Below are 55,710 nucleotides of genomic sequence, written 5' to 3'. Positions count from 1 at the left end.
CGATACAATGAAACACGGCTGTGACATACTATATTTTGGAGGTGCAGGATATGATGTTTGGAAGATTTACGGAACGCGCGCAAAAGGTGCTGTCTTTGGCTCAGGAAGAAGCCGTACGTCTGGGTCATAACAATATCGGGACAGAACACATTTTACTCGGCCTTATTCGCGAAGGGGAAGGCATTGCCGCCAAGGCGCTCGTCGCCCTCGGATTGGGCCTTGAGAAAATCCAGGACGAAGTCGAATCCCTGATCGGCCGCGGCCAAGAGCAGCCGACCAATATTGCCTACACCCCGAGAGCGAAAAAGGTCATCGAGCTGTCGATGGACGAAGCCCGCAAGCTGGGCCATACGTACGTTGGCACTGAGCATATTCTTTTGGGATTGATTCGGGAAGGTGAAGGCGTAGCAGCACGGGTGCTGAACAATCTGGGCATCAGCCTGAACAAAGCCCGTCAGCAAGTGCTGCAGCTGCTTGGAAGCAGCGAGGTCGTTTCGACCAATCACGGTGCGAATCCGAACGTAAGCACGCCGACGCTGGACGGCTTGGCCCGCGACCTGACCGCATTTGCGAAGGAAGGCAATCTCGACCCGGTCATCGGCCGCAGCAAAGAGATCGAACGTGTCATTCAGGTGTTGAGCCGCCGCACGAAAAACAATCCGGTTCTCATCGGGGAGCCTGGTGTCGGTAAAACGGCGATCGCCGAAGGGCTCGCGCAAAAAATCGTTAACAACGAGATCCCGGAAACGCTTCGTGATAAACGCGTCATGACGCTGGACATGGGCTCCGTCGTGGCGGGTACGAAATACCGCGGCGAATTCGAGGACCGCTTGAAAAAAATTATGGATGAGATCCGTCAGGCGGGCAACATTATCCTGTTCATCGACGAGCTGCATACGCTGATCGGTGCAGGCGGCGCAGAAGGTGCGATCGACGCTTCGAACATTTTGAAGCCGGCGCTCGCCCGCGGCGAGCTGCAGTGCATCGGCGCTACGACGCTCGACGAATACCGCAAATATATCGAGAAGGATGCCGCGCTGGAGCGCCGTTTCCAACCGATCACGGTCGACCAGCCGTCTCCGGAAGAGGCGATTCAAATTTTGAACGGCCTGCGCGACCGTTACGAAGCGCATCACCGCGTCAAAATTACCGACGAAGCCATTGAGCAAGCGGTAAGATTGTCGGACCGTTATATTACGGATCGCTTCCTGCCGGACAAGGCGATCGACCTGATCGACGAAGCCAGTTCCAAAGTGAGACTTCGCTCGTACACGGTACCGCCCGATCTGAAAAAACTCGAGAACAAACTTGAAGATATCCGCAAGGAAAAAGATGCCGCTGTGCAAAGCCAGGAATTCGAGAAAGCCGCCGCACTGCGCGACACGGAGCAAAAGCTGCGTGAGGAGCTGGATTCCACCCGCAACGAGTGGAAGGAGAAGCAGGGTCGCACCGATTCCGAGGTCACACCGGACGATATCGCGCAAGTCGTGACAAGCTGGACCGGCATTCCGGTTGTCAAGCTGGTGGAGGAAGAAACCGAACGGCTGCTTAAGATGGAATCGATCCTGCACGATCGCGTCATCGGCCAGGACGAAGCGGTTAAAGCGGTCAGCCGCGCGATCCGCCGCGCGAGAGCCGGTCTGAAAGATCCGAAACGTCCGATGGGTTCGTTTATTTTCCTTGGACCGACCGGCGTAGGTAAAACCGAGCTGGCCCGCGCACTCGCGGAATCGCTGTTCGGCGACGAAAATGCGGTCATCCGCATCGATATGTCCGAATACATGGAGAAACATTCGACCTCGCGTCTGGTCGGAGCGCCTCCGGGATACGTCGGCTACGAGGAAGGCGGCCAATTGACCGAGAAAGTACGCCGCAAGCCGTACTCCGTCGTACTGCTGGACGAAATCGAGAAGGCCCACCCGGAAGTATTCAACATTTTGCTGCAGGTGCTTGAGGACGGCCGCTTGACCGATTCCAAGGGCCGGACGGTCGACTTCCGCAACACGCTCATCATCATGACGTCGAACGTCGGCGCCGAGATGATCAAGAAAAATTCGACACTCGGGTTTACCGCGGCTCAAGACGCCGGCAAAGATTACAACAACATGAAAGACAAAGTGATGGGCGAGCTGAAGAAAAACTTCCGTCCGGAGTTCCTGAACCGGATCGACGAGATCATCGTGTTCCACTCGCTGGATCAGGAGCATATCTCCCGCATGGTCACTTTGAGAGCGGACGAATTGCGCAAGCGGCTCAAAGATCATGAGATTGATTTCGTGCTGACCGATAAGGCGAAGGAGTTCCTGGCCAAAGAAGGCTACGATCCGACGTTCGGCGCACGTCCGCTGCGCAGAGCGATCCAGAAGCATATCGAGGACCGTTTGTCCGAAGAGCTGCTCAAAGGCAACATCGCCAAGGGCGACAAGCTGACGATCGACGAGGAAAACGGCGAGCTTACCGTCAAACGCAGCGAAGCCGCTGCCCAGGCGTAAATATATTTTTTAAAAAAAGCATTCTGTGTATTTATTCACAGAGTGCTTTTTTTTGGCTTTTCTTTCAATTAACGAAATGGTAAACTTTGAAAAGACTCTTTAAATGGACGGAGAAATGGGAAAGTATGGCAAAAGCGAAAACGAAGTTTCATTGTCAGGAATGCGGTTACGAATCGCCGAAATGGCTTGGCAAATGCCCGGGGTGTCAGTCGTGGAACAGCTTTGTGGAAGAAGTCGAGACGGTGGTCAAAACGCAAGGCTTAAATTCTTCCCTGCTGCGTACGAAAGAAAAGGCGGTTCCGCTCATACATATAGAAAGTGGCGAAGAACAGCGGATTACGACTCAGCATCAGGAGCTTAACCGCGTCCTCGGAGGAGGGCTCGTACCCGGCTCGCTCATCCTGGTCGGGGGAGATCCCGGCATCGGCAAGTCGACGCTGCTGCTGCAAACGTCATTTGCGCTGGCGACCGCCGGTCTTAAGGTGCTGTACATATCCGGCGAGGAATCGGTACGGCAAACGAAGCTTCGGGCGGACCGGCTCGGCGTTGTTTCCCCACTTCTCTATGTTCTGTGCGAAACGAACCTTGAGCAAATCGAAGAGGCCATCGAAGAAGTCAAACCGGACTTCATGGTCATCGATTCGATTCAAACGGTTTACCATCCGGCGGTCACTTCGGCCCCGGGAAGCGTTTCGCAGGTGCGCGAATGCACCGGGCATTTTATGCGGATTGCCAAAATCAAAGGGATCGCCACCGTACTCGTCGGCCACGTCACCAAAGAAGGGGCGATCGCCGGTCCGCGGCTGCTCGAGCATATGGTCGATTGCGTGCTTTATTTCGAGGGCGAACGGCATCATTCCTACCGGCTGCTGAGAGCTGTGAAAAACCGCTTCGGTTCGACGAATGAAATCGGCATTTTTGAAATGCAGGAGCAAGGTCTTGTGGAAGTATCGAATCCTTCCGAATTATTTCTATCCGAGCGTCCGCTCGGAGTGTCAGGTTCCACAGTGGTCGCAAGCATGGAAGGAACCCGCCCTGTGCTCGTTGAGCTGCAGGCGCTCGTATCGCAAACGAACTTTCCCACACCGCGCCGGATGGCGACGGGTGTGGACTATAACCGCTTGTCCTTGATCGTAGCCGTCTTGGAGAAGCGGATGGGGATGTTTTTGCAAAACCAGGATGCTTATTTGAATGTCGCCGGGGGCGTCAAGCTCGACGAACCGGCCGTCGATCTGGGCATCGCCGTCAGCATAGCCTCCAGCTTCAAGGAAATTCCGACACAACCTTATGATGTGGTATTCGGGGAAGTCGGGCTTACCGGCGAAGTGAGAGGCGTATCCCGGGTGGACCAACGCGTAAGGGAAGCGCACAAGCTGGGATTCAGGCGCGTCATTTTGCCGGAAAAAAGCTTGAAGGGCTGGACTCCGCCTGCGGGAATTGAAATCATCGGTGTGAACACGGTAGCCGAAGCGCTTTCCGTCGCATTAGCCTGAGAAAGGGGATACCTATGAGCCGTGAAGAAAGCAAAAAAGACGTAATGAGTCAGCTGCTGCAGCTGGTTGCACCCGGTACCCCCTTTAGGGAAGGGCTGGAAAATGTGCTCAGAGCCAAGACCGGCGGCTTGATCGTTGTGGGCTACAGCCCGGAAGTGATGGAGATCGTCGACGGCGGCTTTTCCATTAACTGCGACTTTTCGCCGAATTATTTATACGAACTGGCCAAAATGGACGGGGCCATTATTTTAAGCGAAGATGTGAAGCGGATTTTGTATGCGAACACGCAGCTCATTCCCGATCCTTCCATCTCTTCTTCGGAGACGGGAATCCGGCATCGTACGGCGGAGCGGGTGGCCAAGCAGACGGGAAAGCTGGTCGTTTCCATATCGCAGCGGCGCAACGTCATTACGCTGTACCAGGGGAACCTGCGGTACGCCTTGAAGGATATCGGCGTCATTTTGACCAAGGCCAATCAGGCCATCCAGACGCTGGAAAAGTATAAATCGGTGCTGGACCAGGCTTTAACCAACCTCGGAGCATCGGAATTCGAGGAGCTCGTCACGCTGCACGAGGTCGTCAGCGTCGTCCAGCGGGTGGAGATGGTGCTGCGCGTCAAGGCGGAAATCAAGCGGTACATTAACGAGCTCGGCTCGGAGGGCAGGCTTATCAGCATGCAGCTCGAGGAGCTTGTCGGCAATACCGAACACGAAGCGTATTTGCTGATCAAAGACTATGCGCGGGACGGCAGCGACGAGAAGGTGAAGGATATCCTGAACGGGCTGAAAAAACTAGCCTCCGAAGAGCTGCTCGATCCGAGCCACATCGTCCGTCTGATGGGGTACCATCATTCGAACAACATCGGAGAAGAAACCGTTTCACCCCGCGGATACCGGGTGCTGCACAAAATTCCGCGACTGCCGTCCCTTATCATACACAATCTGGTCGAACGTTTCGAGGAGCTGCCGCAGCTCATGATGGCTACCATCGAGGAGCTGGATGAGGTCGACGGCATCGGCGAAGTCCGCGCCAGAACGATTAAAGAAGGGCTGAAACGAATCCAGGATCAAGTATTTATTGACAGACATATTTAGCTTGCATACTAAGAGAGGATAGTCTAATATAATGATGAGTATTAGGGCAAAGTAAACCCAGAGGTGGAATAACTACATGCTGACAAAATCTCTTCCCAACGTGTTTACGGTAGGGAACTTATTTTTGGGAATCATCTCCATCATTCTCGTTTTTAACGGGAATCCGGAACTTGCGGCGATTATGGTCATCGTGGCCATGCTGCTGGACGGCTTGGACGGACGTGTCGCCCGCGCGCTGAATGCGCAGAGCGAGTTCGGCAAAGAGCTCGATTCGTTATCGGACGTCATTTCATTCGGCGTAGCGCCGGCCTTTATCATGTACGTCACGGCTTTTACAAGCCTCAACGCGGCTGCAGCCTGGATTGTCACAGCGGTATTCCCGATCTGTGGGGCGCTTCGCCTGGCACGGTTTAACGTTATTGCCGGAACTCCCGGTTATTTTATCGGACTTCCGATTCCGGCGGCAGGCGGCGTTTTGTGTACGCTTGCTTTATTTCATGAGCAGCTCGGCACGACGGTGCTTTTGATCAGCACGCTCGCCTTGTCTTACCTGATGGTAAGCACGGTCAAATACCCGAATTTCAAAAAAGTCGGCATTCCGAAAGCAGCCATCTGGATTACGCCAATCGTGGTCGTCATTGCCGTGGCGCTGGCCATCTTGTTCCCGGGCATGCTTTCCAAAATGATTTTTGTGCCGCTTGTCATTTATGCGCTTTATGGTTTAAAAAAAAACGTTGATCGGTTTTTCTTCAGAAAACGGAAAAACAAGTCCGCGGATGAGGTAAAATCGGAAAGTTTCTGATAAAACCGCAAAGCGAAAATAAAAAGCATTTATTTTCTTGAACAAAGAAAATAAATGCTTTTTTTGTTTGTTTAGCGATTCCAGTTTTTGTTCATAATTGTAACGAGATGAATTCAACAACAACGAAAAGGTCTGGAGGTGAACCCATGTTGAAGAAATGGATACAGATGATTTTTGCCATTATGGGGGGCGTGCTTGGGTTTGAGTGGAGTAATTCGTGGAGCGAACCGGTATTCAGTATGATGGGTTCCTCGAAAAATGTGGAGCAAATGCCGGTGGAAGGTTTTCCATTCTGGGCGCTGCTGATCGGCGGGGGAATCGGGTTTATCGTCAGCGCTTGGGCCGTTCACGCCGGGTACAAGCTGATTCAACGGGGAGAGCAGCAGATCGCCAAAGTGCCGATTTCCGATTTGCTGGCAGGAACCGCCGGCATGGTCATCGGGATGCTCGCCGCCGTCATGCTGCTGGCATCCATCGATATTACGGGATGGTCCGGCGTGATCCTGCATATTGTAGTGACCGGTGCACTCAGTGTGGCGGGCTTCCGTTTCGGTTATTCCAAGCGAGATGAACTTATTGCGATCCTTTCCAAAAATCGCGTATCCAAAGAGCGCAACAAAGAAGCGAAAGGATACGAAGAACACAAAATTTTGGATACGAGCGTAATTATCGACGGACGCATCGCGGACATTTGCAAAACCGGATTTATTGAGGGGACGCTGGTCATTCCCGAATTTGTGCTCGAAGAGCTGCAGCATATCGCCGATTCGTCTGATCTGCTCAAGCGAAACCGGGGCCGCCGGGGGCTTGACATTTTAAACAAAATCCAAAAGGAACTCGACGTCAAGGTGCTCATCTACGAAGGGGATTTCGACGAAATTTCCGAGGTGGACAGCAAGCTGGTCAAGCTGGCGAAAGTGCTGCAGGGCAAGGTGATCACCAACGACTTTAACCTGAACAAGGTGTGCGAGCTGCAGGGCGTATCCGTGCTGAACATCAACGATTTGGCCAACGCGGTGAAGCCGGTCGTACTGCCGGGCGAGGAGATTCTCGTACAGGTGATCAAAGACGGCAAGGAGCACGGCCAAGGCGTCGCTTACCTGGACGACGGGACGATGATCGTCGTGGAAGGCGGCCGGGAATTTATCGGCACGACGCTCGATGTGCTCGTGACCAGCGTGCTGCAGACTTCTGCGGGCCGGATGATTTTCGCCAAGCCGAAACTATTGGAAAAAGCGCTCTAAAATCGGTATGATAAGAGGATGAGCGTTTCATCCATAGATCAGGTACAAGAAGGGGAACCGATGGGGAAGCTGGGCGTAGTCATTGTGGCGGCGGGAAAAGGCTCCCGCATGAAGGCCGCGGAAAGCAAGCAGTATTTGGAGCTGGCGGGGAAGCCGATTTTGGTACATACGCTGGAGCTGTTTGAGCGGCTGGATGCGGTCGATACGATCGTGCTCGTGACCGGAGCGGGCGATATCGAAAGATGCTCGGGATATGCGGCGCAGTACGGCATCGGCAAGCTGGCGCAAATCGTAACCGGAGGAGCCGAAAGGCAGCATTCCGTTTATGCCGGAATTAAGGCGCTGCCGGAGCAGGTCGAATGGGTGCTCGTCCACGACGGAGTGCGCCCGTTCGCAGCGAAGGAGCATATTTTGCGCTGCGTGGAGACGGTCAAAGCGTGCGGGGCGGCCGTGCTGGCCGTACCGGTGAAGGATACGATCAAAATCGTGGACGGTGCGGGCATCATCCGTTCGACGCCGGACCGGCGAAGCTTGTGGGCGATGCAAACCCCGCAAGCTTTTCGTCGTTCTTTGCTGGAGCAGGCGTACGAGCAGGCGGAGCGGGACGGTTTCGTCGGTACCGACGACGCTTCGCTGGTGGAGCGGATCGGTGCGCCGGTTCAGGTCGTTGAAGCCGACTATTATAACATCAAGATCACGACGCCGGAGGATTTGCCTTGGGCCGAATGGATCGCGCAAAATGTCAGGGGAGAGGATGCAAGGTGATACGGGTAGGACAAGGCTTTGACGTGCATCAACTGGTGGAAGGACGCAAATGCATTATCGGCGGTGTTGAAATACCGCATGAAAAAGGATTGCTCGGCCACTCCGACGCCGACGTGCTGCTGCACGCAATCAGCGACGCGATTTTGGGGGCGCTCGCGCTCGGCGATATCGGCAAGCATTTTCCGGACACCGACGCGGAATATAAGGATGCGGACAGCTACAAGCTGCTGCTGCATGTATGGAAGCTGGCCAAGGAAGCGGGCTACCGTCTCGGCAACCTGGACGCGACGATCATCGCCCAGAAGCCGAAGATGGCGCCTCATATTCCCGCCATGGTTAAGCGAATCGCCGAGGGGCTGGAGGCGGAGACAAGCCAGGTGAACGTCAAAGCGACGACCACCGAGCAGCTCGGCTTTACGGGACGAGGCGAAGGCATCGCCGCACAGGCGGTTGTTTGCCTGCTGAAAGATGTGCTATCATAACAAGTAATATTTTTGGGGACGCCAGTTTCGGAAGGAGTTATCATCATGAGCCAAGAAGTCCGCGTTCGTTACGCGCCGAGCCCGACGGGCCATCTGCATATCGGCAACGCGAGAACCGCACTTTTCAACTATTTATTTGCACGTCATCATAACGGAAAATTCATCATCCGCATCGAGGATACCGACGTCAAAAGAAACGTCGCCGGCGGCGAGGAAAACCAGCTGACTTACCTGAAATGGCTCGGCATCGATTGGGACGAGAGTATCGATGTAGGCGGCCCTTACGGCCCCTACCGGCAAACGGAGCGGCTGGATATCTACCGCCGTTACACGGATGAGCTGCTGCAAAAAGGGCTCGCCTACCGCTGCTACTGCACCGAAGAGGAGCTGGAGCGGGAGCGGGAGGAGCAGAGCGCCCGCGGCGAAATGCCGCGTTATTCCGGAAGATGCCGCAATCTGACGGCGGAAGAGGCAAGCCGGTTTGAGGCGGAAGGGCGTCAGGCGTCGATCCGCTTCAAGGTACCTGCCGGCAAGACGTATACGTTCGACGATATGGTTAAAGGCGACATCTCGTTCGAATCCGACGGGATCGGCGACTTTGTCATCGTGAAAAAAGACGGCATTCCGACTTACAACTATGCCGTTGTCGTTGACGACCATACGATGGCGATCAGCCACGTGCTGCGCGGTGAAGACCATGTATCGAACACACCGCGCCAGCTGATGATTTACGAGGCTCTCGGCTGGCAGCCGCCAAAGTTCGGCCATATGACGCTGATCGTCAACGAGCAGCGCAAAAAGCTGAGCAAGCGGGATGAGTCGATCATCCAGTTTATCGAGCAGTACGACCATCTCGGCTATTTGCCGGAGGCGCTTTTCAATTTCATCGCCCTGCTCGGCTGGTCGCCGGAAGGGGAAAACGAACTGTTTTTGCGAGACGAGCTTATTAACATCTTTGACGAAAACCGGCTGTCCCGCAGCCCGGCGGTTTTCGACACGGAGAAGCTGAAATGGGTCAACAACCATTACATCAAGATGGCCGACATCGACCGCTTGACGGCGCTGGCGCTGCCTCATCTGCAGCAAGCCGGCCTCATCCCTCAGCAGCTGAGTCCCGAGCAGGCGGATTGGGTGAAGAAGCTGGTGGCTCTCTATCAGGAGCAGATGAACGCAGCGTCCGACATCGTTGCCCTCTCGGAAATGTTCTTCAAAGAGGACGCTGTAATCGAGGAAGAGGAAGCGAAAGCGATGATGGCGGAGGAATATGTGCCTGTCGTGCTCGGCAGCTTCCTAGGCAAAGTGGAGCAATCCGCCGACTGGTCGCCGGAAGCGATTCAGGCGCTGCTTAAGGAAGTGCAGAAAGAGACCGGGTACAAAGGCAAACAGCTCTTTATGACGACACGCATCGCGCTTACGGGACAAATGCACGGCCGCGATTTGAATCAGACGATCTATTTGCTTGGCAAAGACAAGGTCATTGCCCGGCTGAAGAAGTTATTGTAAACCGGGGCCGTTTCCGATATACTTGTGTTTAAATCAAGTATGGTGAAAAGAACCCCGATTTCCCATAACCAACGGCGTTGATCAGGAGAAGTACGCTAAAGAGGTATCCCCAGAGAGGACGACCGGACCGGTGGCTGTGAGCAGTCCATCAGGTCCAGGCTGAAAGTTGTCCGTTCCCGTCTTTACCGGAAATGCGCCTGTGAGCCGCAATGCCGATCTGCTTCCGGAAGCAGGGTAGGCTTTGCCGGATCGTTCACGATAAGAACGAAGAGCTGGAGCTTGCGCCCGCCCGCGGTCTGTCCGACCGCCGTGCAGAGACGAGCTTTCAAGCAGAGTGGAACCGCGTCTAACCACGCCTCTGCAGCCATTATGGCTGCGGGGGCTTTTTTGTTTCTTTTTGAGAAACCAGCCAAGAAAATTTTGCGCATAAACGGGGGTTCCCCGTAAGAGGGAGTAGGTGATTGGCATGTTCAGCAGAATGAAGGAAGACATCGCAACGGTATTCGAAAACGATCCGGCGGCCCGGAGCTGGTTCGAGGTGGTGCTGACCTATTCCGGACTGCATGCGCTGTGGGCGCATCGGGTCGCCCATTGGTTTTATAAAAAGAAATGGTTCACGGTGGCGCGGATCATTTCCCAAGTCAGCCGCTTCATGACGGGGATCGAAATTCACCCGGGCGCGGTGATCGGCCGGCGTTTTTTCATCGACCATGGAATGGGGGTCGTCATCGGGGAAACATGCGAGATCGGCGATGATGTGCTGCTGTATCACGGGGTCACCTTGGGCGGTACAGGGAAGGAAAAAGGGAAGCGCCATCCGACCATCGGCAATAACGTCGTTATTTCCGCCGGTGCGAAGGTGACCGGCTCCTTTAAGGTCGGCGACAATTCGCGGATCGGCACGAATGCGGTCGTGCTGCAGGAAGTGCCGCCAAACAGCACGGTGGTGGGCATTCCCGGCCGCGTCGTAAAGCGGGACGGCGTACGCGTCGACAGGCTGGCGCACGACAATTTGCCCGATCCGGTCATCGATATGTTCCGCAATCTGCAGCAGCAGATCGATGATTTGAAGCGGCAGCTCGAAATGGAAAAAATGAAGCATACGAACGGAGGAGCTTTAAAGCATGACGCTCAAAGTGTATAACACGCTTACGCGGACCAAGGAACCGTTTCAGCCCATCGAACCGGGCAAAGTAAAAATGTACGTATGCGGTCCGACGGTCTACGACTACATTCATATCGGCAACGCACGGCCGCTTATTTTCTTCGATGTGGTGCGTCGTTTTTTGCGGGCAAGCGGGTACGATGTCACCTATGTCGTGAATTTTACCGATGTCGACGACAAACTGATCCGCAAGGCGAACGAAACGGGGTCCACCGTTCCGGAGGTCGCCGATCGTTTTATCCGTCAATATTATGAGGATACGAAGGGACTCGGCGTTGAGCAGGCGGACGTGCATCCGCGCGTGACCGAGAATATGAACGAAATCATCGCCTTCATTGAAGAGCTCGTGGCCCAAGGCTTTGCTTATGAAAGCGGCGGCGACGTGTATTTCCGCACGGCGCGTTTCCCCGAATACGGCAAGCTGTCCCATCAAAACCTCGAGGAGCTGCAGTACGGCATCCGCATCGAGGTGGACGAGCGGAAGGAAAATCCGCAGGATTTCGTGCTGTGGAAAGCGGCGAAGCCAGGCGAGATTTACTGGTCCAGCCCTTGGGGCGACGGCCGCCCGGGCTGGCATATCGAATGCTCGGCGATGGTGCGCAAATATTTGGGAATGACCATCGACATTCACGGCGGCGGCCAAGATCTCACTTTCCCGCATCACGAGTGCGAGATCGCGCAGAGCGAATCGATAACCGGCCACCCGCTCGCCAATTATTGGCTGCACAACGGCTATATCAACATCAACAATGAAAAAATGTCCAAGTCGCTCGGCAATGGCGTTATCGTGCACGATATTTTGAAAACCGTAAGCCCGCTGGCGCTGCGCTATCTTATGCTGTCGGTGCATTACCGCAATCCGCTGAACTACAGCGAAGATACGCTGGAGCAGGCCAATAACGGACTGGCACGCATCGAAAATTGCCTTGTCAACCTGCGGCACCGCCTGAAAACGGCGGCAGACGGGCCGGTCGATCCGAACGTCCGGCAGGCGGTTGACCGCGTCCGCGAGATGTTTACGGAAAAAATGAACGACGATTTCAATACGCCTGATGCGATTACCGCATTTTTCGAGCTGGTGAACGAAGCCAACCCGTATGTAAGCAAGGATCAAGTGACCCAATCGTCCATCGAATGCTTCCTCGAGCAGTTTAAAGCGATGGATTCAATATTGGGCATACTAGCACCAGAACAGAATGAGCTTTTGGACGAGGAAATCGATCGGCTGATTCAGGAGCGGACCGAAGCGCGGCAGCAAAAAAATTGGGCGCGGGCGGACGAAATCCGGAATTTGCTGACCGAAAAGGGCATCATTTTGGAAGATACGGCGCAAGGCATCCGCCCGCGACGGAAGTGAAATGTTCGATGATCGAAGATAACAGCTTATTCGCGTTTCCCCCGGCTCAGGAGCCGCATTTGCTGAACCCGCTCGTGTTGGCGTATGTAGGCGATGCCGTGTACGAAATGTTCATCCGCCAATACGTGGTATCCCAGCGAAACCAGCGACCGAATCACTTGCATAAAATGTCGACACGATACGTGTCGGCGAAAGCGCAGGCGAAAGCGCTCGAGAAGTGGCTCCCGCATCTGAGCGAAGAGGAGGTTGCCGTCGTCAAGCGGGGCCGCAACGCCAAGTCCGGCACTTCGGCGAAAAACGCCGATATTTTGGAGTACCGGCACAGTACGGCGTTCGAATGCCTGATCGGCTATTTGTATTACACGAAGCGTTACGAACGATTGAACGAGCTGCTTCAAATGACGCTCGGCACAGGGGAGCCGGAGCCGCCGGCATCCGTATATGCGCCGCAGAGAGATGGCAGCAGCCGAATACAAACTTAAACGCAGCATTTTTGGGCCAAGCAAATACTGGGAGGTTTAAGCTTTGGAAGAATATATAGCCGGTAAGCACTCCGTGCTCGAAGCGCTGCGTTCGGGCCGGACGATCAATAAAATATGGATTGCCGATAATGCGCAAAAGCAGCTGACGCAGCCGATCACCCAGGAAGCGAAGCAGCATGGGGTCGTCGTGCAATTCGTGGACAAGCGCAAGCTGGATCAAATGGCCGAGGGGGTCCAGCATCAAGGCGTCGTAGCGCAGGTGGCGCCTTACGACTATGTGGAGGTCGAAGACATTTTGGCCCGCGCCCGCGACAAACAGCAGGAGCCGTTCATCCTCATCCTCGACGAAATCGAGGACCCGCACAATTTGGGGTCCATCCTGCGGACCGCGGACTGTACCGGCGTTCACGGCGTCATTATCCCGAAACGGCGCTCGGTGGGCATCACGGCGACCGTATCGAAGACGTCTGCAGGCGCTGTCGAATATGTCCCCGTCGCTCGCGTTACGAACATAGCGCAGACGATCGAAAGCTTGAAGGAGCAAGGGGTTTGGGTAGGCGGAACGGATGTGGAAGCGAAGCAGGACGTATACAAGACGAACCTGAACATTCCGATCGCGCTCGTCATCGGCAACGAAAATAAAGGCATGGGCCGGCTTATCAAGGAAAAATGCGACTTTCTGATCAAGCTGCCGATGTTCGGGCACATCAACTCGCTTAATGCATCGGTGGCGGCGTCCGTCCTGATGTACGAAGTCGTTCGTCAGCGTTCCGCGGCGGCACCCGCCGTCAAATAACCGAGATGGAAGAGCATTTGATTGTTGACGGCTACAACATCATCGGGGCGTGGCCGGAGCTCAGCAAGCTGAAGGAGATTAACCTGGAGGAAGCCCGGGACCGGCTCATCGATATTTTGGCCGAATACCAGTCTTTCTCCGGGATGAAAGTATGGCTTGTCTTCGATGCGTATTACGTTCCCGGCCTTGGCGGCAAATACGTGCAGAGCAAGCTGAAAATTTACTATACGAAAGAAAAGGAAACGGCGGACGAGCTGATCGAACGGCTCGTCAACGAGCTGACCGGCCGCCGCCGCAATATATACGTCGCGACTTCGGACATGACCGAACAGCACGTGATCTTCGGCAAAGGGGCGCTTCGCGTTCCCGCCGGGGAGCTGCTCACCAAGGTCACTCTCGCGCGAAGAGAGATCAAGACCCGCATCCGCGAGGAAACGAGCCGTCGAACGAATCCGTTCGACGATAAGCTGTCGGCGGAGATGAGAGAGCTTTTTGAGAAGTGGAGAAGGGGAAAATAGCGCGTTTTGCCCATAATCTATCAACATGATCCGGTTGACGATAATAGATTACATAATGTATACTAATCTCATCTTCATGACAGATGATCAGCCTTTAGTAGTCTTGCAGGCCGGAGGGATTATGGGTGAGTGTCGACCTCAAAGAGTTGAGAATGTACGAATATGACCTCAAGGCTGACGAAGACATTGTCGAGGCGGTCCGTGAAGGCGATAGCGAAGCGCTCGAGTACTTGATCAACAAGTACAAGAACTTTGTGCGCGCAAAAGCGCGGTCCTACTTTTTAATCGGTGCGGATCGGGAAGATATCGTGCAAGAAGGAATGATAGGATTATACAAATCGATCCGCGATTTTCGCGGGGATAAGCTCGCTTCCTTCAAGGCGTTCGCGGAGCTTTGCATCACAAGGCAAATCATTACCGCCATCAAAACCGCCACGAGGCAGAAGCACATTCCTCTGAATTCCTATGTTTCTCTCGATAAGCCCATTTATGACGAAGATTCCGACCGTACTTTGCTTGATGTCATATGCGGCTCCCGGGTAAGCGATCCGGAAGAGCTCATCATCAATCAGGAGGAGTTCAGCGGTCTTGAGGATAAAATGGCGGAAATATTAAGCGATCTGGAGCGTCGGGTGCTGATGCTTTATTTGGATGGCCGTTCTTATCAGGAAATCGCCGTTGATCTGGACCGCCATGTCAAATCGATCGACAACGCCTTGCAGCGAGTCAAACGCAAACTCGAACGATATTTGGAAGTGCGAGATATATAACTGTGTGAAAAAGGGCTTCGGGCAATCGGAAGCTTTTTTTGTTGCGCGCAAAGTTTAATAGGTGCGATTCAGGTGAATACTGTTACATAAATCCAGGCGGGATGGCCGCTGCGTTAACGATATTTCCTTGACATGACTTTTTGCTTATGCTAAAGTTATTCGGGTAGCCCTATTTTTGAGGCGTTTTTTTGCGTGATTAAAAAAGGGGTAAATTTTGGGGTATGTCCGTAGGAGGTGTACATCATGCGGGTTATCATCACTTTAGCGTGCACGAACTGCAAGCAAAGAAACTATACGTCCAATAAAAACAAGCGCAACCATCCAGACCGCATGGAGTTGAAAAAATATTGCAGATTTTGCAATACTCATACTGCTCATCGCGAGACGCGGTAGGTTTTTGGGGGTGTAGTAGTGTCCTTTTTAGCTAAATTGAAGGGGAGCTTTTCTTTTTTCACCGACAGCTTTGCCGAGCTGAAAAAAGTAAAGTGGCCAAGCCGCAAGGAACTCGTCAGCTATACGCTGGTCGTCCTTGGGACCGTCATCTTCGTCACCATTTATTTCTACATCCTGGACCTGGGCATTTCCGAACTGCTTCGTCTCGTATTCGGGCGATAAGGTGGAGCCCCCTATGACTGTGATGGAAATGGAAAAAAGATGGTACGTCGTACATACCTATTCAGGGTATGAGAACAAGGTCAAGGCGAATTTGGAAAAACGCGTCGAATCCATGAACATGGAGGACAAGATCTTCCGGGTGCTTGTGCCGATGGAAGAAGAGATTGTCAACAAAGACGGCAAGAAGAAGACGGTCATGCGCAAAGTGTATCCGGGTTACGTGCTGGTCGAAATGATCCAGACCGACGACTCGTGGTATGTGGTGCGCAATACGCCGGGGGTTACCGGATTTGTCGGATCCACCGGATCGGGCTCCAAGCCGACGCCGCTTCTGCCGGAAGAAGTCGACGCCATATTGAAGCATATGGGCATTGAAGAGCCGAAACCGGTTATCGATTTCGAACTCAAGGAGTCCGTACGCGTCAAGGTTGGCCCTTTTGCGAATTTTGTTGGCACCGTAGAAGAAATTCTCGTCGACAAGATGAAGCTGAAAGTGCACGTCAACATGTTCGGCAGGGAAACCCCGCTTGAGCTGGATTTTACTCAGGTGGAGAAGATTTGATACAATTGTTTTTCGGTTTCCGCAAGATCTGCCTACAGGCAGATCTGTAAGTGGGAGGGTCAATCCCGTTTAACCACACTACGTGCAAGGAGGTGTCTCACATGGCAAAAAAGGTCATCAAGATGGTAAAGCTCCAAGTTCCCGCTGGTAAAGCCAATCCGGCTCCGCCAATCGGTCCCGCTCTCGGTCAGGCAGGTGTTAACATCATGGCGTTCTGTAAAGAATTCAACGCCCGTACTGCAGACCAGGCAGGCTTGATCATCCCTGTAGAAATCTCGGTATTCGAGGACCGTTCCTTTACGTTTATCTGCAAAACGCCTCCGGCTGCTGTATTGCTGCGCGTCGCTGCAGGTATCGAGAAAGGTTCCGGCGAACCGAACAAGAAGAAAGTCGCTACAGTGAAGCGTGCGAAAGTTCGCGAAATCGCTGAGCAAAAGATGCAGGACCTGAACGCAGCTTCCGTTGAAGCGGCTATGCGTATGGTCGAAGGTACTGCCCGTTCCATGGGCGTTGTGATCGAAGACTAATGGTCTTCTCAACGGTGCTTCAAACGCGCCGTATTCAGTGGGAGGAGTTTCCGCTAACACCACAAGGAGGATTTGAACAAAATGGCTAAGCATGGCAAGAAATACAACGAAGCTGCCAAGCTGATCAACCCGGAAACATTTTATGAGCCGGCTGAAGCGATCGAGCTTGTGAAAAAAGCATCCACTGCGAAGTTCGACGAAACCGTTGAAGTTGCAGTTCGTTTGGGCGTTGACCCGAGAAAACAAGACCAGGCTGTTCGTGGCGTCGTCGTACTGCCGCACGGTACTGGTAAAACAAAACGCGTTCTTGTATTCGCCAAAGGCGACAAAGCCAAGGAAGCGGAAGCGGCAGGCGCCGATTTCGTTGGCGATCAAGACATGATCAACAAGATCCAGCAGGGCTGGTTCGACTTTGATGTGTGCGTAGCGACTCCGGATATGATGAGCGAAGTCGGTAAGCTCGGCCGTATTCTCGGCGGTAAAGGCCTTATGCCTAACCCGAAAGCCGGCACGGTGACTTTCGACGTGGCGAAAGCCGTTCAGGAGATCAAAGCCGGTAAGATCGAATACCGTTTGGACAAAGCAGGTCAAATCCATGCTCCGATCGGTAAAGTATCCTTCGACGCCGACAAGCTCGTGGATAACTTCAAGGCGCTGATCGACGCTCTGAACAGAGCGAAGCCTGCGGCTGCCAAGGGCGTATATCTGAAAAACATTGCGGTTTCTTCCACGATGGGCCCGGGAGCACGCGTAAACGCACAAACCTTCAGATAAGGAACATTTGCCGGTTGACTTTTGTCTAAAGGCATGCTAACCTAATCTGGTCTTACAAGCGAATATGTTAACCGTAGACAGCTGGTGCCCTTCGGGGCTTAATTTCCCGCCGAGGTGTTATGATACATTCATGGGTTTTCTTTGAGCCGTTCTCTGAAACGATCAAGAAACACGACGTGATCATGCCTTCGTAGTGTCTACGAAGGCTTTTCTATTTTGGGAAAGCCTTTATAGAAGCAATATGCTTACGAAGTAAGTTTTCTTACGAAAACTTAGCTTATGCTTACGATGCCGGCTTTTGCTGGCGCAAAAGCTCTTAGGAGGTGCAAAATGGCAAACGCGAAAATTATCGAAGCTAAATCCCAACAGGTATCCGGAGTGACATCCAAGCTGAAAGACAGCTCCTGCGTCGTTGTAGCGGACTACCGCGGTTTGAATGTGGCGCAAGTCACCGAACTCCGCAAGCAGCTGCGCGAAGCGGGCATAGAGTTCCAAGTGCTTAAAAACACATTGGTTCGACGTGCGACTGCGCAAGCGGAACTCACGGAACTCGACGAATATTTGACAGGCCCGACTGCGATTGCTTTCAGTAAAGACGATGTGGTTGCTCCTGCGAAAATCCTCGCGGATTTTGCAAAGAAAAACGAACATCTGAAAGTGAAAGCCGGCGTTGTGGAAGGCCGCGTCGTAGACGTGGCGCAAATTCAGGCACTGGCAAGCTTGCCTTCCCGCGAAGGTTTGCTGTCCATGTTGCTCAGCGTACTTCAAGCTCCTATGCGCAACTTCGCCCTTGCGGTTAAAGCTGTCGCCGAGAAGCAAGAAGGCGGCGCGCAAGAAGCTTAATTTCCGGATAACGGACAAACAAATCATTTAACTAAAGATAATGGAGGTTTAACCATGAGTAAAGAGCAAATCTTAGAAGCGATTAAAGGCATGACCGTTTTGGAACTGAACGACCTGGTTAAAGCAATCGAAGAAGAATTCGGCGTAACAGCAGCAGCTCCTGTTGCGGTTATGGCTGGCGGCGCAGCACCTGCTGAAGCAGCTGAGCAAACAGAATTCGACGTTATCCTTGCAAACGCAGGCGCGTCCAAAATCAACGTAATCAAAGTCGTTCGCGAAATCACAGGTCTCGGCCTGAAAGAAGCGAAAGACCTTGTAGACGGCGCACCGAAGCCGATCAAAGAAAAAGTAGGCAAAGAAGAAGCAGAATCGATCAAAGCAAAATTGACCGAAGCTGGCGCTACTGTAGAAGTAAAATAATAAGCATTGTCCGAAGTCACCCCTTGAACCGATTCAAGGGGTGGTTTTTCTTGGCAGTGGAATGGGTATTCTAAGATCAAGAAAAGCTTGCGGCACGGGAAAGGAGAGGGCGCGTCTGTCCGAGCATTACTATTCGCAAAACCCGAGGGTTCGGCACGATTTGCATATTATAGAAGAAATGCTGCGCGGCAAGCGGCTTTCTTTCGAAACGGATGCAGGGGTGTTTTCCAAAAAAGGAGTCGATTACGGCTCCAAAGTATTGATCGACGCGATGGAACTTTCACCGGATGCCGAAGTGCTCGATGTGGGGTGCGGTTACGGACCGATCGGCTTATCGGCGGCGCTGATGGTCCCTGATGGGCGGGTGACGATGATCGATATTAACGAACGGGCGGTCGAGCTCGCGAAGCGGAATGCGGAACGAAACCGCATTCGGAATGTGCGGATTGTTAAGAGCGATCTTTTGGCCGAGGTTAAAGATGACGAATTCGATGTCGTGCTCACCAATCCGCCGATCCGTGCAGGCAAAGAAACCGTTCACCGGATTTTCGAACAGGCGCATGATGTGCTGAAGCCCGGCGGAGCTTTGTGGATTGTCATACAGAAGAAGCAGGGTGCGCCGTCCGCATTCGCCAAGCTGGAATCGATTTTTCGCGAGACGGTGGAAGTGACCAAAGATAAAGGCTACCGCATCATTAAGGCGATCAAATGAACCGGTGGCATTGCAGACAAAAAGTTTGACTTGACATTCCCGATGTGATATTATTATTTAATGTCAGCATTAAAGTTGGGTATATTGTCTTTAGTTAACTAAAATGTCAAGATTTTTTTGAACAACCACGAATAAAATTTTAACATTTAACGTATAATGTTGAAATTTTAGGTCAACCCTAGTAAGTATGGGGAAATGTCTCGTGAAGGAGCTCCCGTACAGCTTAGACATGGCGGATGTGATCTTGTTCAAAAGTTATATCGTACAAAGGCTTCTTTCTAGGAAGCTTTTGTTTGTTTTTTGTTTTATTGAGTAGACATGAGGGGTGAATCTAGTTGGCGGGTCATCTTGTTCAGTATGGTCGACGCAAACGCAGGTCTTATGCACGCATCAATGAGGTTTTGGACATCCCGAACCTGATTGAGATCCAGCAAAAATCGTACCAATGGTTCTTGGACGAAGGATTGCGTGAAATGTTTCAGGATATTTCCCCGATTCAGGACTTTACGGGAAATCTGGTGTTGGAATTTATCGACTACAGCTTGGGTGAACCGAAGTATTCCGTCGATGAATCCAAAGAACGCGACGTCACTTATGCGGCTCCGCTTCGTGTGAAGGTGCGCCTCATCAATAAGGAAACCGGTGAAGTCAAGGAGCAGGAAGTATTCATGGGCGACTTCCCGTTGATGACGGAAACAGGCACGTTCATTATCAACGGCGCGGAACGGGTTATCGTCAGTCAGCTCGTTCGCTCTCCCAGCGTCTATTTCAGTACGAAAGTGGATAAAAACGGCAAGAAAACGTACACGGCGACGGTCATCCCTAACCGGGGCGCATGGCTGGAGCTCGAAACGGACGCCAAAGACATCATCTACGTCCGCATCGACCGCACTCGCAAAATTCCGGTGACGGTGCTGCTCAGGGCGCTTGGTTTTGGCACCGATGCGGAAATTATCGACTTGCTCGGCGATGACGAATATATTCGCAACACGCTGGACAAGGACAATACCGATTCGACCGACAAGGCGCTCATCGAAATTTACGAGCGGCTGCGTCCGGGCGAACCTCCGACTTTGGATAATGCGCGAAGCTTGCTCATAGCGCGTTTCTTCGATCCCAAACGATACGATCTGGCCAACGTAGGCCGTTATAAAATCAATAAAAAGCTTCATATCAAAAACCGTCTTTTCAATCAGCGGCTGGCGGAAACGCTGGTCGACCGCGATACGGGCGAAATCATCGCCGAGGCGGGCCAGCTGATCGACCGCAGATTGCTCGACAACATTTTGCCGCATTTGGAGAACAACGTCGGATTTAAAGATTACACCGTCGTGAACGGAGTAACCGAGTCCGATCGCATTCCGGTACAGGTTGTCAACGTCTATTCTCCGATCGAAGACGGCAAAGTGGTTAAGGTTATCGCCAACGGCAAAATCGATAAAACGGTCAAGCACATTACGCCGGCCGACATTATCGCTTCGATTAACTACTTTATCAATTTGCTGCACGGCATCGGCAGCACGGACGATATCGACCATCTGGGCAACCGCCGTTTGCGCTCCGTAGGTGAGCTGCTGCAAAACCAGTTCCGCATCGGCTTGTCCCGTATGGAACGCGTCGTCCGCGAGCGGATGTCCATTCAGGATGCGAACGTGATTACGCCGCAAGCGCTGATCAACATTCGCCCCGTCATCGCATCGATCAAGGAATTTTTCGGAAGTTCCCAGCTGTCGCAGTTTATGGACCAAACGAACCCGCTTGCCGAGCTGACGCACAAACGCCGTCTCTCCGCACTCGGACCGGGCGGTTTGACGCGGGAACGCGCGGGCTTCGAAGTGCGCGACGTCCACCACTCTCACTACGGACGGATGTGCCCTATCGAGACGCCGGAAGGTCCGAACATCGGCTTGATCAACTCGCTTTCCACCTTCGCGCGGATCAACGAATACGGCTTTATCGAATCGCCGTATCGTTGGGTCGATCCGAAGACAGGTGTCGTCACCGACCAAATCGCGTATTTGACGGCGGATGAAGAAGATAACTACGTCGTTGCGCAGGCGAACGCCGAGCTGACCGATGAGGGCAAATTTGCAAACGATTCGGTTATCGTCCGTTATAAAGACGAAAACTTGATTTTGCCGAAAGAACGCGTCGACTATATGGACGTATCGCCTAAGCAGGTGGTATCCGTTGCGACGGCCTTGATCCCGTTCCTCGAGAACGACGACTCCAACCGCGCGCTTATGGGTTCCAACATGCAGCGGCAGGCCGTTCCGCTTCTCATTCCGAAAGCGCCGCTCGTCGGCACGGGGATGGAGCATAAATCGGCGAAAGATTCGGGTGTATGTATTGTATCCAAATATGACGGAGTTATTGAAAAAGTATCCGCCAATGAAATTTGGCTGCGACGCCAACAAACGATCGACGGCCGCCTCGTTAACGGCGATATTGTGAAATATAAGCTTCATAAGTTTATGCGTTCCAACCAGGGAACGTGCATCAACCAGCGTCCTATCATACACAAAGGCGACATTATCAAGGCCGGAGACATTTTGGCGGACGGACCGTCCACCGAAATGGGCGAGCTTGCCCTCGGTCGGAACGTCGTCGTTGCGTTTATGACGTGGGAAGGCTACAACTACGAGGATGCGATTTTGCTCAGCGAGCGGCTCGTTAAGGAGGATGTGTACACTTCGATTCACATCGAGGAGTACGAATCCGAAGCGAGGGATACGAAGCTCGGTCCGGAGGAAATTACGCGCGATATCCCGAACGTCGGCGAAGACGCGCTGAAAAACCTCGACGAGCGCGGCATCATCCGCGTTGGCGCCGAGATCGGCGCAGGCGATATTCTCGTCGGTAAGGTAACGCCGAAGGGTGTGACCGAACTGACCGCGGAAGAGCGCCTTCTGCACGCAATCTTCGGCGAAAAGGCGCGCGAAGTCCGCGATACTTCGCTTCGAGTGCCGCACGGTACGGACGGTATCGTCGTGGACGTGAAGGTGTTCACCCGTGAGAACGGCGACGAATTGCCGCCTGGCGTCAATCAGCTCGTCCGCGTGTATATCGCGCAAAAACGGAAGATTTCCGAAGGCGACAAGATGGCGGGACGCCACGGTAACAAAGGGGTTATCGCACGGATCCTGCCGGAAGAAGATATGCCTTTCCTGCCGGACGGCACGCCTGTAGAAGTTGTCCTTAACCCGCTCGGCGTTCCTTCCCGGATGAACATCGGTCAGGTGCTTGAAGTTCACTTGGGTATGGCGGCAAAGCTGCTCGGTATTCATACGGCTACGCCAGTATTTGACGGCGCGCGCGAGAACGACGTGTTCGATACGATGGAAGAAGCCGGCATGAACCGCAACGGTAAAACGCTGCTGTACGACGGCCGCACCGGCGAGCCGTTCGAACGTGAAGTTACCGTCGGCGTCATGTACATGATCAAGCTCGCGCACATGGTTGACGACAAAATCCATGCGCGCTCCACAGGCCCGTACTCTCTCGTTACGCAGCAGCCGCTCGGCGGTAAGGCGCAGTTCGGCGGACAGCGCTTCGGGGAGATGGAGGTTTGGGCGCTCGAAGCCTACGGCGCAGCTTATACGCTGCAGGAGATTTTGACCGTCAAGTCGGACGACGTCGTCGGACGCGTGAAGACGTACGAGTCGATCGTCAAGGGCGAGAACGTGCCGGAGCCCGGCGTTCCGGAATCGTTTAAGGTTTTGATCAAAGAGCTGCAAAGCTTGGGCATGGACGTCAAGATTTTGACCGAAAACGAAGAAGAGATCGAAATGAAGGAAATGGACGACGACGACGAGGTGACCAGCGACAAACTGAACCTGAACCTCGAAGGCGCCGAAATGGGCGTAGAATAAAAAGTACCCGAGAAAGTGAAGCGAAGCGTTGCAGCTTATGCCGATTACTTTCTCGGGGCCCGAGTATAGCGACCGACCGAGAATTGATGTTTTGCATATAGCACACTCGTAAGGAGGGAAGCTCCTTGATGGACGTTAACAACTTTGAGTTTATGAAAATAGGCTTGGCATCGCCGGATAAAATCCGTTCCTGGTCCCGCGGAGAAGTGAAAAAGCCCGAAACGATCAACTACCGTACGCTCAAACCGGAAAAAGAAGGGCTTTTCTGCGAAAAGATTTTCGGACCGACGAAGGACTGGGAGTGCCATTGCGGCAAGTACAAGCGCGTCCGTTATAAAGGCGTCGTCTGTGACCGTTGCGGCGTCGAGGTGACACGTCAAAAAGTTCGCCGCGAACGGATGGGACACATCGAGCTGGCCGCTCCCGTTTCCCACATTTGGTACTTTAAAGGAATTCCGAGCCGGATGGGTCTCGCGCTCGATATGTCGCCGCGGTCCCTGGAAGAGATCATCTATTTTGCGTCTTATGTTGTGACGGACCCTGGCGATACGCCTCTTGAAAAGAAACAGCTTCTTTCCGAGAAGGAATACCGCAGCTATCGCGAGAAATACGGATATGCTTTCCAAGCCGGCATGGGTGCCGAAGCGGTGAAAAAGCTCCTCATGGACATCGATCTCGAAAAAGAGGTCGAAACGCTCAAGGAAGAGCTGAAAACCGCGCAAGGCCAACGCCGCAACCGCGCAATCAAACGTTTGGAAGTGATGGAAGCTTTCCGCAACTCGAAAAACGCACCGGAGTGGATGGTGCTTGACGTATTGCCGGTCATTCCGCCGGAACTGCGTCCGATGGTGCAGCTCGACGGCGGACGTTTTGCAACGTCCGACCTTAACGATCTGTACCGCCGCGTCATCAACCGGAACAACCGTTTGAAAAGACTGCTCGACCTTGGCGCACCGGATATTATCGTGCAAAACGAAAAGCGGATGCTGCAGGAAGCGGTTGACGCTTTGATCGACAACGGCCGCCGCGGCCGTCCGGTCACCGGGCCGGGCAACCGCCCGCTCAAGTCGCTTAGCCACATGCTGAAGGGTAAGCAAGGCCGTTTCCGGCAAAACCTGCTCGGCAAACGCGTCGATTACTCCGGCCGTTCCGTTATCGTCGTAGGACCGAGCCTGAAAATGTACCAGTGCGGATTGCCGAAGGAAATGGCGCTTGAGCTGTTTAAGCCTTTTGTCATGAAGGAACTGGTTAACAAGGGACTGGCTCACAATATCAAGAGCGCGAAGCGCAAAGTCGAAAGAGTGAGCCCGGAAGTATGGGATGTGCTCGAAGAGGTGATCAAGGAGCATCCGGTTCTCTTGAACCGTGCCCCCACACTGCACAGACTCGGCATCCAGGCGTTCGAGCCGATTCTCGTGGAAGGCCGCGCGATCAAGCTGCATCCGCTCGTATGTACGGCGTACAACGCCGACTTCGACGGCGACCAGATGGCCGTGCACGTGCCGCTCTCCTCGGAGGCTCAAGCGGAAGCTCGCCTGCTCATGCTCGCTTCGGGCAACATTTTGAACCCGAAGGACGGCAAACCGGTCGTTACGCCTTCCCAGGACATGGTTCTCGGCAGCTTCTATTTGACGATGGACAACAAGAAAGGCAAAGGTGCCGGAGCGATTCTCGCGTCGGTGCACGAAGCGATTTCCTTGTACCAGCGCGGCGAAGCCTCCTTGCATGCGCGCGTAGCCATTCCGGCTAAAGCGCTTGGCAAAACCAGCTTCACACCGGAGCAGCAAGATGCGATGCTCATAACGACGATCGGAAAAATCATTTTCAATGAGATTTATCCGAAGGATTTCCCATATATCAACGAACCGACGAAAACAAACCTGCTGAACGGCATCCCGAACGACTATTTTGTTTTCGAAAAGGGCGGCGACATTCGCAAGAAAATGGAAGAGCTGCCAGAGCCGAAAGGCGTCGGCAAAGACTACCTCGGTTCGATCATCGCGGAATGCTTCCGCCGTTACAAAACAACGGAAACGTCGATCATTCTCGATAAAATCAAGCAGCTTGGCTTTACGTATTCGACGCGTTCCGGAATAACCATTGCCGTAGCGGACGTGACCGTACCGAAGGAAAAAGTGGATATTCTCCGCGAATCCGACGAGAAAGTGCGCGTTGTTACGAACCAATACCGCCGCGGTTTGATTACCGACGACGAGCGTTATGACCGCATTATCGCGATCTGGAGCAAGGCAAAGGACGAAATTACCGATATCCTGATGAAGTCGCTCGACAAGTACAACTCCATCAACATGATGGTCGAGTCGAAAGCGCGGGGTAACAAATCGCAGATTACCCAGCTCGGCGGTATGCGCGGTCTCATGGCGAACCCGTCCGGTAAGATCATCGAGCTCCCGATCAAGTCGAACTTCCGCGAAGGCCTCACGGTCATGGAGTACTTTATCTCCACGCACGGCGCGCGGAAAGGTTTGGCGGATACGGCGCTCAGAACGGCCGACTCCGGTTACTTGACCCGCCGTCTCGTCGACGTTGCGCAGGACGTCATCGTCCGCGAGGACGACTGCGGAACGGACAAAGGATTTATGGTCAGCAAAATTCAGGACGGCAAGGAAGTTATTGAGGATCTGTACGACCGTATCGAAGGACGTTATTCGTTCGAAACGATTCGTCATCCGGAAACCGGCGAAATCATTGTAAACCGCAACGAGCTGATCGATTCTCAGAAGGCCGACGCGATCATCGCGGCAGGCATCGAAAGAGTACAGATCCGCTCCGTGCTCAGCTGCCGCTCGCGCCATGGCGTGTGCAACCGCTGCTACGGCCGTAACTTGGCGACCGGTCAGCACGTGGAGATCGGTGAAGCGGTCGGTATCATCGCGGCTCAGTCCATCGGCGAGCCGGGAACCCAGCTGACGATGCGTACGTTCCACACCGGCGGCGTCGCAGGCGACGATATTACGCAAGGTTTGCCGCGGATTCAGGAGCTTTTTGAAGCGCGCAATCCGAAAGGGCAAGCGATCATCTCGGAAATCGACGGCGTCGTCAAAGACATCCGCGAGGCGAAAGACCGCCGCGAGATCGAAGTGGCCGGCGAAGCCGAAACGAAGGTTTATGCAGTGCCGTACGGTTCCCGCATCCGGGTATCGATCGGCCAGGAGGTCGAGGCCGGCGACGAGCTGACTGAGGGCTCCATCGACCCGAAAGAAATGCTGCGCATCAAAGGTATCCGCGGCGTGCAGAACTACATTTTGCAGGAAGTGCAGCGCGTTTACCGGAACCAGGGCGTGGAAATCAACGACAAGCACGTTGAGGTCATGATCCGCCAGATGCTGCGCAAAATCCGCATTGTCGATGCGGGAGACACGACGCTGCTGCCGGGCTCCTTTGTCGACATTCACGAATATGAAGAAGCGAACAAAGTGGCGCTGTTCTCCGGCCAAGAGCCTGCGGTTGCGAAACCGGTTCTGCTCGGTATCACCAAAGCGTCGCTCGAAACCGACTCCTTCCTGTCGGCGGCATCGTTCCAGGAAACGACACGCGTTCTTACCGACGCCGCTATCAAAGGAAAAGTCGACCAACTGCTCGGCTTGAAAGAGAATGTCATCATCGGCAAGCTCATTCCGGCAGGTACCGGGATGTCCCGTTACCGCAACATTCGGATCGTCGATCCGAATGCGCCGGAGGAAGAGCAGACCGAAGAGCTTCTCGCAACGGTCAGCGTAGAATAGGTTGCATGTTACAGCTGCTTGCTTTCAAAAAGAGGTAATATGAATTCTTTTTGAAGGCAAGCAGATTTCTTGACAGTGCAAGCCCATTTTGCTAATATAACATAGTGTGCCAAACGATCCGTCTTTCCTGACCCTTGGAGGATGTACCATGTCTTATGAAAAGGTAAAACAGGCAGCGAAGTTGAGTATAGGCACAAAGCAAGCGACCAAGATGGTCGAACTAGGTAAAGCTGTCGAAGTGTTTGTTGCAAGAGATGCAGATCCGCGAATAACGAACAAAGTGGTGAACCTTTGCAAGAAGACGGGGGTCACTATCACATACGTTGATTCCATGAAACAGTTAGGTAAAGCGTGTGGCATCGAAGTAGGGGCTGCGATCGCAGCCGTTGTAAATGAATGACTTTATCGGTTTTTGTCCCGGGATTCGGATGACGAAACCTTTCTCTTTGTTCATTTACGATTCGCCTGGATCTGTGGGCTTGTGATGAAATATGTAAGCAGTGCAAATATGGGAAGGAGGTGGCAGTATGCCAACAATTAACCAGCTCGTTCGTAAAGGACGTCAAGCAAAAACGACTAAATCGAAGTCCCCGGCTCTGCAAAAAGGATTCAACGCCCTGAAGAGAGAGGCGACGGATATCAGCGCTCCGCAAAAGCGCGGCGTCTGCACTCGCGTAGGTACGATGACTCCGAAGAAGCCGAACTCGGCTCTTCGCAAATACGCTCGTGTGCGTTTGACCAACCGTGTCGAGGTTACCGCTTATATCCCGGGTATCGGACACAACCTGCAGGAGCACAGCGTGGTTCTGATCCGCGGCGGTCGTGTTAAAGACCTTCCTGGTGTTCGTTACCACATCGTTCGCGGTGCGCTCGATACTTCCGGCGTGAACAACCGTAAACAAGCTCGTTCGAAATACGGCGCCAAGCGTCCGAAAGAGAAAAAGTAATGCCTTATAACGTTTAATTTTTTGGGAAAGGGGGATAACTATGCCTCGTAAAGGTCCAGTTGCAAAGAGAGACGTATTGCCGGATCCGATTTACAACAGCAAGCTAGTTACTCGTCTGGTTAACCGCATCATGATTGATGGAAAGAAAGGTACAGCACAGTCCATTCTTTATAATGCGTTCAACCTGATCAAAGAACGTACCGGCAAAGAACCAATGGAAGTTTTCGAAGCCGCTTTGAAAAACATCATGCCCGTACTTGAGGTTAAAGCTCGCCGCGTAGGCGGTGCGAACTATCAGGTGCCGATCGAAGTGAAGCCGGAACGCCGCACTTCGTTGGGTCTTCGTTGGCTCGTCAACTACTCTCGCTCGCGCGGAGAGAAGACGATGGAAGAAAGATTGGCTCAAGAAATCATCGATGCCAGCAACAACACCGGCGCATCGGTGAAGAAGCGTGAAGACACGCACAAGATGGCGGAAGCAAACAAAGCGTTTGCCCACTATCGTTGGTAGAATAAACTACTATTTATTTGGAAGGAGACCATCCAATGGCAAGAGAGTTCTCCTTAAAAGATACGCGCAACATCGGGATCATGGCGCATATCGATGCGGGTAAAACGACTACCACCGAGCGTATCCTCTTCTATACGGGCCGCGTGCACAAGATCGGTGAAGTTCACGAAGGCGCGGCTACGATGGACTGGATGGAGCAGGAGCAAGAACGCGGCATCACGATTACGTCTGCCGCAACAACTGCCCAGTGGAAGGGACACCGTATCAACATCATCGATACCCCGGGTCACGTTGACTTCACCGTTGAAGTTGAACGTTCCCTTCGCGTATTGGACGGAGCTGTTGGCGTGTTCAGTGCGAAAGAGGGCGTAGAGCCGCAATCGGAAACCGTTTGGAGACAAGCGGACCGTTACGGCGTACCTCGTATCGCTTACGTTAACAAAATGGATATCATCGGTGCGGATTTCTTGGGTGCGGTTCAGCAAATGCGCGAAAAATTAGGCGCAAATGCGGTGCCGATCCAACTGCCTATCGGTGCTGAAGCCGATTTCCACGGCATCATCGATCTTGTCGAGCAAGTTGCGTACATGTACAAAGACGACCTCGGCAAAGACATCGAAAAGGTTGAAGTTCCTGCGGATTACAAAGACAAAGTCGAAGAACTCCGCCTGGAATTGATCGAAAAGGTAGCCGAGCTGGACGAAGAGCTGACTATGAAGTACCTCGAAGGTGAAGAACTCACCGTCGAAGAAATCAAAGCCGCTCTGCGCAAAGGCGTATGCGAAGTGAAAATCTTCCCGGTTATCTGCGGTTCCTCCTACAAGAACAAAGGCGTTCAGCTTATGCTTGATGCCGTTGTCGATTACTTGCCGGCTCCTGTAGACGTACCGGACATCAAAGGTACGCTCGAGGACGGTACGGAAGTAACCCGCAAATCTGCAGACGATCAACCGTTTGCGGCGCTTGCGTTCAAAATCATGACCGACCCGTTTGTCGGTAAGCTGACGTTCTTCCGCGTGTACTCCGGCGTTCTGAACTCCGGTTCCTACGTGCTGAACGCAACGAAGGGCAAACGTGAAAGAATCGGTCGTATCCTTCAGATGCACGCTAACAGCCGTCAAGAGATCACCGAAGTTTACGCAGGTGATATCGCGGCAGCTGTCGGCCTGAAAGATACGGTTACAGGCGACACGCTTTGCGATGAGAAAAACCCGGTTATTCTCGAATCGATGAACTTCCCTGAGCCGGTTATCCAGCTCGCCGTTGAGCCGAAAACGAAGGCTGACCAAGACAAGATGGGCGTTGCTTTGTCCAAGTTGTCCGAGGAAGACCCGACGTTCCGTGCGCATACGGATGAAGAGACCGGACAAACGATCATCGCCGGTATGGGTGAGCTTCACCTGGAGATCATCGTAGACCGCATGCGTCGTGAGTTTAAGGTAGAAACGAATGTAGGTAAGCCTCAAGTAGCTTACCGCGAAACGTTCCGCCAGCCAGCTCGCGTAGAAGGCAAGTTCGTTCGCCAATCCGGCGGCCGTGGTCAATACGGTCACTGTTGGGTGGAGTTCGAACCGCTTGAGCCGGGAACAGGATTCCAATTCGAGAGCAAAATCGTCGGTGGTGCGATTCCTAGAGAATACATCGCTCCGATTCAAGCCGGTATCGAGGAATCGATGAAAAACGGCGTATACGCAGGCTTCCCGCTGGTTGACATCAAAGCAACGGTTGTCGATGGATCTTACCACGACGTTGACTCCAGTGAAATGGCGTTCAAAATCGCAGGTTCGATGGCATTGAAAGCTGCTGCCGAGAAATGTAAGCCGGTACTGCTCGAGCCGATCATGAAAGTGGAAGTTACCGTACCGGAAGAGTACATGGGCGACGTTATGGGCGACCTGAACTCCCGCCGCGGACGCATTGAGGGAATGGACAACCGCCACGGTGCGCAAATCATCCGTGCGAAAGTGCCTCTTTCCGAAATGTTCGGATATTCCACAACACTGCGCTCCCGTACTCAAGGCCGCGGTGTGTATTCGATGGAAATTTCCCATTATGAAGAAGTGCCTAAAAACATTGCTGAAGAAATCGTGGCAAAACATAAGGGCGCTTAATATAACAATGTCCATTTAAGGAGGAATCATTTCAATGGCAAAAGCGAAATTTGAACGCAATAAGCCGCACGTTAATATCGGTACTATCGGTCACGTCGACCATGGTAAAACAACTTTGACTGCGGCAATCACTACAGTTTTGGCGAAAAAATACGGCGGTGCCGCTGTAGCTTTCGACCAAATCGACAAAGCACCGGAAGAGCGCGAGCGCGGTATCACAATCTCCACTGCGCACGTTGAATACGAAACTCCTAACCGTCACTACGCACACGTTGACTGCCCTGGCCACGCCGACTATGTTAAAAACATGATCACCGGCGCAGCTCAAATGGACGGCGCTATCCTGGTTGTATCCGCAGCTGACGGCCCAATGCCGCAAACTCGCGAGCACATCCTGCTGTCCCGTCAGGTAGGCGTACCTTACATCGTCGTATTCTTGAACAAATGCGACATGGTTGAAGACGAAGAGCTCCTCGAACTGGTTGAAATGGAAGTTCGCGACCTGCTCAACGAGTACGAATTCCCGGGCGACGACACTCCGATCGTTCGCGGTGCAGCTCGTGAAGCTCTGCAAAACCCGGATGGTCCTTGGGCTGACAAAATCGTTGAGCTCTTCGAGCACATCGATTCCTACATCCCGACTCCGGAGCGCGACACTGACAAGCCTTTCTTGATGCCGGTTGAGGACGTGTTCACGATCACTGGTCGTGGTACCGTTGCTACAGGCCGCGTTGAGCGTGGTACGGTTAAAGTCGGCGACGAGGTTGAAATCGTAGGTCTTGCTGAAGAAACTAAGAAAACCGTCGTAACTGGCGTTGAGATGTTCCGCAAGCTGCTTGACTCCGCTCAAGCCGGCGACAACATCGGTGCTCTTCTCCGCGGTGTTGACCGTAAAGAAATCGAGCGCGGACAAGTTTTGGCTAAAACGGGTTCCGTTAAGCCGCACACTCAGTTCACTGCTCAAATCTACGTCCTGACTAAAGAAGAAGGTGGCCGTCACAAGCCTTTCTTCACTGGCTACCGTCCTCAGTTCTACTTCCGTACGACTGACGTAACAGGTATCATCAACCTGCCGGAAGGTACTGAAATGGTTATGCCTGGCGACAACATCACTGTAACGGTTGAGCTGATCTCCCCGATCGCTATCGAGGAAGGCACTCGCTTCGCTATCCGCGAAGGCGGCCGTACAGTAGGCGCCGGCGCCGTTGCTACAATCCAAAAGTAATATCTATATAGAAGAAACAACCCTCCCTCAGGCAACTGCAGGAGGGTTTTTCTTTATTATTTGAGAAAGCATCGAGTTTACGCGAAGTAAAATGTGTGAATACAGGAAAGTATCTGATTCATGGGAAGTAAAGCGTGGCCGTATAGGTGTAGAGCGAAGCGAAACATCCATACGGTCAAACGCGGGTAAGAGGCACGAAGTCACTCCCTAGGCATCGCGCTAAAAGTACAGCGTGTCCGGCAGCGGATTTGTTAGCTGGAAGCAACAAATCCATGCCGGACAAACGCGAACAAGAAGTGAGCAAACCCTCAAACCAGGCGGGTCCAGGGCGCCCGAGCGCCTGGGGTCCCCCTAGAGGGGGATTTAGGGGGTGCTTTTAAATTTGTATAATATTTTGCTTGCTTTTCATAGGCAGATTTAGTACAATAGTGAACGTTGGTCTGTGACGTTGCGATGATGTGAGAGGTTGCTGACACACCCGGCCCCTTTGCCATGGGCCAGGAGTCAGGAGATTTTCACGGAGTATGTCCGATTAAAAAATTGGGCGATAGAAGGAGGGAATTACATGGCAAAGCAAAAAATTCGTATTCGTTTGAAGGCTTACGATCACAGAATTCTGGATCAATCCGCTGAGAAAATTGTGGACACTGCCAAGCGTTCCGGTGCTGGTGTATCCGGTCCGATCCCGCTTCCGACTGAGAAGCAAATCATTACGATCCTGCGCGCGGTTCACAAATACAAGGATTCCAGAGAGCAGTTCGAAATGCGCACACATAAGCGCTTGATCGATATCGTGAATCCGACGCCTCAAACCGTCGACGCTCTGATGCGTTTGGACCTGCCGTCCGGCGTAGATATCGAAATCAAGCTTTAATAGTAGTTCTATAGAAAACGTTCATTCGAATAATAGCTAAGCATTTAGCAAGAAGGGAAAAGAGGTGTCAACAATGAAAGGTATCTTAGGGAAAAAGCTTGGGATGACTCAAGTGTTTACCGCTGACGGCAACGTCGTTCCGGTAACGGTAATTCAAGCGGGTCCTTGCGTCGTTTTGCAAAAGAAAGATTCGGAAAATGACGGCTATGAAGCGATCCAATTGGGTTTTGACGATAAGAAAGAAAAGAACGCCAACAAGCCGGAAACCGGTCATGCAAAAAAAGCCGGCGCAACACCTAAGCGCTACATTAAAGAAATTCGCGGCGCTGCCGGCGAATTCGAAGTTGGCCAGGAAATCAAGGCCGACATTTTTGCGGAAGGCGAATTTGTTGACGTAACGGGTACATCCAAGGGTAAAGGATTTACCGGTATTATTAGAAGAAACAACCAATCCAGAGGTCCGATGTCTCACGGTTCCCGTTATCATCGCGGTCCTGGTTCCATGGGTTCGATCGCGGCTAACCGCGTATTCAAAGGCAAACTGCTGCCGGGCCATATGGGTCATGAAACGGTAACGATTCAAAAGCTCGAAATCGTACGTGTCGATGCAGAGCGCAATGTGCTTTTAGTGAAAGGATCCGTTCCAGGTCCTAAAAATAGCTATGTGAGCGTAAAAAGCTCCGTAAAAACTCTGTAATAGAGAAGAAAGGAGGATGTTCTGATGCCTAAAGTAGCAGTATACAACGTTAGTGGCGCTCAGGTGGGCGAAGTGGAATTGAACGAGGCTGTGTTTGGAATCGAGCCGCACGTTCACGTGTTGAACGAAGCTGTTCTCATGCAGCGCGCTTCTCTCAGATTGGGTACTCACAAAGTAAAAGGTCGTTCCGAAGTGCGCGGCGGTGGCCGTAAGCCTTGGAAACAAAAAGGTACGGGTCGTGCGCGTCAAGGTTCCATTCGTGCGCCTCAATGGAAAGGCGGCGGCACGGTATTTGGTCCGACACCGCGCAGCTATGCGTATAAATTGCCGAAAAAAGTTCGTCGTTTGGCGATCAAATCCGCATTGTCTTCGAAAGTCATCGACAATGAATTGATCGTATTGGATCAGCTTCAATTGGCTGCTCCGAAAACAAAAGAGTTTGCAGCTATTTTGAAAAACCTCAAAGTAGATCGCAAAGCTTTGGTGGTTACATCGGATTACAACGAAAATGTCGCTCTGTCCGCTCGTAACATCCCTGGTGTGAAATTCGTAGCGGCTGACGGTATCAGCGTTCTCGACGTAATGGCTTATGACAAGCTGATCATTACGAAGGAAGCTGCCGAAAAAGTTGGGGAGGTGCTTGCGTAATGAAAAATCCACGCGATATTATCAAGCGCCCGATTATTACGGAAAAAACAAGTGACTTGATGGGTCTAAAGAAGTATGTTTTCGAAGTCGATCTTCGCGCTAACAAAACGGAAATCAAGCAGGCGATCGAGCAAATTTTCAAAGTGAAAGTCACTGACGTGAACACAATGAGAATGCCCGCAAAGCCGAAGCGCTATGGCCGTTACTCCGGCTATACTTCCGAATGGAAGAAAGCGATCGTGTCCTTGAGCCCAGAAAGCAAAGAACTGGAGTTCTTTGAGTCGGTATAACAACAATTTGTAAAGTAAGGAGGGAATCCGCGTGCCAATTAAAAAGTATAAACCAACGTCCCCGGCTAGACGCCAAATGACGGTTTCTACATTTGAAGAAATTACGGCCAGCCAGCCGGAGAAATCATTGCTTGCGCCGCTGTTCAAAAAAGCCGGACGCAACAACCAAGGCAAAATCACTGTGCGTCATCATGGCGGTGGCCACAAGCGCAAATACCGCATTATCGATTTCAAGCGGAATAAAGACGGAATACCCGGACGCGTTGCTACGATCGAATACGATCCGAACCGTTCGGCAAACATCGCTCTGATTCATTACCTCGATGGGGAGAAGCGTTACATCATCGCTCCTAAAGGTTTGAAAGTCGGCGATACGATCACTTCCGGTCCGGACTCCGATATTAAAGTGGGCAACTCGCTGCCTATGGAAAATATCCCGGTTGGTACCGTGATCCACAACATCGAGCTGAAGCCGGGCAAAGGCGGCCAATTGGTTCGCGCAGCCGGTACGGAAGCTCAATTGCTCGGTAAAGAAGATGACTATGTAACGGTTCGTCTTTCTTCGGGCGAAGTAAGAAAAATTCTTAAAGTGTGCCGCGCAACCATCGGTTCCGTAGGCAACGAAGATCACGAGCTTGTGAACATCGGTAAAGCCGGCCGTTCCCGTTGGCTTGGCAAGAGACCTGAAGTTCGCGGTGTCGTCATGAACCCGAACGATCACCCGCACGGTGGTGGTGAAGGCCGCGCTCCGATCGGACGCAAATCTCCGATGTCTCCATGGGGCAAGCCTACGCTTGGTTATAAAACCCGCAAAAAAGGCAAAGCTTCTGATAAATACATTGTTCGTCGCCGCACGAAGTAATATTTGTGCTTAAGTGAGGGAAGGGAGGATTTCCTATGGGTCGCAGTTTGAAAAAAGGTCCTTTTATTGACGGATACCTGCTGAAGAAGGTGGAGGATTTGAACTCCACTAACAAAAAGCAAGTCATTAAAACATGGTCCCGCCGTTCTACGATATTCCCGCAATTCATCGGACATACGTTTGCCGTATACGATGGCAGAAAGCATGTGCCGGTTTACGTAACAGAAGATATGGTCGGGCATAAGCTCGGCGAGTTTGCACCAACCCGTACGTACAAAGGACATACGGACGACGATAAGAAAACAGGCAAGCGCTAATCGCTTGCTACGTTAATTCATGCAAGTGAGAGGAGGTTCATCCATGGAAGCGAAAGCTATTGCAAGATATGTGCGCATCGCTCCCCGGAAAGCCCAGCTTGTGGTCGATTTGATCCGCGGCAAGCAAGTGGGCGAAGCTATTGCGATTCTTCGCCACACTCCGAAAGCGGCGTCTCCGGTGATTGAAAAAGTGCTGAACTCGGCGATTGCGAATGCCGAGCATAACCATAACCTGAATCCGGAAAACCTGGTGGTTTCGCAAGCTTATGCGAACCAAGGTCCGACTCTGAAGCGGTTCCGTCCGCGCGCTATGGGTCGCGCAAGCCGCATCAACAAACGCACCAGCCACATTACGATCGTGGTATCCGAAAAATAAGGAGGGAAAACGTGTGGGTCAAAAAGTAAATCCGGTAGGCCTTAGGGTAGGCATTATCCGCGATTGGGAATCGAAATGGTACGCTAACGACAAGGAATTCGGCAGCCTGCTGCTGGAAGACGTGAAAATCCGTGAATACTTGAAGCAAAAGCTGAAGGATTCCGCTGTTTCTCATATTGAAATCGAGCGCGCGGCCAACCGCGTGAACGTAACGATCCATACCGCGAAGCCGGGTATGGTTATCGGTAAAGGCGGCTCTGAGGTAGAAGTGATTCGCGCTTACCTCTCCACCTTGACCAAAGGCAAGAAGGTGCATATCAACATCACCGAAATTAAAAATCCGGAGCTGGATGCAATCCTGGTTGCAGAAAGCATTGCTCAACAATTGGAGCGCCGCGTTTCTTTCCGCCGTGCGATGAAGCAAGCGATCCAAAGAACAATGAGATCCGGAGCCAAAGGAATCAAAACTGCGGTAAGCGGACGTTTGGGTGGAGCAGAAATTGCCCGTTCCGAAGGTTACAGCGAAGGCACCGTACCTCTTCACACGCTGCGTGCGGACATCGACTATGGTACTGCCGAGGCGCATACTACTTACGGTCGAATCGGCGTGAAGGTATGGATTTATCGCGGTGAGGTTCTTCCTACGGCTAAGAAAAAGGCTGCTACGGAAGGAGGCAACTAATCATGTTGGTACCAAAACGTGTAAAACACCGCAAAGAGCATCGCGGTAAAATGAGAGGCAACGCCAAAGGCGGCGCTGAAGTGCATTTCGGCGAATACGGCCTGCAAGCGCTCGAGCCAGCTTGGGTAACGAACCGTCAAATCGAGGCTGCTCGTATTGCGATGACCCGTTACATCAAGCGTGGCGGTAAAGTATGGATTAAAATTTTCCCATCCAAGCCGATTACACAAAAGCCGCTTGAAGTTCGTATGGGTAGCGGTAAAGGTAACGTCGAAAAGTGGGTTGCTGTTGTAAAACCGGGTAAAATTTTGTTTGAATTGGCTGGCGTCAGTGAGGAGATCGCTCGCGAAGCGATGCGTCTTGCTTCTCACAAGCTTCCGATCAAAACGAAGTTCGTGAAAAGAGAAGAAGTGGGCGGTGAAGTAAATGAAGGCTAGTGATATTCGCAACTTAACCACTGCTGAAATTGAACAAAAAATTGCCGGATACAAAGAACAGCTCTTTAACCTCCGTTTTCAACTGGCTACTGGTCAATTAGACAATCCAACTCAAATTCAAAAAGTACGCAAGGACATCGCCCGTGCAAAAACGGTATTGCGTGAAAGAGAACTTGGAATCATCAGCTAATGAAAACGAAAGGAGGAGCTACGAATGAGCGTGGAACGTAACGAACGCAAAACTCAAGTAGGTAAAGTCGTCAGCGACAAAATGGACAAAACCATCGTTGTTGCTGTCGAAACGTACAAAAAGCACGACCTTTACCACAAGAGAATCAAGTATACGAAGAAATTTAAAGCTCATGACGAAAATAACGAAGCGAAAATCGGCGATACGGTAAAAATCATGGAAACCCGTCCGTTGTCGAAAGACAAGCGCTGGAGACTGGTTGAAGTGGTTGAAAAAGCGGTTATCGTTTAATGTAATGCTTCGAATGTAATCTTCGAAAGGAGGGACTTCCCGTGATTCAAACATTTACACGTTTGGTGGTGGCCGACAACTCCGGCGCGAAGCAGCTTATGTGCATCCGCGTATTGGGTGGTACGGGACGCCGTACGGCTAACATCGGTGATTTGATCATCTGCTCCGTCAAAGAAGCAACACCAGGTGGCGTTGTCAAAAAAGGCGACGTAGTAAAAGCGGTTGTGGTTCGCACGAAGCGCGGCGTACGCCGTAAGGACGGATCTTATATCAGCTTCGACGAAAACGCAGCGGTTATCGTTAAGGAAGACAAGAGCCCGCGCGGCACTCGTATTTTCGGACCTGTTGCCCGCGAACTCCGCGACAGAGACTTTATGAAAATCGTCTCCCTTGCTCCGGAAGTTATCTAACAGGACCTGTTGCCAGTTCTCTTACGAAAAGAGGTGTAAAACAAAATGCCTAAACAAGGAAAGAAATTGGAATCCCATAACAATAAATTGCATGTGAAAAAAGACGACACCGTATTCGTGATCACCGGCAAGGACAAAGGTAAGAAAGGCCGCGTTATCGCCTGCTTCCCTCGTGAAAACCGCGTGCTTGTCGAAGGCATCAACATGGTGAAGAAACATGCAAAGCCTTCCCAGCAAAACCCGCAGGGCGGCATCATCAATCAGGAGGCGCCGATTCATGTATCCAATGTGATGCTGATCGACCCGAAGAGCGGCAAGCCGACCCGCGTAGGTTACAAAGTGCTTGAGAACGGAAAGAAAGTTCGCGTCGCGAAAAAATCCGGTGAAGTAATCGATTAATCGTGAAAATGTAGGAAAGGAGGTACATGTATCATGGCAGCAAGATTGAAAGATCGTTTTCTGAATGAAATCACTCCTGCCTTAATGCAGAAGTTTAACTATTCTTCGGTAATGCAAGTTCCGAAAATCGAGAAAGTTGTCATCAACATGGGTGTTGGTGAAGCCGTATCGAACTCCAAAGTTCTGGATTCCGCTGTTGCGGATCTGCAAATTATCGCTGGTCAAAAGCCGGTGGTAACCCGTGCGAAGAAATCCATCGCCGGTTTCAAGCTTCGTGAGAACATGCCGATCGGCGTGAAAGTGACACTGCGCGGCGAGCGTATGTACCACTTCCTCGACAAATTGTTCAACGTTGCGCTCCCTCGTGTACGTGACTTCCGCGGTGTTTCGACAAAGGCTTTCGACGGCCGCGGCAACTATACGCTTGGACTTAAAGAACAGCTGATCTTCCCGGAGATCGAATACGATAAAGTGGACAAAACCCGCGGTATGGACATCGTTATCGTAACTACCGCCAAGTCCGATGAAGAATCCCGCGAATTGCTGACCCAGCTGGGCATGCCGTTTGCGAAATAATGGAGCCAGGAGGTGTAAACTCGCGTGGCAAAAACATCGATGAAAATCAAGCAACAGCGCGCTCCGAAGTTTAAGGTGCAAGCTTATACTCGTTGCGAGCGTTGCGGTCGTCCGCATTCCGTATTGCGTAAATTCAAAATTTGCAGAATTTGTTTCCGTGAATTAGCATACAAAGGCCAGATTCCTGGCGTTAAAAAAGCAAGCTGGTAATTACCCATTTTTCGGGAAGGAGGTTTGTTCCATGGTTATGTCCGATCCAATTGCAGATATGCTTACGCGTATCCGTAACGCCAATGTCGTTCGTCATGAAACTGTAGAAATTCCTGCATCCAAGATCAAAAGACAGATCGCAGAAATTTTGAAAAAAGAAGGTTTCATCCGCGACGCAGAATATGTAGAAGACAACAAACAAGGGATTATCCGTTTGTTCTTGAAATACGGCCCTAACAATGAGCGTGTCATCACCGGCCTGAAGAGAATCAGCAAACCGGGATTGCGCGTCTATGCGAAAAGCCAAGAAGTTCCTCGCGTGCTCGGAGGTTTAGGTATCGCGATTATCTCCACTTCCCAAGGCGTGATGACTGACAAAGAAGCACGTCAAGCGAAGTCCGGCGGAGAAGTTATCTGCTACGTTTGGTAATAAAGTTTTCACATGAATGGAGGTGTACAGCATGTCCCGTATTGGTCGTAAAGCAATTGCAGTTCCCAGCGGAGTTAATGTAACTCTTGACAATACATTGATTACGGTAAAAGGTCCTAAAGGAACGCTTAGCCGTGAATTGCATAAAGACATGAAAGTGACGGTAGGCGAAAACGAGATCACCGTTGAACGTCCGTCCGATCACAAGACTCACCGTTCGCTGCACGGAACGACTCGCAGCGTGGTTGCGAACATGGTAACTGGCGTAACGGCCGGTTATGAGAAAAGCCTTGAGCTTGTAGGTGTTGGTTATCGTGCCAACAAGAGCGGCAACAAGCTCGTACTGAACGTAGGTTACTCCCATCCGGTTGAAATTACTCCGGAAAACGGCATCGAATTCGACGTTCCGTCCAACACGAAAATCATCGTTAAAGGGATCGACAAGGAACTCGTTGGCGCTACTGCAGCAAAGATTCGTTCCGTTCGTGAGCCTGAGCCGTACAAAGGCAAAGGGATCAAATACGAAGGCGAACGTATTCTGCGTAAAGAAGGTAAAGCAGGCAAGAAGAAGTAATGCCGCGTAACTTAACGCGCATGGCTTAAGCGAAGACGAAAGGAGTGAACACCGGATGATTACCAAAGGTGATAAGAATAAAGCGCGTCTGAAGAGACATCTTCGTGTACGTAAAAAAATTCAAGGTACGGCTGAGCGTCCACGCCTCAATATTTTCCGCTCCTCCAAGCACATGTACGCTCAATTGATCGACGACGTGAAAGGCGTAACGCTCGCAGCGGCTTCGACTCAAGATAAAGAGCTTAGAGAAGGCATCGGCAACGGCGGCAACGTAGAAGCTGCTCGTAAAGTCGGCGAACTGATCGCACAGCGCGCCAAGCAGCAAGGTGTGACGCAGGTGGTTTTTGACCGCGGCGGATACTTGTACCATGGTCGTGTGCAGGCTTTGGCCGACGCAGCACGTGAAGCAGGACTCGAATTTTAATCAAAAAATGAGAATAAGGAGGTAAAGTGACTTGCGTATAGATCCGAATACTTTAGAGCTGACTGAAAAAGTTGTTCATATTAACCGCGTCGCTAAAGTAGTTAAGGGCGGACGCCGCTTCAGCTTCAGCGCGCTTGTCGTCGTCGGAGACGGTAACGGCTGGGTTGGCGCAGGGATCGGCAAAGCATCCGAGGTACCGGACGCGATCCGTAAAGGCATCGAAGATGCGAAGAAAAACCTGATCCATGTACCGCTGGTTGGAACGACGATTCCTCATTTGGTTGTTGGTCATTTCGGTGCAGGCGAAGTGCTGCTCAAGCCGGCTTCGAAAGGTACCGGTGTGATTGCCGGCGGTCCGGTTCGTGCGGTACTTGAGCTGGCTGGAGTAGGCGACATTTTGACAAAATCGCTCGGTTCTTCCAACTCCATCAATATGGTAAATGCAACGCTCGAAGGACTTTCCCGCTTGAAGAAAGCCGAAGATGTTGCCAAGCTTCGCGGTAAAACCGTTGAAGAATTGTTAGGTTAGGAGGGATACCATGGCTAAGCAATTGCAAGTTACACTCAAGCGCAGCCTTATTGGTCGCCCGGAAGCACAACGCAAAACGGTGGCAGCTCTTGGATTGCGTAAGCTTCATCAATCGGTCGTTCATGCCGACAATGCAGCGATCCGCGGCATGTTGAATCAAGTGAACCATTTGATCGAAGTGAAAGAAGTCGAAGCTTAAGTTTGATATACAATAAGTTTTAGAGGAGGTGCAACGATGAAATTACATGAACTTTCTTCTGCTCCAGGTTCCCGTAAAACCCGTAAGCGCGTAGGTCGCGGTACCGGTAGCGGTATGGGTAAAACGGCAACCCGCGGTCATAAAGGTCAAAATGCTCGTTCCGGCGGCGGTGTACGTCCGGGATTTGAGGGCGGCCAAAACCCGCTTTATCGTCGTTTGCCGAAACGCGGCTTCAACAATGCTCGTTTTGCTACGGAATATGCGATTGTCAATCTGAGCGATTTGAACAAGTTTGCTGCAGGTACGGAAGTCACTCCGGAGCTTCTGCTTGAATCGGGCCTCGTAAAAAATCCGAAAGACGGCATCAAGATCCTGGGCAATGGTGATTTGTCCGTTCAGCTGACAGTGAAAGCAAACAAGTTCTCCCAATCTGCTGTAGAAAAAATCCAAGCTGCCGGCGGTAAAACCGAGGTGATTTAATGTTTAATACCATATCCAACATCTTTAAAGTAGACGATTTAAGAAGGCGGATCGTATTTACGCTGCTTGTCTTGATCGTCTATCGTGTGGGTGCCTTTATTCCGGTACCCAACATTAATACGGATATCTTGAAGTTTCAGGACCAGGCGAATGCGAACGACGTATTCGGCCTCCTGAATACTTTTTCCGGCGGCGCGTTGTTCCAATTTTCCATTTTCGCCATGGGGATCATGCCTTACATCACGGCATCTATCATCGTGCAGCTGCTCTCGATGGACGTCATCCCGAAATTTACGCAGTGGGCCAAAGAAGGCGAAGTCGGGCGCAGGAAACTCGCTCAATTTACCCGGTACGGAACCATTGTGCTTGGTATTATCCAAGCGTTCGGCTTGGCAATCGGATTTAACCGGATCTATACAGGCCTGGTTGTAAATCCGAGTTTCGCGACATATGCTTTGATAGCGATCGTGCTGACGGCAGGTACCTCATTTCTGATGTGGTTAGGGGAACAAATTACCGAGAACGGGATCGGAAATGGTATTTCGATTATCATCTTTGCGGGCATTATCGCCGCAATTCCTACGGGAATGCACCAGATTTACCAGACTCTGTTTGCACAAGCTGGTGGCGCGCTGTTCCTGAACATCGTTAAAGTGGTCATCATTCTGGTGGTCATTATTGCGCTTATTGCCGGTGTTATTTTCGTACAGCAAGGCGTACGGAAAATTCCGGTGCAATATGCCAAAAGAGTGGTCGGCAACAAAATGTACGGAGGACAATCGACGCATATCCCGCTTAAGGTAAATGCTGCAGGCGTTATTCCGGTCATTTTCGCCCTTTCGCTTCTTGTGTTTCCTCCGACGCTCGCCAGCTTCTGGAGAGGCAATGCGGTAGCGGATTGGATCATCACCAACTTGAACTACACGCATCCGATCGGCATGACATTGTATGTGCTGCTGATTATCGGATTTACGTATTTCTACACGTTCGTTCAGATCAACCCGGTGCAAATGGCGGACCAAATGAAAAAGAACGGCGGCTACATCCCGGGCATTCGCCCAGGCAAGCCGACCTCCGTTTACTTGACCCGCGTTATGACGCGCATCACGCTTTCGGGTGCATTGTTCCTCGCGGCGATCTCGATCTTGCCGATGCTCTTCGCGAGCCTTGCAGGACTTCCGAACTCGGTTCGGATCGGGGGGACGTCTTTGCTGATCGTAATCGGCGTAGGTCTGGAAACGATGAAGCAAATCGAAAGCCAGCTCATCAAACGTCATTACAAAGGCTTCATTAACAAATAGCAAATAGGTACTGATGGCTCGTTTTAGCGAACTATCGGCACCTATTGTGCTGTTCGTATCGTCGGATACGTTGGGGGAGGATGTCTAACGATGAACATCATTTTTATGGGGCCTCCTGGGGCAGGTAAAGGAACTCAGGCCGAACGGGTTGTGAGTGAATTTCAAATCCCTCATATTTCGACCGGCGACGCATTTCGCGCCGCTATGAAGCAAGAAACCCCTTTGGGTATCGAAGCTAAGAAATATGTCGATCAAGGCTTGCTCGTACCGGATGAAATCACTATCGGCATCGTGCGGGAAAGACTGCAGCAGCCGGATTGCAACAAAGGTTTTCTCCTTGACGGTTTTCCAAGAACCATTTCACAAGCGGAAGCGCTGGATGACATACTGAATTCGATGGGAAAAGGGATTGATCATGTGATCAATCTTGTGGTGGATCGCAACTTGCTGCTGGCACGGCTAACGGGTCGCAGAATTTGTAAATCTTGCGGGGCCACGTATCATGTGCTGTTTAACCCGCCGGCAAAAGAAAATGTGTGCGACAAATGCTCCGGCGAGCTCTATCAGCGTTCGGATGATACGGAAGAAAAAGTGGGTACTCGGCTTGACGAGTACACCAGCAAAACGGCACCCCTGTTAGAATATTACGACAAAAAGAAAATTTTGCGTCAGGTTAACGGTGAGCAGGATATTGATACGGTTACCGCAGAAATCAGTTCACTATTGCGAGGTCAAGCGTAAATGATCATATGCAAGTCCGAAGCTGAGCTCGACCTGATGAGAGAAGCCGGTCGGATCGTAGCGGGTACGCACAAGCTTTTGTCAAAGGCGATTCAGCCCGGCATCACAACGAAGGAACTCGATCAAATCGCGGAAGATTACATTCGCAGTCAAGGCGCATTCCCATCTTTTAAAGGCTACAACGGTTTTCCTGCCAGCATCTGTGCTTCAGTCAACGAAGAATTGGTACACGGCATACCGGGCCAGAGAAAGCTGAATGAGGGCGACATCATCAGCATCGACATCGGTGCGAAGTTTCAAGGCTATCACGGGGATTCCGCTTGGACCTATGGCGTAGGGAACATTTCGGAGAAAGCTCAAAAGCTGCTCGAAGTGACGGAACGGTCCCTATACCGGGGGCTGGACGAGGCGGGTCCGGATGCGCGACTCTTTACGATCTCTCATGCGATACAACGATGCATCGAAGATGAAGGATTTTCCGTCGTTCGCGAATACGTCGGGCACGGAATCGGAACCGAGCTGCACGAAGAACCGCAAATCCCGAACTACGGTATGCCGGGCAGAGGCCCGCGGCTGAAGCCGGGAATGGTTCTTGCGATTGAGCCCATGGTCAACATCGGGGAAAGATATGTCAAGACGCTGGAAGATAATTGGACCGTGGTTACCGTAGACGGATCGTGGTGCGCGCACTTTGAGCACACTATCGCCATTACGCAGGACGGTTACGAGATCTTGACCAAGTCTGATTCGTAGGTGATCATTGTGGGGGATATAGCAGGTCCGCAATTAGGGCAAATCGTGAAGGTGCTTCGGGGCAGGGATCAGGGTAAATATGCGATTGTGATCAGCATAGTCGACGCGAGATTCGTATCGCTAGCCGATGGCGATAAACGCAAATTTGACCAGCCCAAGAAGAAAAATATTCTGCATCTCGAGCTGCAGCCGGTCATCAGCAGCGAGGTTGTAAACAGCTTACTGGAAAGCGGTCGTGTGACCAATGGGAAGCTGCGTTATGCTATCAACAAGTTTACCCAGGAGCTTGAATCTGAAGCACAAGAGAAAGGAGAATGACTGTGGCCAAAGAAGATGTAATTGAAGTTGAAGGTACAGTGATTGAACCTCTTCCGAATGCTATGTTTAAGGTGGAACTGGAGAACGGTCATAAGATACTTGCTCACGTATCCGGGAAAATCAGAATGCACTTTATCCGCATCCTTCCGGGGGATAAGGTGACGGTGGAGCTCTCGCCTTATGATTTGACCAGAGGCCGTATAACCTATCGTTTTAAATAAATGGAACGTGGAAGTAACTAAGTTAATCCTTACGAAGCCAGTCTGCTTCGCAAACTCAGCTAATCCTTACGAAGACAGCTTGCTGAAGCAAGCTTTTAGGAGGTAATCACCATGAAGGTAAGACCGTCGGTCAAGCCGATTTGCGAAAAATGCAAAGTCATTCGTCGCAAAGGGAACGTAATGGTCATTTGTGAAAATCCGAAGCATAAACAAAAACAAGGTTAAGGAGGTGCTGTAATAATGGCACGTATTGCTGGTGTAGACTTACCCCGTGACAAGCGCGTCGTGATCGCGCTCACTTACATTTTCGGTATCGGAAACACAACCGCCCAGAAGATTGTCGCACAAACCGGAATCAACCCGGACACTCGTGTACGCGATCTGACTGAGGATGAAGTCAGCCGTATCCGCGACGTCATCGACAAGACTCTGAAGGTCGAAGGCGACCTGCGTCGTGAAATCGCCCTGAACATCAAACGTTTGATCGAGATCGGTTGCTACCGTGGCGTTCGTCATCGTCGTGGCCTGCCGGTTCGCGGACAACGTACCAAAACTAACGCCCGTACGCGTAAAGGTCCTCGCCGGACTGTAGCGAACAAGAAGAAATAATAGCAAAGGAGGCTAATCGAACACAATGGCAAAAGCGAAAAAAGTCGTTCGTACGAAACGTCGTGACCGGAAAAACATTGACTCCGGAGTGGCTCATATCCGCTCCACGTTTAACAATACGATCGTTACCATCACAGATCCTCACGGTAACGCAATTTCCTGGGCCAGCGCAGGCAACCTCGGCTTCAAAGGTTCCCGCAAAAGCACTCCGTTCGCCGCGCAAATGGCAGCGGAATCCGCAGCTAAGGCCGCTATGGAACACGGCATGAAAGCCGTTGAGGTTATGGTTAAAGGACCTGGCGCAGGCCGTGAGGCGGCTATCCGTTCCTTGCAGGCAGCCGGACTTGAAGTCAACCTCATTAAAGACGTCACTCCGATTCCGCATAATGGTTGCCGTCCGCCAAAACGTCGTCGTGTCTAATCGGTAGACACGTCTGTGGTATAAATATCCTAAAATCGTGAATAATGATGTTGAAGGATAGGCATACTACAATTTTTATGTGTTCGTAATCCAGAGGGAAACGACGTTTTGAGGAGGGTTAAGTCTTATGATAGAAATCGAAAAGCCGAAAATAGAAACCGTATCGGTCAGCGAGGACGGCAGCTACGGAAAATTCGTTGTAGAACCGCTCGAAAGAGGTTACGGAACGACGCTCGGAAACTCTTTGCGTAGAATCCTGCTGTCTTCTTTGCCTGGAGCAGCGGTGACGTCCGTGCAAATCGACGGCGTACTGCATGAGTTTTCTACCGTGCCTGGCGTGCTCGAAGACGTTACGGAAATTATCCTTAATCTGAAAGCACTGTCGCTCAAGATTCACTCCGACGAAGAGAAAGTGCTGGAGATCGACGCTGAGGGTGAAGGGAAAGTCGTTGCCGGCGATATTCGCGGCGACAGCGACGTGGAGATCCTGAATCCGGATCTGCACATTGCGACACTGTCCTCTGATGCCCGGCTGCATATGAGAATTCATGCGAGCCGCGGCCGTGGATATGTTTCTGCGGATAAAAACAAAAAAGAGGATCAGCCCATCGGCGTAATTCCAATCGATTCTATCTACACTCCGATCACTCGTGTCAATTACAGCGTCGAGAATACCCGTGTCGGTCAAGTCACCAACTATGATAAGCTAACCCTCGAAGTCTGGACCGATGGAAGCATTCGACCGGAAGAAGCTGTAAGCCTGGGCGCTAAAATTTTAACCGAGCATCTGATGCTGTTCGTAGGGCTTACCGACGAAGCGAAAGATGCGGAGATTATGGTGGAGAAGGAAGAGGACAAGAAGGAAAAAGTGCTCGAGATGACCATCGAAGAGCTCGATCTTTCCGTCCGTTCCTACAACTGCTTGAAGCGTGCGGGAATTAACACCGTGCAAGAGCTGATAACGAAGACCGAAGAAGATATGATGAAAGTCCGCAACCTCGGACGCAAATCGCTTGAAGAGGTTCAGGAGAAGCTAGAAGAGCTGGGCTTAGGCCTCCGTATGGAAGAGTAAGCTTCAAGTTTTAATTTAACCGAAGGAGGTACACGTTCATGGCATACCAGAAATTGGGTCGTGACTCGAGCGCGCGGAAAGCATTGTTCCGTGACCTCGTAACCGACTTGTTCATACACGAACGCATTCAAACAACCGAAGCTAAGGCGAAAGAGCTTCGTTCGATCGCAGAAAAGCTCATCACTTTGGCTAAACGCGGAGACCTTCATGCCCGCCGTCAAGTGGCTGCTTTCGTACGCCGCGAAGAAGCGCAAGAAGGAAGAGACGCCATCCAAAAGCTGTTCTCCGAGATCGCTCCACGTTACGCAGAGCGCCCGGGCGGCTATACCAGAATCCTGAAGCTGGGACCGCGCCGCGGAGACGCAGCGCCTATGGTATATTTGGAACTTGTAGACCGCGCATAAGATGAGGATAGGAAAGGGTGGACAGAATCTGCTGATTCTGATGAAGCCCTTTTTTTGTGTGATTGAACTTCCGTACGTGGGATAAACGGAGTGGATACCGTGCGAAACATTTGCATGACTGTCAGCTATGACGGTACGGCGTATAACGGCTTTCAGACACAGCCAGGCGGCAATACCATTCAGGATCACATCGAAGCAGCCTTGCACATGCTCACGGGAGAGAGGATCCCCATCACGGCGTCGGGCAGAACGGACGCGGGTGTACATGCGCGGGGGCAAGTGTTGAACTTTCATACGGCTTCGCAAATTCCCCTCGAACGTTGGTGCATGGCAATCAATTCGCGTTTGCCGGATGATATCCAGGTGACGGATGCTCGCGAGGTGTCGGAGGAGTTCCACGCCAGACGTTCCGCTTTGCAAAAAACGTACCGCTACACCATTTTGAACGGAAAATACAAAGATGTGTTCCGCCGGAATATGGAATATCACCATTACAGCCCGCTCGATGTTTCAGCCATGAGAGAGGCGCTTAGGCACTTGCTCGGCGAGCATGATTTTACCTCTTTTTGCTCGGCGAGAACCGAGAAGCTTTCAAAGGTACGGACCATTTATGCCGCCGCCATCCGGGAAGAGCCGTGCGAGGCTATGGCGAATTCCACCCGGCTGTACATCGAGATTACCGGCAACGGATTTTTGTACAATATGGTAAGAATTATCGTGGGTACGCTGATTGAAATAGGCGAAGGAAAGCGAAAACCGGGCGATATGGAAGCCATCTTAAAAAGTCAAAACCGCAAGATGGCGGGGCCGACGGCCATGGCGCACGGGCTGATGTTGTGGGAAGTATTGTATCCCGAATAGCCTATATTTTTTCTTGATATTGCAACAGATTTGTTGTAAAATATTACTTGGCGTTTCTTGATGGCTAACCCACGGCCCCGGTCGGGAAACACCAGATCAAGTTGACTTGCGAACAGATTATGAACCAACAGTAATGTTGTTATATTTAGGAGGATTAACATGCGTACCACATATATGGCGAAGCCAAACGAAGTTGAGCGTAAATGGTACATTATCGACGCTGACGGCAAAACGCTCGGACGCCTTGCCAGCGAAGCGGCGAGCATCATCCGTGGCAAGCATAAGCCTGAATTTACGCCTCATGTAGATACCGGCGATTTCGTAATCATCATCAATGCCGAGAAGATCGTTCTGACCGGCAAGAAGATGCAAAACAAAATGTACTACCGTCACTCCCTGTATCCGGGTGGTTTGAAAGTGACGTCCGCTCAAGATATGATCAAAAACAAGCCTGAGCGCGTACTTGAGCTTGCTATTCACGGCATGCTTCCGAAAAACCGTCTTGGCGACAGCATGAAGACGAAGCTGAAAGTATACGCGGGCAGCGAACATCCGCATCAAGCACAAAAACCAGAAGTTTGGGAACTTCGCGGTTAAGGTAAAGGGAGGACTTTTTTGTGGCACAAGTTCAATACTATGGAACAGGTCGTCGTAAGCACTCCGTAGCTCGTGTGCGTCTTGTACCGGGCGAAGGTAAAATTATTATCAACAAACGCGACATCAACGATTATTTCGGTTTGGAGACGCTGAAGCTGATCGTGAAGCAGCCTTTGAACCTGACGGAAACTCTCGGCAAGTACGACGTGCTCGTTATCGCTAACGGCGGCGGAACTTCCGGCCAAGCGGGTGCTATCCGTCATGGCATTTCCCGCGCTCTTCTGAAAGCTGATCCGGAATTCCGCGGTCCTCTGAAGAGAGCAGGTTTCCTGACGCGCGATCCTCGCATGAAGGAACGGAAGAAATACGGCTTGAAAGCCGCACGTCGCGCACCTCAATTCTCCAAGCGTTAATTGTATCTTTATCCATCGGCCCTTCTGCTTATGCAGAAGGGTTTTTTGCTTTTTTTCGCACCAGATCAAGGGTTGGAAAATAATATAGATGAGAGCCCATGAATAATTAGAAATACGTTGACATCCCATCACAAGTCGTTATATAGTAGTGTAAAATACTTTAATCCATATTGAATTAATCGGAATTGAGCAGGGAGGCTAATGAGAATGAATTTGTTTGAAAAAGAAGCTTTGATTAACAAAGCCGCGGAAGAATTTGAATCGCAGTCCCCGGAAGCACTTTTAAAGTGGGCCGTAGAGAAGTTTCCGAGCATCACGCTCGCTTGCAGCTTCGGAGCGGAAGACGTCGTGCTCGTCGACATGCTGCAGAAAATCAGCCCGAAAACGGACATTTTCTACCTGGATACGAACGTGCATTTTAAAGAAACCTATGAAACCAGGGACCGTCTGGAACAGCATTACGGTTTGAAATTTGTCCAAGTGCTGCCGAAGCTGACGCTCGAAGAGCAAGCAGCGCAGCATGGGGAAGAACTGTGGAAATCCGATCCGAACAAATGCTGCGGTATCCGTAAAGTCGATCCGTTGACTGAGATTTTGGGCAAATACGATGCGTGGATCACGGGTATTCGCCGCGATCAGGCTCCGACCCGTGCAAATGCGAAAAAAGTGGAATACGACGTTAAATTCGGCTTGGTGAAGTTTAATCCGCTGGCCAGCTGGACTTCCGAAGATGTATGGAACTACATTCGCGATAACGAAGTCATTTATAATCCGCTGCATGACCAAAACTATCCGAGCATCGGCTGCGAGCACTGCACGCGCCCTGTAGCGCCGGGTGAAGATCCGAGAGCGGGAAGATGGTCCGGTTTTGAAAAAACCGAGTGCGGTTTGCATAAATAATTGCTTGTAAAGCCAGCCTTGGGCTGGTGCAAAAAACTTTAGGAGGGCCGTTCGATGTCGCAAACTATCGCTCCGCATGGAGGAACATTGATCAACCGAATCGTACAAGGGGCTGAGCGGGATCAGCTGCTTGCGGAAGCCCGCACTTTTTTCCAAATTAAAATTAACTCCTGGACGGTTTCCGATCTTGACCTGATCGGAGTCGGTGCTTTCTCGCCGCTAACCGGGTTTATGGAAGAAGCCGATTATAACTCTGTAGTCGAGCGGATGAGACTCGCAAATGGCACCGTATGGAGCATTCCGATCACGCTCGCCGTGGAAGAAGCCGTTGCCAGCCAGCTTAAGGTCGGTCAGCAAGTGGCGCTGGTCGGAGAGGAAGACGGCGTCATTTACGGAACACTCGATGTAAAGAGCATCTATCAAGTAGATCAGCAGCGCGAAGCGGTCAACGTTTTCAAAACCGCCGACGAAGCACACCCCGGCGTGCAAAAGCTGTATTCCCGTCCGTCTACTTACGTGGGAGGTCCCGTTCAAATACTTAACCGGCCGAAGCCGAAGAAATTCGAAGATTACTATTTCGATCCGGCCGAAACCCGCCGCATTTTTGCAGAAAAGGGATGGAAAACTGTCGTTGGTTTCCAAACGAGAAACCCGGTCCATCGCGCTCACGAGTATATCCAAAAGTGCGCTATGGAAATCGTCGACGCGTTGTTCCTGAACCCGCTCGTCGGAGAAACGAAATCCGACGACATCTCTGCAGACGTACGGATGAAAAGCTACCTGGTGCTGCTCGAGAACTACTACCCGAAGGATCGCGTCTTCCTGGGCGTATTCCCCGCAGCGATGAGATACGCAGGTCCCCGCGAAGCGATTTTTCATGCGATGGTTCGCAAAAACTACGGCTGCACCCATTTCATCGTCGGTCGTGACCACGCCGGCGTAGGCGACTACTACGGCACATACGAAGCGCAGGAAATTTTCAGCAACTTCACGAAAGAAGAGCTTGGCATCCAACCGCTGTTCTTCGAGCACAGCTTCTTCTGCACCAAGTGCGGCAATATGGCTTCGACCAAAACATGCCCGCACGATAAAGCCGATCATTTGCATCTTTCCGGCACCAAAGTTCGCGCTCTGCTGCGTGACGGCCAGTGCCCGCCGCCGGAGTTTTCCCGCCCGGAAGTCGCGAAAGTGCTGATCGAAGGCATGAGCGAGCAAGCCCAGGCTACTCCGCAATAATGGCTTTTCCTATATAGACAAAGGTATATTTGTCCACCTCGTCCCATAAGATGATAAAGAGTCTATGGGGATGTGAGGTGGATTTTTTCATGTTCAAGCGAAGAAAACGAGTCATCGTCTGGCTGACGGCACACAGCGGATTCAAACTGCTGATGTCGGCGGCGCTCGTGGCACTCATGGTTTTTGTATTTACGTACGAATTGCCATCTACAAAAACCTGGACCTACTGGACGATGCCGCTTTCAGGCAAAACGATCGCCATCGATGCGGGTCATGGAGGACCGGACGGCGGCGCGGAGACAAAGGACGGCACCGTTCAGGAAAAAGATATCAACTTGGCGATTTCGCTTTATTTGCGCGATTATTTGCAGCAGGCCGGGGCCATTGTGGTTATGACCCGGGAAGAGGATAAAGACCTGGCCGATCCCGGTACAAAGGGCTACAGCAAACGTAAAACCGAAGATTTGATGAAGCGGGCCCAGTTTATTCAGCAAAAAAAATCCGACTTGTTCATATCGATTCATATGAACGCTATTCCGTCGTCCAAGTGGCGTGGGGCACAAACCTTTTTTTATCCGAATCATGAAGATAACCCGGTATTAGCAACGCTCATCCAAGAAGAGATTAAACGAAACCTGGAAAATACCGATCGGGTGGCGAAGAGAGTGGACGGAGAGATTTTCCTGCTGAAAACGTTGAAAATCCCCAGCGCATTGGTGGAGGTGGGCTTCCTCTCCAACCCGGAGGAAGCCAGGCAGCTCGTCGATCCGATGTACCAGAAGAAAGTGGCGGCATCCATTTATCAAGGCATCCTGCGCTACTACTCCGGGGAAAAGATAGGATCGTATTAAAAATGTGGTATAATGTACCTTGGTACCAAAAAACCGATGCCGAGGTGTAAAACAGTGCTGAACAAAGAAAGCTTGCTGGCCGCAGCCGAACATATTCAGGATGCTGAATATCATGTTAGTCTGACGGCATTGCAGTTCATTAGAGATATTATGATCAAGGACAGATCCGTATCCGCCACGGTGCTTTTGACGAAAGAGGACGAGGCTTACAAGCAGTCTCTGGAAGAGGCGGTTAAAGAAGCTTTTCGCAAAGCCGGCGCCGAAGAGGTCCATCTGCGCTTTCGGACGGCGACCGAATATGAACGAACGGAGGCTGCGAAGAAGCTGCAGGCGGAGGCCTCGCAAACCGCATCCGAGGCGGTCAACATCCTTGATCCGCAGCATGGCGTGACGTTTATAGCGGTTGCCAGCGGCAAGGGAGGCGTAGGCAAATCGACGGTAACGGTAAACCTCGCCGTCGCTCTTGCACGGCTCGGAAAACGCGTAGGTATTATCGACGCGGACATTTACGGCTTCAGCGTTCCCGATATGATGGGAATCGAAGAGCGGCCGCAAATGGCGGATCAGCGTATTTTGCCTGTCGAACGATTTGGCGTTAAAGTGATGTCCATGGGGTTTTTTGTCGAAGATAACGCTCCGATTATTTGGCGGGGACCGATGCTCGGCAAAATGCTTCGCAATTTCTTTAACGAAGTAACCTGGGGCGAGCTCGATTACATGCTGCTTGACCTTCCTCCGGGAACCGGCGACGTCGCGCTCGACGTGCACCAGATGATTCCCCAAAGCGAAGAAATCATCGTCACCACCCCGCATGCCACAGCTGCATTCGTCGCCGCGAGAGCGGGCGCCATGGCTGTTCATACCAATCATAAAATATTAGGCGTTGTCGAGAACATGGCTTATTATGAGTGCGGAAAATGCGGCGAAAGAGATTACGTTTTCGGCCGCGGAGGCGGAGCAAAGCTCGCGGAGGAGCTCCATACCGATCTGCTGGCGCAAATCCCGCTTGGAGCTCCGGACAATCATATTGCGGAGCCGGACTATTCCCCGTCCGTGTATAAACCGGAAACCCCAACGGGGCAGCTGTATATGGAACTCGCTCGGGCCGTTATCGCAAAGCATTGAAAAAAAGGACTGCATTCGCCGGATAAACGGCTTGCAGTCCTTTTTGTTTACGTGATTCCAGGTTCCATTAAGATTGCTTTTTCTTATCTTTTTTATTGTCGCTGTCACCGCCGCTGTCGCTTGAATCACTGCCATCGCCGCCATCGCCGCCGCCTTGCCCCTGCCCTTGACCCTGTCCTTGCCCTTGGTTTTGCCCCTGACCTTGCCCTTGACCTTGCCCTTGACCTTGACCGCCGCCTTGGGCTTGAGTGGTCGGCTGGCTTTGCGAGCGCAGCTGCTCTTCGATCGCTTTTTTCATCAAATTGATCATTTCGGTACGGAACAGAGGGCTTTGCATCGATTCCTGAATGACGGACATCATCTGCTGCCTGTATTGCGGACCTTTCATCGTATCCAAAAATATGCGCTCCGCTTCCGGGCTCTTCATCAGATCGACCATCGATTTTTGATAATCGGGGTCTTTCATTAAGTCTTTTTGCAGCTGTTTGTTTTCTTTCTGGATCGCTTTGGCGAAATCTCCGGCAAACTTCGGATCCTGCATCATTTGCGTAAGAAATTTCGTATTATTGGTATCGGTCAAAATATCTTTGACCGCAAGCTGCAGCTGCTGAATGTCGCCCGCTGACATAACCTTCAGCCCGCCGCTTTGACCGCTTTGGCCCGTAGAAGCAATGCCGCTGGATGTTGCCGCCGCATCTGCAATGGCCTTTTTGCCGTCTTCCGTTTTTAAAATATCCAGAACCATCGATTTGGTTTCTTTATAGCTCATTGCACCGCCTTGCTGAGAACCGCCGGCATTTTCGCTTCCGCAAGAACTCAAAATAAGGACGACGAGAATGGCTGGAAATAAACGCGCCCACGTAGTCATATTTCATCCATACTCCCTTCCTGATTATATATGTAGTATCTACTGTTCTTTGGGGTTTATGAGAGAGGCTGTTGGCTTTTTGTTGTGAAGGTTGGTACAATTAAGAATCGGAATAAACCGGCAGGAATGACGTAGGGGGTTAATTCGCGTGACTTTGCGCAAATGGTTTCATTTATTTTGGACAACTTTGTTGATTGGAGCGGCGGCAGGTGGACTCATAGGCATCTTACTTCAGGCATTCGATAAAGAATTTGCGTTTATGGGCATATCCGCAATGGGCTACAACGCCATGTGGATGCTTATCGGAGGCGCAACCATAAGCGTTTTGAGCCAAATGGGTTTTTTTGCTTATTTAATCGTGCGGTTTATAGCGATGGGAATCATCAGAAACAAATGGATGTGGGACACGCTGCAGATCATTATTGTCGTGATTTCTTTATTTGACTTGGCTTACTTGCGGTACGACAGCTTCGGGTCGGAAAAAGGAATTTGGGGTTATCTGCTTCTTCCGGTCGTCCTTTTGGCCCTGGCATGGGGAACCGCGTATTGGAAAGTGAAGCTGACCAACAAACACGGGTTCATACCGACGTTTTTTTTCATGACGACCGTAACGATCCTGGAAGCCGTTCCGGCGCTTAAACTGGACAACTTTGCATCGACGTTATATATGCTGTTCCCGCTGGTCGCCTGTAATGCATGGCAAATTCTCATTTTACACAAAGTATTGCAAACGAAAAAAGAGCCCGTCTAAGGCTCTTTTTTGAACAATTTTTTATTTTACCTCAAGCTGCTTCATCGTTTTATCTTCAACCGGCGGTTTGTTGTCGACTTGCGATTGCTTGAGGAGATCGCTGACCGATACGAATTCATAGCCCTTGGCGCGCAGCTGATCGATGATGATCGGCAAAGCCTCATGGGTTTGCTTCACGGAATCGCTGGCATGAAGCAGAACGATGTCTCCGGGATGCGCTTTGGATACAACGCGGCTTACGATATTATCGACGCCTTTGTTCATCCAATCCATCGAATCGGTATCCCATTGGATTACGGTGTAGTTCAGGTCGTTTGCGATCCGCAGCACCCTTTTGTCAAAATCGCCGTTGGGCAATCTCAGCAAATGGGGAGGTTGTTTGGTGACGTCGGTCAATATTTGATGTGCGGTTTGAATCTGATTGCGAATTTCTTCGTCACTCAGGCTGCTGTAGTTGACATGCTTATGGCCGTGGCTGCCGATCTCGTAACCCGCCTTGGCGATTTTTTCGACAATTTGCGGATGAGTTTTTGCCCAAGGGGACG

71 protein-coding genes and 1 other annotated feature (1 of these 72 cut by a window edge) are annotated in these 55,710 nt (G+C 51.6%); of the genes, 68 read left to right on the top strand and 3 right to left on the bottom strand.

Annotated features, from left to right (window positions below; all coding sequences use genetic code 11):
* The first annotated feature begins 50 nt into the window (after positions 1-50).
* From clpC to gltX, 8 genes are all read left to right on the top strand, one after another.
* The gene (gene clpC, locus MYS68_RS28535) at positions 51-2,492 is read left to right on the top strand and encodes an ATP-dependent protease ATP-binding subunit ClpC (RefSeq protein ID WP_248929059.1); all 2,442 of its coding nucleotides are present in this window, start codon (positions 51-53) and stop codon (positions 2,490-2,492) included.
* 125 nt (positions 2,493-2,617) lie between these two features.
* On the top strand, positions 2,618-3,985 hold the full coding sequence (gene radA / locus MYS68_RS28530; RefSeq protein ID WP_248929058.1) for a DNA repair protein RadA: 1,368 nt from the start codon (positions 2,618-2,620) through the stop codon (positions 3,983-3,985).
* 14 nt (positions 3,986-3,999) lie between these two features.
* A complete protein-coding gene (gene disA, locus MYS68_RS28525; protein ID WP_248929057.1) occupies positions 4,000-5,079 on the top strand; it encodes a DNA integrity scanning diadenylate cyclase DisA in 1,080 nt (359 codons plus the stop codon).
* Between the two features lie 76 nt (positions 5,080-5,155).
* Complete coding sequence (pssA, locus tag MYS68_RS28520; protein ID WP_248929056.1) at positions 5,156-5,881, top strand: CDP-diacylglycerol--serine O-phosphatidyltransferase; 726 nt, start codon at positions 5,156-5,158, stop codon at positions 5,879-5,881.
* A gap of 146 nt (positions 5,882-6,027) precedes the next feature.
* Positions 6,028-7,125: a PIN/TRAM domain-containing protein gene (locus tag MYS68_RS28515; RefSeq protein WP_248929055.1), complete on the top strand. Its 1,098-nt coding sequence runs from the start codon at positions 6,028-6,030 to the stop codon at positions 7,123-7,125.
* A 60-nt stretch (positions 7,126-7,185) separates the two neighbouring features.
* Positions 7,186-7,890: a 2-C-methyl-D-erythritol 4-phosphate cytidylyltransferase gene (gene ispD / locus MYS68_RS28510; RefSeq protein WP_248929054.1), complete on the top strand. Its 705-nt coding sequence runs from the start codon at positions 7,186-7,188 to the stop codon at positions 7,888-7,890.
* Positions 7,887-8,372, top strand: coding sequence for a 2-C-methyl-D-erythritol 2,4-cyclodiphosphate synthase (ispF, locus tag MYS68_RS28505; RefSeq protein ID WP_248929053.1), 486 nt, complete (start codon positions 7,887-7,889; stop codon positions 8,370-8,372). The genes ispD and ispF overlap by 4 nt, the downstream gene beginning before the upstream one ends.
* A gap of 45 nt (positions 8,373-8,417) precedes the next feature.
* Positions 8,418-9,875, top strand: coding sequence for a glutamate--tRNA ligase (gene gltX / locus MYS68_RS28500; protein WP_248929052.1), 1,458 nt, complete (start codon positions 8,418-8,420; stop codon positions 9,873-9,875).
* 182 nt (positions 9,876-10,057) lie between these two features.
* Here gltX and MYS68_RS28495 read toward each other — a convergent pair whose 3' ends face one another.
* On the bottom strand, positions 10,058-10,303 hold the full coding sequence (locus tag MYS68_RS28495; protein ID WP_248929051.1) for a hypothetical protein: 246 nt from the start codon (positions 10,301-10,303) through the stop codon (positions 10,058-10,060).
* Between the two features lie 38 nt (positions 10,304-10,341).
* Here MYS68_RS28495 and cysE point away from each other — a divergent pair, with 38 nt between their 5' ends.
* From cysE to MYS68_RS28200, 59 genes are all read left to right on the top strand, one after another.
* Positions 10,342-11,019, top strand: coding sequence for a serine O-acetyltransferase (gene cysE / locus MYS68_RS28490; protein ID WP_248929050.1), 678 nt, complete (start codon positions 10,342-10,344; stop codon positions 11,017-11,019).
* The gene (cysS, locus tag MYS68_RS28485) at positions 11,000-12,397 is read left to right on the top strand and encodes a cysteine--tRNA ligase (protein WP_248929049.1); all 1,398 of its coding nucleotides are present in this window, start codon (positions 11,000-11,002) and stop codon (positions 12,395-12,397) included. Before cysE ends, cysS begins: the two co-directional genes overlap by 20 nt.
* Before the next feature lie 8 nt (positions 12,398-12,405).
* Positions 12,406-12,879: a Mini-ribonuclease 3 gene (locus tag MYS68_RS28480; RefSeq protein ID WP_248929048.1), complete on the top strand. Its 474-nt coding sequence runs from the start codon at positions 12,406-12,408 to the stop codon at positions 12,877-12,879.
* Between the two features lie 43 nt (positions 12,880-12,922).
* A complete protein-coding gene (rlmB, locus tag MYS68_RS28475; RefSeq protein WP_248929047.1) occupies positions 12,923-13,675 on the top strand; it encodes a 23S rRNA (guanosine(2251)-2'-O)-methyltransferase RlmB in 753 nt (250 codons plus the stop codon).
* A gap of 5 nt (positions 13,676-13,680) precedes the next feature.
* Positions 13,681-14,193 (top strand): NYN domain-containing protein, encoded by a 513-nt coding sequence (locus MYS68_RS28470; RefSeq protein WP_248929046.1) that lies wholly within the window; start codon positions 13,681-13,683, stop codon positions 14,191-14,193.
* Between the two features lie 125 nt (positions 14,194-14,318).
* On the top strand, positions 14,319-14,963 hold the full coding sequence (gene sigH / locus MYS68_RS28465) for an RNA polymerase sporulation sigma factor SigH (RefSeq protein WP_248929045.1): 645 nt from the start codon (positions 14,319-14,321) through the stop codon (positions 14,961-14,963).
* A 243-nt stretch (positions 14,964-15,206) separates the two neighbouring features.
* Positions 15,207-15,356 carry a 50S ribosomal protein L33 gene (rpmG, locus tag MYS68_RS28460; RefSeq protein ID WP_248929044.1) on the top strand — a complete coding sequence of 50 codons (150 nt, stop codon included), beginning with the start codon at positions 15,207-15,209 and terminating at the stop codon, positions 15,354-15,356.
* An 18-nt stretch (positions 15,357-15,374) separates the two neighbouring features.
* Complete coding sequence (gene secE / locus MYS68_RS28455) at positions 15,375-15,578, top strand: preprotein translocase subunit SecE (protein ID WP_248929043.1); 204 nt, start codon at positions 15,375-15,377, stop codon at positions 15,576-15,578.
* A gap of 28 nt (positions 15,579-15,606) precedes the next feature.
* Positions 15,607-16,140, top strand: coding sequence for a transcription termination/antitermination protein NusG (gene nusG, locus MYS68_RS28450; protein WP_248931039.1), 534 nt, complete (start codon positions 15,607-15,609; stop codon positions 16,138-16,140).
* A 101-nt stretch (positions 16,141-16,241) separates the two neighbouring features.
* Positions 16,242-16,667: a 50S ribosomal protein L11 gene (gene rplK, locus MYS68_RS28445; protein WP_248929042.1), complete on the top strand. Its 426-nt coding sequence runs from the start codon at positions 16,242-16,244 to the stop codon at positions 16,665-16,667.
* 81 nt (positions 16,668-16,748) lie between these two features.
* Positions 16,749-17,441 carry a 50S ribosomal protein L1 gene (rplA, locus tag MYS68_RS28440; RefSeq protein ID WP_248929041.1) on the top strand — a complete coding sequence of 231 codons (693 nt, stop codon included), beginning with the start codon at positions 16,749-16,751 and terminating at the stop codon, positions 17,439-17,441.
* Between the two features lie 53 nt (positions 17,442-17,494).
* Positions 17,495-17,663: a sequence feature (ribosomal protein L10 leader region), on the top strand.
* A 108-nt stretch (positions 17,664-17,771) separates the two neighbouring features.
* Positions 17,772-18,284: a 50S ribosomal protein L10 gene (gene rplJ / locus MYS68_RS28435; protein WP_248929040.1), complete on the top strand. Its 513-nt coding sequence runs from the start codon at positions 17,772-17,774 to the stop codon at positions 18,282-18,284.
* A 54-nt stretch (positions 18,285-18,338) separates the two neighbouring features.
* Positions 18,339-18,704: a 50S ribosomal protein L7/L12 gene (rplL, locus tag MYS68_RS28430; protein ID WP_248929039.1), complete on the top strand. Its 366-nt coding sequence runs from the start codon at positions 18,339-18,341 to the stop codon at positions 18,702-18,704.
* A gap of 115 nt (positions 18,705-18,819) precedes the next feature.
* Positions 18,820-19,416: a class I SAM-dependent methyltransferase gene (locus tag MYS68_RS28425; protein WP_248931038.1), complete on the top strand. Its 597-nt coding sequence runs from the start codon at positions 18,820-18,822 to the stop codon at positions 19,414-19,416.
* 335 nt (positions 19,417-19,751) lie between these two features.
* Positions 19,752-23,288, top strand: a complete 3,537-nt coding sequence (gene rpoB, locus MYS68_RS28420; protein WP_248929038.1) for a DNA-directed RNA polymerase subunit beta — start codon at positions 19,752-19,754, stop codon at positions 23,286-23,288.
* Between the two features lie 125 nt (positions 23,289-23,413).
* Entirely contained in the window at positions 23,414-27,034 is a 3,621-nt protein-coding gene (rpoC, locus tag MYS68_RS28415) for a DNA-directed RNA polymerase subunit beta' (RefSeq protein ID WP_275983538.1), read from the top strand.
* A gap of 148 nt (positions 27,035-27,182) precedes the next feature.
* Positions 27,183-27,434, top strand: a complete 252-nt coding sequence (locus tag MYS68_RS28410) for a 50S ribosomal protein L7ae-like protein (RefSeq protein WP_248929036.1) — start codon at positions 27,183-27,185, stop codon at positions 27,432-27,434.
* 127 nt (positions 27,435-27,561) lie between these two features.
* Complete coding sequence (rpsL, locus tag MYS68_RS28405) at positions 27,562-27,981, top strand: 30S ribosomal protein S12 (protein WP_248929035.1); 420 nt, start codon at positions 27,562-27,564, stop codon at positions 27,979-27,981.
* Between the two features lie 40 nt (positions 27,982-28,021).
* Positions 28,022-28,492 carry a 30S ribosomal protein S7 gene (gene rpsG, locus MYS68_RS28400; RefSeq protein ID WP_248929034.1) on the top strand — a complete coding sequence of 157 codons (471 nt, stop codon included), beginning with the start codon at positions 28,022-28,024 and terminating at the stop codon, positions 28,490-28,492.
* Between the two features lie 35 nt (positions 28,493-28,527).
* A complete protein-coding gene (gene fusA, locus MYS68_RS28395) occupies positions 28,528-30,603 on the top strand; it encodes an elongation factor G (protein ID WP_248929033.1) in 2,076 nt (691 codons plus the stop codon).
* A gap of 34 nt (positions 30,604-30,637) precedes the next feature.
* The gene (tuf, locus tag MYS68_RS28390; protein ID WP_248929032.1) at positions 30,638-31,828 is read left to right on the top strand and encodes an elongation factor Tu; all 1,191 of its coding nucleotides are present in this window, start codon (positions 30,638-30,640) and stop codon (positions 31,826-31,828) included.
* Between the two features lie 565 nt (positions 31,829-32,393).
* A complete protein-coding gene (rpsJ, locus tag MYS68_RS28385) occupies positions 32,394-32,702 on the top strand; it encodes a 30S ribosomal protein S10 (protein WP_062410373.1) in 309 nt (102 codons plus the stop codon).
* Positions 32,703-32,775: 73 nt separating this feature from the next.
* Positions 32,776-33,399: a 50S ribosomal protein L3 gene (gene rplC / locus MYS68_RS28380; RefSeq protein WP_248929031.1), complete on the top strand. Its 624-nt coding sequence runs from the start codon at positions 32,776-32,778 to the stop codon at positions 33,397-33,399.
* 24 nt (positions 33,400-33,423) lie between these two features.
* Positions 33,424-34,047: a 50S ribosomal protein L4 gene (rplD, locus tag MYS68_RS28375; RefSeq protein WP_248929030.1), complete on the top strand. Its 624-nt coding sequence runs from the start codon at positions 33,424-33,426 to the stop codon at positions 34,045-34,047.
* A complete protein-coding gene (rplW, locus tag MYS68_RS28370; RefSeq protein ID WP_248929029.1) occupies positions 34,047-34,337 on the top strand; it encodes a 50S ribosomal protein L23 in 291 nt (96 codons plus the stop codon). Before rplD ends, rplW begins: the two co-directional genes overlap by 1 nt.
* Before the next feature lie 31 nt (positions 34,338-34,368).
* Positions 34,369-35,199: a 50S ribosomal protein L2 gene (rplB, locus tag MYS68_RS28365; RefSeq protein WP_248929028.1), complete on the top strand. Its 831-nt coding sequence runs from the start codon at positions 34,369-34,371 to the stop codon at positions 35,197-35,199.
* 35 nt (positions 35,200-35,234) lie between these two features.
* A complete protein-coding gene (gene rpsS, locus MYS68_RS28360) occupies positions 35,235-35,516 on the top strand; it encodes a 30S ribosomal protein S19 (protein WP_248929027.1) in 282 nt (93 codons plus the stop codon).
* A 43-nt stretch (positions 35,517-35,559) separates the two neighbouring features.
* Entirely contained in the window at positions 35,560-35,892 is a 333-nt protein-coding gene (gene rplV, locus MYS68_RS28355; protein WP_248929026.1) for a 50S ribosomal protein L22, read from the top strand.
* 13 nt (positions 35,893-35,905) lie between these two features.
* Complete coding sequence (rpsC, locus tag MYS68_RS28350; protein WP_248929025.1) at positions 35,906-36,574, top strand: 30S ribosomal protein S3; 669 nt, start codon at positions 35,906-35,908, stop codon at positions 36,572-36,574.
* Between the two features lie 2 nt (positions 36,575-36,576).
* The gene (gene rplP, locus MYS68_RS28345; RefSeq protein WP_248929024.1) at positions 36,577-37,011 is read left to right on the top strand and encodes a 50S ribosomal protein L16; all 435 of its coding nucleotides are present in this window, start codon (positions 36,577-36,579) and stop codon (positions 37,009-37,011) included.
* Positions 37,001-37,201: a 50S ribosomal protein L29 gene (gene rpmC / locus MYS68_RS28340; RefSeq protein WP_248929023.1), complete on the top strand. Its 201-nt coding sequence runs from the start codon at positions 37,001-37,003 to the stop codon at positions 37,199-37,201. Before rplP ends, rpmC begins: the two co-directional genes overlap by 11 nt.
* 24 nt (positions 37,202-37,225) lie before the next feature.
* Positions 37,226-37,492 carry a 30S ribosomal protein S17 gene (gene rpsQ, locus MYS68_RS28335; RefSeq protein WP_248929022.1) on the top strand — a complete coding sequence of 89 codons (267 nt, stop codon included), beginning with the start codon at positions 37,226-37,228 and terminating at the stop codon, positions 37,490-37,492.
* A gap of 41 nt (positions 37,493-37,533) precedes the next feature.
* Positions 37,534-37,902, top strand: a complete 369-nt coding sequence (gene rplN, locus MYS68_RS28330) for a 50S ribosomal protein L14 (RefSeq protein ID WP_131018540.1) — start codon at positions 37,534-37,536, stop codon at positions 37,900-37,902.
* 45 nt (positions 37,903-37,947) lie between these two features.
* Entirely contained in the window at positions 37,948-38,301 is a 354-nt protein-coding gene (gene rplX, locus MYS68_RS28325; protein ID WP_248929021.1) for a 50S ribosomal protein L24, read from the top strand.
* 33 nt (positions 38,302-38,334) lie between these two features.
* Positions 38,335-38,877 (top strand): 50S ribosomal protein L5, encoded by a 543-nt coding sequence (gene rplE, locus MYS68_RS28320; RefSeq protein ID WP_248929020.1) that lies wholly within the window; start codon positions 38,335-38,337, stop codon positions 38,875-38,877.
* Between the two features lie 24 nt (positions 38,878-38,901).
* Positions 38,902-39,087, top strand: a complete 186-nt coding sequence (locus MYS68_RS28315; RefSeq protein ID WP_113022649.1) for a type Z 30S ribosomal protein S14 — start codon at positions 38,902-38,904, stop codon at positions 39,085-39,087.
* A 31-nt stretch (positions 39,088-39,118) separates the two neighbouring features.
* Positions 39,119-39,517, top strand: a complete 399-nt coding sequence (gene rpsH, locus MYS68_RS28310; protein ID WP_248929019.1) for a 30S ribosomal protein S8 — start codon at positions 39,119-39,121, stop codon at positions 39,515-39,517.
* Between the two features lie 31 nt (positions 39,518-39,548).
* A complete protein-coding gene (rplF, locus tag MYS68_RS28305) occupies positions 39,549-40,091 on the top strand; it encodes a 50S ribosomal protein L6 (RefSeq protein ID WP_248929018.1) in 543 nt (180 codons plus the stop codon).
* 55 nt (positions 40,092-40,146) lie between these two features.
* Positions 40,147-40,515, top strand: coding sequence for a 50S ribosomal protein L18 (gene rplR / locus MYS68_RS28300; protein WP_248929017.1), 369 nt, complete (start codon positions 40,147-40,149; stop codon positions 40,513-40,515).
* A 31-nt stretch (positions 40,516-40,546) separates the two neighbouring features.
* Positions 40,547-41,044, top strand: a complete 498-nt coding sequence (gene rpsE / locus MYS68_RS28295; protein ID WP_248929016.1) for a 30S ribosomal protein S5 — start codon at positions 40,547-40,549, stop codon at positions 41,042-41,044.
* Positions 41,045-41,054: 10 nt separating this feature from the next.
* The gene (gene rpmD / locus MYS68_RS28290) at positions 41,055-41,243 is read left to right on the top strand and encodes a 50S ribosomal protein L30 (RefSeq protein WP_248929015.1); all 189 of its coding nucleotides are present in this window, start codon (positions 41,055-41,057) and stop codon (positions 41,241-41,243) included.
* Positions 41,244-41,279: 36 nt separating this feature from the next.
* Complete coding sequence (rplO, locus tag MYS68_RS28285) at positions 41,280-41,723, top strand: 50S ribosomal protein L15 (protein WP_248929014.1); 444 nt, start codon at positions 41,280-41,282, stop codon at positions 41,721-41,723.
* Positions 41,723-43,024, top strand: coding sequence for a preprotein translocase subunit SecY (gene secY, locus MYS68_RS28280; protein WP_248929013.1), 1,302 nt, complete (start codon positions 41,723-41,725; stop codon positions 43,022-43,024). Before rplO ends, secY begins: the two co-directional genes overlap by 1 nt.
* A 90-nt stretch (positions 43,025-43,114) precedes the next feature.
* Positions 43,115-43,765, top strand: a complete 651-nt coding sequence (locus MYS68_RS28275) for an adenylate kinase (RefSeq protein WP_248929012.1) — start codon at positions 43,115-43,117, stop codon at positions 43,763-43,765.
* Positions 43,766-44,518: a type I methionyl aminopeptidase gene (gene map, locus MYS68_RS28270; RefSeq protein ID WP_248929011.1), complete on the top strand. Its 753-nt coding sequence runs from the start codon at positions 43,766-43,768 to the stop codon at positions 44,516-44,518.
* A gap of 9 nt (positions 44,519-44,527) precedes the next feature.
* Complete coding sequence (locus MYS68_RS28265) at positions 44,528-44,836, top strand: KOW domain-containing RNA-binding protein (protein WP_248929010.1); 309 nt, start codon at positions 44,528-44,530, stop codon at positions 44,834-44,836.
* A gap of 2 nt (positions 44,837-44,838) precedes the next feature.
* Positions 44,839-45,057, top strand: coding sequence for a translation initiation factor IF-1 (infA, locus tag MYS68_RS28260; RefSeq protein WP_009676800.1), 219 nt, complete (start codon positions 44,839-44,841; stop codon positions 45,055-45,057).
* A gap of 111 nt (positions 45,058-45,168) precedes the next feature.
* Positions 45,169-45,282 (top strand): 50S ribosomal protein L36, encoded by a 114-nt coding sequence (rpmJ, locus tag MYS68_RS28255; protein ID WP_003333770.1) that lies wholly within the window; start codon positions 45,169-45,171, stop codon positions 45,280-45,282.
* A gap of 15 nt (positions 45,283-45,297) precedes the next feature.
* A complete protein-coding gene (gene rpsM / locus MYS68_RS28250) occupies positions 45,298-45,666 on the top strand; it encodes a 30S ribosomal protein S13 (RefSeq protein ID WP_248929009.1) in 369 nt (122 codons plus the stop codon).
* A gap of 25 nt (positions 45,667-45,691) precedes the next feature.
* Positions 45,692-46,087 carry a 30S ribosomal protein S11 gene (gene rpsK, locus MYS68_RS28245; RefSeq protein WP_248929008.1) on the top strand — a complete coding sequence of 132 codons (396 nt, stop codon included), beginning with the start codon at positions 45,692-45,694 and terminating at the stop codon, positions 46,085-46,087.
* A 127-nt stretch (positions 46,088-46,214) separates the two neighbouring features.
* Entirely contained in the window at positions 46,215-47,159 is a 945-nt protein-coding gene (locus MYS68_RS28240; protein WP_248929007.1) for a DNA-directed RNA polymerase subunit alpha, read from the top strand.
* A 38-nt stretch (positions 47,160-47,197) separates the two neighbouring features.
* Positions 47,198-47,563 (top strand): 50S ribosomal protein L17, encoded by a 366-nt coding sequence (rplQ, locus tag MYS68_RS28235; protein WP_248929006.1) that lies wholly within the window; start codon positions 47,198-47,200, stop codon positions 47,561-47,563.
* Between the two features lie 99 nt (positions 47,564-47,662).
* The gene (gene truA, locus MYS68_RS28230) at positions 47,663-48,424 is read left to right on the top strand and encodes a tRNA pseudouridine(38-40) synthase TruA (protein WP_248931037.1); all 762 of its coding nucleotides are present in this window, start codon (positions 47,663-47,665) and stop codon (positions 48,422-48,424) included.
* A gap of 159 nt (positions 48,425-48,583) precedes the next feature.
* The gene (gene rplM, locus MYS68_RS28225) at positions 48,584-49,021 is read left to right on the top strand and encodes a 50S ribosomal protein L13 (protein WP_248929005.1); all 438 of its coding nucleotides are present in this window, start codon (positions 48,584-48,586) and stop codon (positions 49,019-49,021) included.
* 20 nt (positions 49,022-49,041) lie between these two features.
* Positions 49,042-49,434 carry a 30S ribosomal protein S9 gene (rpsI, locus tag MYS68_RS28220; RefSeq protein ID WP_248929004.1) on the top strand — a complete coding sequence of 131 codons (393 nt, stop codon included), beginning with the start codon at positions 49,042-49,044 and terminating at the stop codon, positions 49,432-49,434.
* 207 nt (positions 49,435-49,641) lie between these two features.
* Positions 49,642-50,334 carry a phosphoadenylyl-sulfate reductase gene (locus tag MYS68_RS28215; protein ID WP_248929003.1) on the top strand — a complete coding sequence of 231 codons (693 nt, stop codon included), beginning with the start codon at positions 49,642-49,644 and terminating at the stop codon, positions 50,332-50,334.
* Between the two features lie 54 nt (positions 50,335-50,388).
* On the top strand, positions 50,389-51,570 hold the full coding sequence (gene sat, locus MYS68_RS28210) for a sulfate adenylyltransferase (protein WP_248929002.1): 1,182 nt from the start codon (positions 50,389-50,391) through the stop codon (positions 51,568-51,570).
* 89 nt (positions 51,571-51,659) lie between these two features.
* Positions 51,660-52,421: an N-acetylmuramoyl-L-alanine amidase CwlD gene (gene cwlD / locus MYS68_RS28205; protein WP_248929001.1), complete on the top strand. Its 762-nt coding sequence runs from the start codon at positions 51,660-51,662 to the stop codon at positions 52,419-52,421.
* Between the two features lie 54 nt (positions 52,422-52,475).
* On the top strand, positions 52,476-53,546 hold the full coding sequence (locus tag MYS68_RS28200) for an Mrp/NBP35 family ATP-binding protein (RefSeq protein ID WP_248929000.1): 1,071 nt from the start codon (positions 52,476-52,478) through the stop codon (positions 53,544-53,546).
* Positions 53,547-53,613: 67 nt separating this feature from the next.
* Here MYS68_RS28200 and gerD read toward each other — a convergent pair whose 3' ends face one another.
* Entirely contained in the window at positions 53,614-54,414 is an 801-nt protein-coding gene (gene gerD, locus MYS68_RS28195; RefSeq protein WP_248928999.1) for a spore germination lipoprotein GerD, read from the bottom strand.
* Positions 54,415-54,562: 148 nt separating this feature from the next.
* Here gerD and MYS68_RS28190 point away from each other — a divergent pair, with 148 nt between their 5' ends.
* Positions 54,563-55,165: a KinB-signaling pathway activation protein gene (locus MYS68_RS28190; RefSeq protein ID WP_248928998.1), complete on the top strand. Its 603-nt coding sequence runs from the start codon at positions 54,563-54,565 to the stop codon at positions 55,163-55,165.
* 21 nt (positions 55,166-55,186) lie between these two features.
* Here the strand turns inward: MYS68_RS28190 and pdaB are convergent, their stop codons facing one another.
* Positions 55,187-55,710, bottom strand: the 3' portion of a protein-coding gene (gene pdaB / locus MYS68_RS28185; protein WP_248928997.1) for a polysaccharide deacetylase family sporulation protein PdaB. Its footprint extends 268 nt past the window's final position; only the last 524 of its 792 coding nucleotides appear in the window; the start codon falls outside the window, past its right edge; it ends in the stop codon at positions 55,187-55,189.

Source organism: Paenibacillus hamazuiensis, assembly GCF_023276405.1.
Taxonomy (GTDB): Bacteria; Bacillota; Bacilli; order Paenibacillales; family NBRC-103111; genus Paenibacillus_AF; species Paenibacillus_AF hamazuiensis.
The sequence above is the reverse complement of the archived record's forward strand: the minus strand, read 5'-3'. Positions and strand labels throughout refer to the sequence as shown.

Bases quoted from the DNA above. Each gene is read 5' to 3' on its own strand.
- clpC (WP_248929059.1), top strand. From the start codon at position 51: ATGATGTTTGGAAGATTTACGGAACGCGCGCAAAAGGTGCTGTCTTTG.
- radA (WP_248929058.1), top strand. From the start codon at position 2,618: ATGGCAAAAGCGAAAACGAAGTTTCATTGTCAGGAATGCGGTTACGAA.
- disA (WP_248929057.1), top strand. From the start codon at position 4,000: ATGAGCCGTGAAGAAAGCAAAAAAGACGTAATGAGTCAGCTGCTGCAG.
- pssA (WP_248929056.1), top strand. From the start codon at position 5,156: ATGCTGACAAAATCTCTTCCCAACGTGTTTACGGTAGGGAACTTATTT.
- MYS68_RS28515 (WP_248929055.1), top strand. From the start codon at position 6,028: ATGTTGAAGAAATGGATACAGATGATTTTTGCCATTATGGGGGGCGTG.
- ispD (WP_248929054.1), top strand. From the start codon at position 7,186: ATGGGGAAGCTGGGCGTAGTCATTGTGGCGGCGGGAAAAGGCTCCCGC.
- gltX (WP_248929052.1), top strand. From the start codon at position 8,418: ATGAGCCAAGAAGTCCGCGTTCGTTACGCGCCGAGCCCGACGGGCCAT.
- MYS68_RS28495 (WP_248929051.1), bottom strand. From the start codon at position 10,303: ATGCGCAAAATTTTCTTGGCTGGTTTCTCAAAAAGAAACAAAAAAGCC.
- cysE (WP_248929050.1), top strand. From the start codon at position 10,342: ATGTTCAGCAGAATGAAGGAAGACATCGCAACGGTATTCGAAAACGAT.
- cysS (WP_248929049.1), top strand. From the start codon at position 11,000: ATGACGCTCAAAGTGTATAACACGCTTACGCGGACCAAGGAACCGTTT.
- MYS68_RS28480 (WP_248929048.1), top strand. From the start codon at position 12,406: ATGATCGAAGATAACAGCTTATTCGCGTTTCCCCCGGCTCAGGAGCCG.
- MYS68_RS28470 (WP_248929046.1), top strand. From the start codon at position 13,681: ATGGAAGAGCATTTGATTGTTGACGGCTACAACATCATCGGGGCGTGG.
- rpmG (WP_248929044.1), top strand. From the start codon at position 15,207: ATGCGGGTTATCATCACTTTAGCGTGCACGAACTGCAAGCAAAGAAAC.
- nusG (WP_248931039.1), top strand. From the start codon at position 15,607: ATGGAAAAAAGATGGTACGTCGTACATACCTATTCAGGGTATGAGAAC.
- rplK (WP_248929042.1), top strand. From the start codon at position 16,242: ATGGCAAAAAAGGTCATCAAGATGGTAAAGCTCCAAGTTCCCGCTGGT.
- rplA (WP_248929041.1), top strand. From the start codon at position 16,749: ATGGCTAAGCATGGCAAGAAATACAACGAAGCTGCCAAGCTGATCAAC.
- rplJ (WP_248929040.1), top strand. From the start codon at position 17,772: ATGGCAAACGCGAAAATTATCGAAGCTAAATCCCAACAGGTATCCGGA.
- rplL (WP_248929039.1), top strand. From the start codon at position 18,339: ATGAGTAAAGAGCAAATCTTAGAAGCGATTAAAGGCATGACCGTTTTG.
- MYS68_RS28410 (WP_248929036.1), top strand. From the start codon at position 27,183: ATGTCTTATGAAAAGGTAAAACAGGCAGCGAAGTTGAGTATAGGCACA.
- rpsL (WP_248929035.1), top strand. From the start codon at position 27,562: ATGCCAACAATTAACCAGCTCGTTCGTAAAGGACGTCAAGCAAAAACG.
- rpsG (WP_248929034.1), top strand. From the start codon at position 28,022: ATGCCTCGTAAAGGTCCAGTTGCAAAGAGAGACGTATTGCCGGATCCG.
- fusA (WP_248929033.1), top strand. From the start codon at position 28,528: ATGGCAAGAGAGTTCTCCTTAAAAGATACGCGCAACATCGGGATCATG.
- tuf (WP_248929032.1), top strand. From the start codon at position 30,638: ATGGCAAAAGCGAAATTTGAACGCAATAAGCCGCACGTTAATATCGGT.
- rpsJ (WP_062410373.1), top strand. From the start codon at position 32,394: ATGGCAAAGCAAAAAATTCGTATTCGTTTGAAGGCTTACGATCACAGA.
- rplC (WP_248929031.1), top strand. From the start codon at position 32,776: ATGAAAGGTATCTTAGGGAAAAAGCTTGGGATGACTCAAGTGTTTACC.
- rplD (WP_248929030.1), top strand. From the start codon at position 33,424: ATGCCTAAAGTAGCAGTATACAACGTTAGTGGCGCTCAGGTGGGCGAA.
- rplW (WP_248929029.1), top strand. From the start codon at position 34,047: ATGAAAAATCCACGCGATATTATCAAGCGCCCGATTATTACGGAAAAA.
- rpsS (WP_248929027.1), top strand. From the start codon at position 35,235: ATGGGTCGCAGTTTGAAAAAAGGTCCTTTTATTGACGGATACCTGCTG.
- rplV (WP_248929026.1), top strand. From the start codon at position 35,560: ATGGAAGCGAAAGCTATTGCAAGATATGTGCGCATCGCTCCCCGGAAA.
- rplP (WP_248929024.1), top strand. From the start codon at position 36,577: ATGTTGGTACCAAAACGTGTAAAACACCGCAAAGAGCATCGCGGTAAA.
- rpmC (WP_248929023.1), top strand. From the start codon at position 37,001: ATGAAGGCTAGTGATATTCGCAACTTAACCACTGCTGAAATTGAACAA.
- rpsQ (WP_248929022.1), top strand. From the start codon at position 37,226: ATGAGCGTGGAACGTAACGAACGCAAAACTCAAGTAGGTAAAGTCGTC.
- rplX (WP_248929021.1), top strand. From the start codon at position 37,948: ATGCCTAAACAAGGAAAGAAATTGGAATCCCATAACAATAAATTGCAT.
- rplE (WP_248929020.1), top strand. From the start codon at position 38,335: ATGGCAGCAAGATTGAAAGATCGTTTTCTGAATGAAATCACTCCTGCC.
- rpsH (WP_248929019.1), top strand. From the start codon at position 39,119: ATGGTTATGTCCGATCCAATTGCAGATATGCTTACGCGTATCCGTAAC.
- rplF (WP_248929018.1), top strand. From the start codon at position 39,549: ATGTCCCGTATTGGTCGTAAAGCAATTGCAGTTCCCAGCGGAGTTAAT.
- rplR (WP_248929017.1), top strand. From the start codon at position 40,147: ATGATTACCAAAGGTGATAAGAATAAAGCGCGTCTGAAGAGACATCTT.
- rpmD (WP_248929015.1), top strand. From the start codon at position 41,055: ATGGCTAAGCAATTGCAAGTTACACTCAAGCGCAGCCTTATTGGTCGC.
- rplO (WP_248929014.1), top strand. From the start codon at position 41,280: ATGAAATTACATGAACTTTCTTCTGCTCCAGGTTCCCGTAAAACCCGT.
- secY (WP_248929013.1), top strand. From the start codon at position 41,723: ATGTTTAATACCATATCCAACATCTTTAAAGTAGACGATTTAAGAAGG.
- MYS68_RS28275 (WP_248929012.1), top strand. From the start codon at position 43,115: ATGAACATCATTTTTATGGGGCCTCCTGGGGCAGGTAAAGGAACTCAG.
- map (WP_248929011.1), top strand. From the start codon at position 43,766: ATGATCATATGCAAGTCCGAAGCTGAGCTCGACCTGATGAGAGAAGCC.
- rpmJ (WP_003333770.1), top strand. From the start codon at position 45,169: ATGAAGGTAAGACCGTCGGTCAAGCCGATTTGCGAAAAATGCAAAGTC.
- rpsM (WP_248929009.1), top strand. From the start codon at position 45,298: ATGGCACGTATTGCTGGTGTAGACTTACCCCGTGACAAGCGCGTCGTG.
- rpsK (WP_248929008.1), top strand. From the start codon at position 45,692: ATGGCAAAAGCGAAAAAAGTCGTTCGTACGAAACGTCGTGACCGGAAA.
- MYS68_RS28240 (WP_248929007.1), top strand. From the start codon at position 46,215: ATGATAGAAATCGAAAAGCCGAAAATAGAAACCGTATCGGTCAGCGAG.
- rplQ (WP_248929006.1), top strand. From the start codon at position 47,198: ATGGCATACCAGAAATTGGGTCGTGACTCGAGCGCGCGGAAAGCATTG.
- rplM (WP_248929005.1), top strand. From the start codon at position 48,584: ATGCGTACCACATATATGGCGAAGCCAAACGAAGTTGAGCGTAAATGG.
- MYS68_RS28215 (WP_248929003.1), top strand. From the start codon at position 49,642: ATGAATTTGTTTGAAAAAGAAGCTTTGATTAACAAAGCCGCGGAAGAA.
- sat (WP_248929002.1), top strand. From the start codon at position 50,389: ATGTCGCAAACTATCGCTCCGCATGGAGGAACATTGATCAACCGAATC.
- cwlD (WP_248929001.1), top strand. From the start codon at position 51,660: ATGTTCAAGCGAAGAAAACGAGTCATCGTCTGGCTGACGGCACACAGC.
- gerD (WP_248928999.1), bottom strand. From the start codon at position 54,414: ATGACTACGTGGGCGCGTTTATTTCCAGCCATTCTCGTCGTCCTTATT.